At 60.0% G+C, this 57,671-nt stretch carries 50 protein-coding genes and 2 tRNA genes (1 of these 52 running past the window's edge); 31 read left to right on the forward strand and 21 right to left on the reverse strand.

From position 1 onward, the window contains the following. The 3 genes from JK202_RS09470 to rho form a co-directional block, all read left to right on the forward strand. Nucleotides 1-485, forward strand: a 485-nt coding sequence (locus tag JK202_RS09470; RefSeq protein WP_211560496.1) for a gluconate 2-dehydrogenase subunit 3 family protein, incomplete at its 5' end; no start/stop codon positions are given. A 14-nt stretch (nucleotides 486-499) separates the two neighbouring features. Next, entirely contained in the window at nucleotides 500-2,029 is a 1,530-nt protein-coding gene (locus tag JK202_RS09475) for a GMC family oxidoreductase (protein ID WP_211560774.1), read from the forward strand. 276 nt (nucleotides 2,030-2,305) lie between these two features. Beyond that, complete coding sequence (gene rho / locus JK202_RS09480; RefSeq protein WP_211560497.1) at nucleotides 2,306-3,607, forward strand: transcription termination factor Rho; 1,302 nt, start codon at nucleotides 2,306-2,308, stop codon at nucleotides 3,605-3,607. A gap of 92 nt (nucleotides 3,608-3,699) precedes the next feature. Here the strand turns inward: rho and JK202_RS09485 are convergent, their stop codons facing one another. After that, entirely contained in the window at nucleotides 3,700-4,146 is a 447-nt protein-coding gene (locus JK202_RS09485; RefSeq protein ID WP_086647993.1) for a methylated-DNA--[protein]-cysteine S-methyltransferase, read from the reverse strand. 463 nt (nucleotides 4,147-4,609) lie between these two features. Between JK202_RS09485 and JK202_RS09490 the strand changes: the two genes are divergently transcribed. The 11 genes from JK202_RS09490 to JK202_RS09540 all read left to right on the forward strand — a co-directional run bounded on the left by JK202_RS09490 (nucleotide 4,610) and on the right by JK202_RS09540 (nucleotide 17,938). Continuing rightward, nucleotides 4,610-6,883, forward strand: coding sequence for a PQQ-dependent dehydrogenase, methanol/ethanol family (locus tag JK202_RS09490; protein ID WP_211560498.1), 2,274 nt, complete (start codon nucleotides 4,610-4,612; stop codon nucleotides 6,881-6,883). Nucleotides 6,884-6,912: 29 nt separating this feature from the next. Beyond that, entirely contained in the window at nucleotides 6,913-8,346 is a 1,434-nt protein-coding gene (locus tag JK202_RS09495; RefSeq protein ID WP_211560499.1) for a cytochrome c, read from the forward strand. Nucleotides 8,347-8,460: 114 nt separating this feature from the next. Next, on the forward strand, nucleotides 8,461-9,774 hold the full coding sequence (gene mnmE / locus JK202_RS09500; protein ID WP_211560500.1) for a tRNA uridine-5-carboxymethylaminomethyl(34) synthesis GTPase MnmE: 1,314 nt from the start codon (nucleotides 8,461-8,463) through the stop codon (nucleotides 9,772-9,774). A 3-nt stretch (nucleotides 9,775-9,777) separates the two neighbouring features. Continuing rightward, entirely contained in the window at nucleotides 9,778-11,634 is a 1,857-nt protein-coding gene (gene mnmG / locus JK202_RS09505; protein WP_211560501.1) for a tRNA uridine-5-carboxymethylaminomethyl(34) synthesis enzyme MnmG, read from the forward strand. Then, nucleotides 11,631-12,212, forward strand: coding sequence for a 16S rRNA (guanine(527)-N(7))-methyltransferase RsmG (rsmG, locus tag JK202_RS09510; protein WP_211560502.1), 582 nt, complete (start codon nucleotides 11,631-11,633; stop codon nucleotides 12,210-12,212). The genes mnmG and rsmG overlap by 4 nt, the downstream gene beginning before the upstream one ends. After that, a complete protein-coding gene (locus JK202_RS09515) occupies nucleotides 12,202-13,005 on the forward strand; it encodes an AAA family ATPase (protein ID WP_211560504.1) in 804 nt (267 codons plus the stop codon). Before rsmG ends, JK202_RS09515 begins: the two co-directional genes overlap by 11 nt. A gap of 6 nt (nucleotides 13,006-13,011) precedes the next feature. Beyond that, nucleotides 13,012-13,887 (forward strand): ParB/RepB/Spo0J family partition protein, encoded by an 876-nt coding sequence (locus JK202_RS09520; RefSeq protein WP_211560505.1) that lies wholly within the window; start codon nucleotides 13,012-13,014, stop codon nucleotides 13,885-13,887. 118 nt (nucleotides 13,888-14,005) lie between these two features. Continuing rightward, a tRNA-Lys gene (locus JK202_RS09525) sits at nucleotides 14,006-14,081 on the forward strand. A gap of 296 nt (nucleotides 14,082-14,377) precedes the next feature. Then, a complete protein-coding gene (locus tag JK202_RS09530) occupies nucleotides 14,378-16,081 on the forward strand; it encodes a CHASE2 domain-containing protein (protein WP_249199924.1) in 1,704 nt (567 codons plus the stop codon). Then, entirely contained in the window at nucleotides 16,078-16,452 is a 375-nt protein-coding gene (locus tag JK202_RS09535; protein WP_211560509.1) for a hypothetical protein, read from the forward strand. The genes JK202_RS09530 and JK202_RS09535 overlap by 4 nt, the downstream gene beginning before the upstream one ends. A gap of 1 nt (nucleotide 16,453) precedes the next feature. Next, entirely contained in the window at nucleotides 16,454-17,938 is a 1,485-nt protein-coding gene (locus JK202_RS09540; protein ID WP_211560511.1) for a M48 family metalloprotease, read from the forward strand. Between the two features lie 48 nt (nucleotides 17,939-17,986). On the opposite strand, the gene JK202_RS09545 is transcribed toward JK202_RS09540, so the two are convergent. Together JK202_RS09545 and JK202_RS09550 are read right to left on the reverse strand one after the other, a co-directional pair. Beyond that, the gene (locus JK202_RS09545; protein WP_211560513.1) at nucleotides 17,987-18,673 is read right to left on the reverse strand and encodes a histidine phosphatase family protein; all 687 of its coding nucleotides are present in this window, start codon (nucleotides 18,671-18,673) and stop codon (nucleotides 17,987-17,989) included. Further along, entirely contained in the window at nucleotides 18,670-20,718 is a 2,049-nt protein-coding gene (locus JK202_RS09550; protein WP_211560515.1) for a hypothetical protein, read from the reverse strand. The genes JK202_RS09545 and JK202_RS09550 overlap by 4 nt, the downstream gene beginning before the upstream one ends. 196 nt (nucleotides 20,719-20,914) lie before the next feature. On the opposite strand from JK202_RS09550, the gene rfbB reads away from it, so the two are divergent. The 5 genes from rfbB to JK202_RS09575 all read left to right on the forward strand — a co-directional run bounded on the left by rfbB (nucleotide 20,915) and on the right by JK202_RS09575 (nucleotide 25,459). Further along, nucleotides 20,915-21,970 (forward strand): dTDP-glucose 4,6-dehydratase, encoded by a 1,056-nt coding sequence (rfbB, locus tag JK202_RS09555; RefSeq protein WP_211560517.1) that lies wholly within the window; start codon nucleotides 20,915-20,917, stop codon nucleotides 21,968-21,970. Nucleotides 21,971-21,990: 20 nt separating this feature from the next. Continuing rightward, nucleotides 21,991-22,857, forward strand: coding sequence for a glucose-1-phosphate thymidylyltransferase RfbA (gene rfbA, locus JK202_RS09560; RefSeq protein WP_211560777.1), 867 nt, complete (start codon nucleotides 21,991-21,993; stop codon nucleotides 22,855-22,857). A gap of 88 nt (nucleotides 22,858-22,945) precedes the next feature. Next, a complete protein-coding gene (gene rfbC, locus JK202_RS09565; protein ID WP_211560519.1) occupies nucleotides 22,946-23,509 on the forward strand; it encodes a dTDP-4-dehydrorhamnose 3,5-epimerase in 564 nt (187 codons plus the stop codon). 8 nt (nucleotides 23,510-23,517) lie between these two features. Further along, complete coding sequence (gene rfbD, locus JK202_RS09570; protein ID WP_249199926.1) at nucleotides 23,518-24,408, forward strand: dTDP-4-dehydrorhamnose reductase; 891 nt, start codon at nucleotides 23,518-23,520, stop codon at nucleotides 24,406-24,408. 112 nt (nucleotides 24,409-24,520) lie between these two features. Continuing rightward, the gene (locus JK202_RS09575; RefSeq protein WP_211560521.1) at nucleotides 24,521-25,459 is read left to right on the forward strand and encodes a glycosyltransferase; all 939 of its coding nucleotides are present in this window, start codon (nucleotides 24,521-24,523) and stop codon (nucleotides 25,457-25,459) included. A gap of 207 nt (nucleotides 25,460-25,666) precedes the next feature. Here JK202_RS09575 and JK202_RS09580 read toward each other — a convergent pair whose 3' ends face one another. The 3 genes from JK202_RS09580 to JK202_RS09590 form a co-directional block, all read right to left on the reverse strand. Further along, nucleotides 25,667-26,578, reverse strand: coding sequence for a GNAT family N-acetyltransferase (locus JK202_RS09580; protein ID WP_211560522.1), 912 nt, complete (start codon nucleotides 26,576-26,578; stop codon nucleotides 25,667-25,669). Nucleotides 26,579-26,879: 301 nt separating this feature from the next. Continuing rightward, nucleotides 26,880-27,323 carry an HIT family protein gene (locus JK202_RS09585; protein ID WP_211560523.1) on the reverse strand — a complete coding sequence of 148 codons (444 nt, stop codon included), beginning with the start codon at nucleotides 27,321-27,323 and terminating at the stop codon, nucleotides 26,880-26,882. A 34-nt stretch (nucleotides 27,324-27,357) separates the two neighbouring features. Next, the gene (locus JK202_RS09590) at nucleotides 27,358-28,842 is read right to left on the reverse strand and encodes a sugar porter family MFS transporter (RefSeq protein ID WP_211560524.1); all 1,485 of its coding nucleotides are present in this window, start codon (nucleotides 28,840-28,842) and stop codon (nucleotides 27,358-27,360) included. Between the two features lie 120 nt (nucleotides 28,843-28,962). Here JK202_RS09590 and JK202_RS16410 point away from each other — a divergent pair, with 120 nt between their 5' ends. Beyond that, nucleotides 28,963-29,091 (forward strand): hypothetical protein, encoded by a 129-nt coding sequence (locus JK202_RS16410; RefSeq protein ID WP_283091797.1) that lies wholly within the window; start codon nucleotides 28,963-28,965, stop codon nucleotides 29,089-29,091. Here the strand turns inward: JK202_RS16410 and JK202_RS09595 are convergent. From JK202_RS09595 to JK202_RS09610, 4 genes are all read right to left on the reverse strand, one after another. After that, on the reverse strand, nucleotides 29,078-29,884 hold the full coding sequence (locus tag JK202_RS09595; protein WP_211560525.1) for a metal ABC transporter permease: 807 nt from the start codon (nucleotides 29,882-29,884) through the stop codon (nucleotides 29,078-29,080). The two genes, JK202_RS16410 and JK202_RS09595, sit on opposite strands and share 14 nt — an antisense overlap. Then, nucleotides 29,871-30,560, reverse strand: coding sequence for an ATP-binding cassette domain-containing protein (locus tag JK202_RS09600; RefSeq protein WP_211560527.1), 690 nt, complete (start codon nucleotides 30,558-30,560; stop codon nucleotides 29,871-29,873). Before JK202_RS09600 ends, JK202_RS09595 begins: the two co-directional genes overlap by 14 nt. Next, the gene (locus tag JK202_RS09605) at nucleotides 30,547-31,422 is read right to left on the reverse strand and encodes a metal ABC transporter solute-binding protein, Zn/Mn family (RefSeq protein WP_249199902.1); all 876 of its coding nucleotides are present in this window, start codon (nucleotides 31,420-31,422) and stop codon (nucleotides 30,547-30,549) included. The genes JK202_RS09600 and JK202_RS09605 overlap by 14 nt, the downstream gene beginning before the upstream one ends. Before the next feature lie 75 nt (nucleotides 31,423-31,497). Next, nucleotides 31,498-31,905, reverse strand: coding sequence for a lytic transglycosylase domain-containing protein (locus JK202_RS09610; protein ID WP_211560529.1), 408 nt, complete (start codon nucleotides 31,903-31,905; stop codon nucleotides 31,498-31,500). Between the two features lie 80 nt (nucleotides 31,906-31,985). On the opposite strand from JK202_RS09610, the gene JK202_RS09615 reads away from it, so the two are divergent. Continuing rightward, a complete protein-coding gene (locus tag JK202_RS09615; RefSeq protein WP_211560782.1) occupies nucleotides 31,986-32,489 on the forward strand; it encodes a YbaK/EbsC family protein in 504 nt (167 codons plus the stop codon). On the opposite strand, the gene galE is transcribed toward JK202_RS09615, so the two are convergent. The 5 genes from galE to JK202_RS09640 form a co-directional block, all read right to left on the reverse strand. Next, a complete protein-coding gene (galE, locus tag JK202_RS09620) occupies nucleotides 32,486-33,475 on the reverse strand; it encodes a UDP-glucose 4-epimerase GalE (protein ID WP_211560532.1) in 990 nt (329 codons plus the stop codon). The genes JK202_RS09615 and galE overlap by 4 nt on opposite strands. Nucleotides 33,476-33,553: 78 nt before the next feature. Next, nucleotides 33,554-33,991, reverse strand: a complete 438-nt coding sequence (locus JK202_RS09625) for a YjjA family protein (RefSeq protein ID WP_349291852.1) — start codon at nucleotides 33,989-33,991, stop codon at nucleotides 33,554-33,556. 121 nt (nucleotides 33,992-34,112) lie between these two features. Then, the gene (locus JK202_RS09630) at nucleotides 34,113-35,267 is read right to left on the reverse strand and encodes an AGE family epimerase/isomerase (RefSeq protein ID WP_211560534.1); all 1,155 of its coding nucleotides are present in this window, start codon (nucleotides 35,265-35,267) and stop codon (nucleotides 34,113-34,115) included. 100 nt (nucleotides 35,268-35,367) lie between these two features. Next, nucleotides 35,368-35,443, reverse strand: a tRNA-Ala gene (locus JK202_RS09635). 92 nt (nucleotides 35,444-35,535) lie between these two features. After that, on the reverse strand, nucleotides 35,536-36,147 hold the full coding sequence (locus tag JK202_RS09640) for a nucleoside triphosphate pyrophosphatase (RefSeq protein ID WP_211560536.1): 612 nt from the start codon (nucleotides 36,145-36,147) through the stop codon (nucleotides 35,536-35,538). Between the two features lie 353 nt (nucleotides 36,148-36,500). Here JK202_RS09640 and hemE point away from each other — a divergent pair, with 353 nt between their 5' ends. Genes hemE through hemJ form a run of 3 tightly spaced genes read left to right on the forward strand, consistent with a single transcriptional unit; the run spans nucleotide 36,501 to nucleotide 38,706 of the window. Next, complete coding sequence (hemE, locus tag JK202_RS09645) at nucleotides 36,501-37,562, forward strand: uroporphyrinogen decarboxylase (RefSeq protein WP_211560537.1); 1,062 nt, start codon at nucleotides 36,501-36,503, stop codon at nucleotides 37,560-37,562. Beyond that, nucleotides 37,559-38,263 carry an HAD family phosphatase gene (locus tag JK202_RS09650; RefSeq protein WP_211560538.1) on the forward strand — a complete coding sequence of 235 codons (705 nt, stop codon included), beginning with the start codon at nucleotides 37,559-37,561 and terminating at the stop codon, nucleotides 38,261-38,263. The genes hemE and JK202_RS09650 overlap by 4 nt, the downstream gene beginning before the upstream one ends. Continuing rightward, nucleotides 38,260-38,706, forward strand: coding sequence for a protoporphyrinogen oxidase HemJ (hemJ, locus tag JK202_RS09655; protein WP_211560539.1), 447 nt, complete (start codon nucleotides 38,260-38,262; stop codon nucleotides 38,704-38,706). The genes JK202_RS09650 and hemJ overlap by 4 nt, the downstream gene beginning before the upstream one ends. Nucleotides 38,707-38,823: 117 nt before the next feature. Here hemJ and JK202_RS09660 read toward each other — a convergent pair whose 3' ends face one another. Further along, nucleotides 38,824-39,795, reverse strand: coding sequence for an SDR family oxidoreductase (locus JK202_RS09660; RefSeq protein ID WP_211560540.1), 972 nt, complete (start codon nucleotides 39,793-39,795; stop codon nucleotides 38,824-38,826). 20 nt (nucleotides 39,796-39,815) lie between these two features. Next, nucleotides 39,816-40,415: a DedA family protein gene (locus tag JK202_RS09665; RefSeq protein WP_211560787.1), complete on the reverse strand. Its 600-nt coding sequence runs from the start codon at nucleotides 40,413-40,415 to the stop codon at nucleotides 39,816-39,818. A 150-nt stretch (nucleotides 40,416-40,565) separates the two neighbouring features. Here JK202_RS09665 and JK202_RS09670 point away from each other — a divergent pair, with 150 nt between their 5' ends. Next, nucleotides 40,566-42,485: a prolyl oligopeptidase family serine peptidase gene (locus JK202_RS09670; RefSeq protein ID WP_211560541.1), complete on the forward strand. Its 1,920-nt coding sequence runs from the start codon at nucleotides 40,566-40,568 to the stop codon at nucleotides 42,483-42,485. A gap of 58 nt (nucleotides 42,486-42,543) precedes the next feature. On the opposite strand, the gene JK202_RS09675 is transcribed toward JK202_RS09670, so the two are convergent. Then, on the reverse strand, nucleotides 42,544-42,927 hold the full coding sequence (locus tag JK202_RS09675) for a hypothetical protein (RefSeq protein WP_211560542.1): 384 nt from the start codon (nucleotides 42,925-42,927) through the stop codon (nucleotides 42,544-42,546). Between the two features lie 412 nt (nucleotides 42,928-43,339). Between JK202_RS09675 and JK202_RS09680 the strand changes: the two genes are divergently transcribed. Next, nucleotides 43,340-44,305, forward strand: coding sequence for a DMT family transporter (locus tag JK202_RS09680; RefSeq protein ID WP_249199903.1), 966 nt, complete (start codon nucleotides 43,340-43,342; stop codon nucleotides 44,303-44,305). A gap of 74 nt (nucleotides 44,306-44,379) precedes the next feature. Here JK202_RS09680 and JK202_RS09685 read toward each other — a convergent pair whose 3' ends face one another. Beyond that, nucleotides 44,380-45,678 carry an MATE family efflux transporter gene (locus JK202_RS09685; RefSeq protein ID WP_211560792.1) on the reverse strand — a complete coding sequence of 433 codons (1,299 nt, stop codon included), beginning with the start codon at nucleotides 45,676-45,678 and terminating at the stop codon, nucleotides 44,380-44,382. A 256-nt stretch (nucleotides 45,679-45,934) separates the two neighbouring features. Here JK202_RS09685 and flgE point away from each other — a divergent pair, with 256 nt between their 5' ends. The 5 genes from flgE to rfaE1 all read left to right on the forward strand — a co-directional run bounded on the left by flgE (nucleotide 45,935) and on the right by rfaE1 (nucleotide 53,379). Next, the gene (flgE, locus tag JK202_RS09690; protein ID WP_249199907.1) at nucleotides 45,935-47,242 is read left to right on the forward strand and encodes a flagellar hook protein FlgE; all 1,308 of its coding nucleotides are present in this window, start codon (nucleotides 45,935-45,937) and stop codon (nucleotides 47,240-47,242) included. A gap of 25 nt (nucleotides 47,243-47,267) precedes the next feature. Next, nucleotides 47,268-48,797 carry a flagellar hook-associated protein FlgK gene (flgK, locus tag JK202_RS09695; RefSeq protein WP_211560544.1) on the forward strand — a complete coding sequence of 510 codons (1,530 nt, stop codon included), beginning with the start codon at nucleotides 47,268-47,270 and terminating at the stop codon, nucleotides 48,795-48,797. A 2-nt stretch (nucleotides 48,798-48,799) separates the two neighbouring features. Then, nucleotides 48,800-49,861 (forward strand): flagellin, encoded by a 1,062-nt coding sequence (locus JK202_RS09700; RefSeq protein WP_211560546.1) that lies wholly within the window; start codon nucleotides 48,800-48,802, stop codon nucleotides 49,859-49,861. A gap of 78 nt (nucleotides 49,862-49,939) precedes the next feature. Beyond that, entirely contained in the window at nucleotides 49,940-51,811 is a 1,872-nt protein-coding gene (gene htpG / locus JK202_RS09705; protein WP_211560548.1) for a molecular chaperone HtpG, read from the forward strand. 128 nt (nucleotides 51,812-51,939) lie between these two features. After that, the gene (gene rfaE1, locus JK202_RS09710; RefSeq protein ID WP_211560550.1) at nucleotides 51,940-53,379 is read left to right on the forward strand and encodes a D-glycero-beta-D-manno-heptose-7-phosphate kinase; all 1,440 of its coding nucleotides are present in this window, start codon (nucleotides 51,940-51,942) and stop codon (nucleotides 53,377-53,379) included. Here rfaE1 and JK202_RS09715 read toward each other — a convergent pair. Together JK202_RS09715 and JK202_RS09720 are read right to left on the reverse strand one after the other, a co-directional pair. After that, entirely contained in the window at nucleotides 53,365-54,234 is an 870-nt protein-coding gene (locus JK202_RS09715; RefSeq protein WP_211560552.1) for a helix-turn-helix domain-containing protein, read from the reverse strand. The genes rfaE1 and JK202_RS09715 overlap by 15 nt on opposite strands. A gap of 211 nt (nucleotides 54,235-54,445) precedes the next feature. After that, nucleotides 54,446-57,671, reverse strand: the 3' portion of a protein-coding gene (locus JK202_RS09720) for an AAA family ATPase (RefSeq protein WP_211560554.1). 188 nt of this gene lie beyond the right edge of the window; only the last 3,226 of its 3,414 coding nucleotides appear in the window; its start codon lies beyond the right edge, outside the window — the gene reads right to left on this strand; its stop codon occupies nucleotides 54,446-54,448.

Consider the following 57,671-nt stretch of genomic DNA (forward strand, 5'->3'; position numbering starts at 1 on the left):
CCCTCGACGAAATCCTCCCCCCCGGGACCGACATCAACATGACAGCCCGGATCGACACCGCCCTTTCCGGTCCGCGTGATGGCTGGCGCTTTGCGGACCTCCCGCCGGATGCCGAAGCCTGGGAAGCCGCCCTTCTCACACTCGACGACGTGACATTCGAGCAGCACGGACTCCGCTTCATCCATCTGGCCCCGGACCTGCGCGGCACGCTGCTCGACGCCCTGATGGACGGGCAGATCGGCCTCGAACGCGACGGCCGCCTCACCGCGCCCCAGATGAAACGCTGGGCCGAAGACCTTCGCGGCGAAGTCGTGGACTGCGTCATGAGTGACCCGCGCATCCAGCAGGCGCTCGGCATTTCCTCCAGCCTGACCGGCGGAGACACCGTCTTTCAGGGCTTCACGAACGTCGGCCCCGACAGCCACGAAGATTTCGAGCCCAACGCCACCGCGCCCCTCGCCCAGATGGCAGACTCCACGCAATGAGCAGCACATCCGTCATGAAGACATTCGCCGAAACGGACATCGTTGATGCCCTCATCATCGGCAGCGGTGCCGGTGGCGCGCCGCTGGCCGCAGAACTCGCCCGCAACGGTAAAACCGTCGTGGTGCTCGAAGCCGGTCCCGCCTTCACCGCCATGGGCCACACACCCGACGAAGTGGCGGCCCGCGAACTGTACTGGCTGCATGAACGCCTCTCCGCCGGCACCAACCCGCAGGCTTTCGGCGGCAACAACAGCGGCACCGGCCTCGGCGGCTCCCTGCTGCATTATGGCGCCTTCATGCCCCGCATGGACGCCCGCGACTTCCATCTGCACACCGAAACCGGCAGGGGCGTGGACTGGCCCTTCGGTCTGGACGAACTCCTGCCCTATATCGAGCGCGTGGAATCCTTCATCGGCGTCTCCGGCCCGGCCTCCTATCCGTGGGACCCAAGCCGCCGCTACGCCTACGCGCCCCCGCCCGCCAACTCCGCCGCGCTGAAAATGCGCGAAGGCTGTGACGCGCTCGGCCTGCGCCACGCCGACGGCCCGGCCGCCCTCATCACCCGCGATATCGAACAGCCGCATTTCGGCACCCGCCATGGCTGCGCGAACTGTGGCGCCTGTCATCAGGGCTGCCGCAACGGCGCCAAATCCGGCGCGGACAACACCTGGCTCCCCATGGCTGTCGCCCATGGTGCCGAACTCCGCCCCGGCTGTTTCGCCCACACGATCGAGCGCGACAGTTCCGGCCGCGTGACCGGCGTGGTCTATCAACAGAACGGCGTCGAACACCGCCAGAAATGCGCGACCCTCGTCCTCGCCGCCGGTGCCGTCGAAACCCCGCGCCTGCTCCTGACCAACGGCCTCGCCAACAGTTCCGGTCAGGTCGGCCAGAATTACATGACGCATGTCTCCACACAGGTCTGGGGCGAATTTGACGAGGATATCCGCCCCAATCGCGGCTACCCGTCCCTGACCATCACCGAAGACATGATGCGCCCGAAAGACGCGGATTTCGTTGGCGGCTATCTGGTGCAGTCACTGGGCATGATGCCCGCGACCTGGGGGCAGAACCTCGCCCGCAGCACCACAACACGCGGGCCGGCCTTCGCCCGTGCGCTTGCCGGATACAACCGCTCCGCCGGCATGGGCATCAATGGCGAATGTCTGCCCCGCCCCGAAAACCGCGTGACGCTTTCGGACGAGAAAGACGCGTTTGGCATCCCCAAGCCCCTGATCGAACATTCCTACGGCCCCAACGAATGGGCCATGCACCACCACGCCGCCCGCCTGCTGACGCAGATGTGGGAGGCTGTCGGCGCAAAGGACATCCGCGTCATCGACCGTGCCGCCCACATGATCGGCACCTGCCGCATGGGCACGGACGCAGGCAGCAATGTCGTGGATCCGGAAGGCCGCAGCTTCGATATCGACAACCTGTGGATTTCCGATCACTCGATCTTCCCCAGCGCCGCCGCCGCCAACCCCGCACTGGCCATCATGGCCCTGTCCCTGCGCACGGCGGACGCCATGCTGAAGATATGATTGAAATCTGACATAGATCAAAGTGATCCGGAGCCTGCGCAGGAGTCTTGACACTGCTTCGCGCGCTCCGGTAAGCGAAGGACGACTTTCCGGTGACGTCCTGTCACCCGGTCTCCCTTTCCTTACGGATGCTTCCTGCTTCCCTCGTCCTGCGAAATCCTCACAGATCACCGCCTGACACAAGCAGTTCCCGTTCAGTGGCCCCGCCTTCTGTACGGTCGCGCATCCCTCCCCCTATCAGGTCTGCCACTACCGGCACATCAAGGCGCGTCTTTCATGCATCTTGCCGAACTCAAGAAAAAATCCCCAGCCGACCTTCTGGATTACGCAGAGGAACTGGAGATCGAGAACGTCTCGTCCATGCGCAAGCAGGACATCATGTTCGCCATCCTCAAGACCCTTGCCGAGCGCGATCAGGCGATCTACGGCGAAGGAACGCTCGAAATCCTGCCAGACGGCTTCGGTTTCCTGCGCAGCCCGGAAGCCAACTATCTTCCCGGCCCTGACGACATCTACATCTCCCCCGCCCAGGTCCGCCGCTTCGGCCTCCGCCCGGGTGACACGGTTGAAGGCCAGATCCGCGCTCCGCGCGACGGCGAGCGCTATTTCGCGCTGCTGAAGGTCAACACCATCAACTTCGAGGCTCCGGAAACCGTCCGGACCCGCATCAACTTCGACAACCTCACGCCGCTTTATCCCGAGCGTCGCCTGAAGATGGAAGTCGAACAGTCCGAACCCGCCGTCACGGAGTCCTCTCCGCGCGGCCGGGGCAAGAAAGACCAGCGCGACTACACCCCGCGCGTGATCGATCTCGTGACGCCGATCGGCATGGGCCAGCGCGCCCTGATCGTCGCCCCGCCCCGCACCGGCAAGACCGTGATGCTCCAGAGCATCGCAGCGTCCATCTCCGCCAACCACCCCGAAGTGTTCCTGATCGTCCTTCTGATCGACGAACGCCCGGAAGAAGTGACGGACATGGCCCGCTCGGTCCGTGGCGAAGTCGTCTCCTCCACCTTCGACGAACCGGCAACGCGCCACGTCCAGGTGACGGAAATGGTGCTGGAAAAGGCCAAGCGCCTCGTCGAGCACAAGCGCGACGTGGTCATCCTGCTGGATTCCATCACCCGTCTCGCCCGCGCCTATAACACCGTCGTCCCCTCCTCGGGCAAGGTGCTGACCGGCGGTGTGGACGCCAACGCCCTGCAGCGCCCCAAGCGCTTCTTCGGTGCTGCGCGTAACATCGAGGAAGGTGGTTCGCTGACGATCATCGCCACAGCCCTGATCGACACGGGCTCGCGCATGGACGAAGTCATCTTCGAAGAGTTCAAGGGCACCGGCAACGCCGAGCTCATCCTGGACCGCAAGCTGGCCGACAAGCGCACCTTCCCCGCCATCGACATCACCAAGTCGGGCACGCGTAAGGAAGAGCTGCTGGTCGATCGCGCCGAGCTGTCCAAGATGTGGGTCCTGCGCCGCATCCTCGCGCCGATGGGCACGATGGACGCCATGGACTTCCTGCTGGACAAGCTGAAATACAGCAAATCCAACCAGGACTTCTTCGACGCCATGAACAACTGATCCCGGATCAGCACGGCCGATACGAAAAAAGGGGAGCTTCGGCTCCCCTTTTTTGTGACGCGGTGTTCTTGAATGGAAGGAAAGCGTACCCCTTAAAGAACGCCTTCCAGATGCAGCATAGCATGCTTGTCAGCGATGCCCCCAAGTCCTGAATACCCGCCGAGTCCGGCACGTCCGACAACGCGGTGACAAGGGATCAGAATAGGGATCGGATTCGCCCCAACCGCCCCGCCAACCGAGCGCGCGGATCCGCCAACCTCGGCCGCAATATCCGCATAGGTCCGTGTTTTCCCATAAGGAATCCGACGCAGCGCGTCCCAGACCTTCTGGCGGTACGGAGTCCCGTAGGGACGGTACGGCAGGGTATCGAAATCGACCGATTCCCCGTCGAAATAGCGCTCCAGAAGGTCGCGGGCTTTCAGAAGGAGTGGAGTCTCCTCCTGATCGCGCCCCCAACCCCAGTCCAGAGCGACGATCTGGCCCTCATCTTCACTGATGGTAAGGGCCCCGAAAGGTGAGTGGCAGGATAGCTGTGGCATGAACGACACGGTGCCCGACCCGCTCAAAACCGTCAATCCGGCTGCGTTGCCATCATAACGAGACTTTTTAGCCATGCGCTATGCGCATACCGAGACATGGCAATATGCACAAAAAACATACAGGACCGCTTATGTAGGCTTTCCAGCAATATTCTGTAATGTGTTGGAAAACTGCCATTTTTTGTATCAGAAATGCGACAGGAGGTTTTCCGGAACGGCACTGTAATTATTTGGTGAGCCGCATCACAACCCTTTTCGGAGCATGCCACCCCAATCCCTCACGGAAACGTCAGAAGCCGTGTTTGTCTTAAGCAATAAAATAGGGTCAGTAAGTTCTCATGCTGACGGTGTCCGGTACTGATCGTTGGATTGAGAGGATGAAGATTTCCTTCGCTCCTTTCAAGACTTCACAGGTCCAGAATATCACAGCGGAAACAGTCTTTACAAAAAGGACAGTTGGATCATGACTTCTGGTCTACTGACGCCGATCAAGGTTACGAAAAAGCGCCTTCTCAGCTGCGCCGCCGCTCTGGCGTTTTCAGCAGCTGTGCCTGTCGCTTTTGCGCAGGAAGATACCGGCACAGCAATTACAAGCTCCGATAATGGTGGCCACGCCGGGGACTGGCTGTCCTACGGCCGCTCCTATTCCGAGCAGCGCTACAGCCCGCTCGACCAGATCAACACGAGCAATGTCGGCAAGCTGAAGCTCGCCTGGCACTTTGATCTGGACACGAACCGCGGCCAGGAAGGCACTCCCCTGATCGTCAATGGCGTCATGTACGCCACGACCAACTGGAGCAAGATGAAGGCGCTGGATGCAGCGACCGGCAAGCTTCTGTGGGCCTACGATCCCAAGGTTCCGGGCAACATCGCCGACCGCGGCTGCTGTGACTCCGTGAACCGTGGCGCAGCGTACTGGAACGGCAAGGTCTATTTCGGCACGTTCGACGGACGCCTGATCGCGCTGGACGCCAAGACCGGCAAGCTGGTCTGGAGCGTCTACACGATCCCCAAGGAAGCCCAGCTCGGCCACCAGCGCTCCTACACGGTTGATGGTGCCCCCCGTATCGCCAAGGGCAAGGTCCTGATCGGTAACGGCGGCGCAGAATTCGGCGCCCGCGGCTTTGTCTCCGCTTTCGACGCCGAAACCGGCAAGCTCGACTGGCGCTTCTTCACCGTCCCGAACCCCGACAACAAGCCCGACGGCGCAGCATCCGACGACATCCTGATGTCCAAGGCCTACCCGACCTGGGGCAAGAACGGCGCCTGGAAGCAGCAGGGCGGCGGCGGTACCGTCTGGGATTCGCTCGTCTATGACCCGGTGACGGATCTCGTCTACCTGGCCGTCGGCAACGGCTCGCCGTGGAACTACAAGTTCCGCTCTGAAGGCAAGGGCGACAACCTCTTCCTGGGCAGCATCGTCGCGATCAATCCTGACACCGGCAAATACGTCTGGCACTTCCAGGAAACGCCGATGGACGAGTGGGATTACACCTCCGTCCAGCAGATCATGACGCTCGACATGCCGGTCAACGGCGAGATGCGCCATGTCATCGTGCACGCTCCGAAGAACGGCTTCTTCTACATTATCGATGCGAAGACGGGTAAGTTCATCACCGGCAAGCCCTACACCTACGAGAACTGGGCCACCGGCCTGGATCCGGTCACGGGTCGCCCGAACTACGTGCCTGACGCCCTGTGGACCCTGACGGGCAAGCCCTGGCTCGGCCTTCCGGGTGAGCTTGGTGGCCATAACTTCGCTGCCATGGCCTACAGCCCGAAGACGAAGCTGGTCTACATCCCGGCACAGCAGATCCCGCTCCTGTATGATGGCCAGAAAGGCGGCTTCAAGGCGTATCATGACGCCTGGAACCTCGGCCTCGACATGAACAAGATCGGCCTCTTCGACGATAACGATCCGGCCCATGTCGCTGCCAAGAAGGACTTCCTGAAGGTCCTCAAGGGCTGGACGCTGGCCTGGGATCCCGTGAAGATGGCACCAGCCTTCACGATCAACCACAAAGGTCCGTGGAACGGTGGTATCGTCGCCACGGCCGGTAACGTGATCTTCCAGGGTCTGGCGAATGGTGAATTCCACGCCTACGACGCCACGAACGGCAACGATCTCTATTCCTTCCCCGCACAGAGCGCGATCATTGCTCCGCCCGTGACCTATACGGCCAACGGCAAGCAGTACGTCGCGGTTGAAGTGGGCTGGGGTGGCATCTATCCGTTCCTGTACGGTGGCGCAGCCCGCACCTCCGGCTGGACGGTCAACCATTCCCGCGTGATCGCCTTCTCGCTCGACGGCAAGGACACCCTGCCGCTCAAGAACGAGCTCGGCTTCACCCCGGTCAAGCCGGTTCCGACCTATGACGAGGCCCGTCAGAAGAACGGATACTTCCTGTATCAGACGTTCTGCTCGGCCTGCCATGGTGACAACGGCATCTCCGGTGGCGTTCTGCCTGACCTTCGCTGGTCTGGTGCCCCGCGCGGCAAGGAAAGCTTCTACAAGCTCGTTGGTCGCGGTGCCCTGACGGCCTACGGCATGGACCGTTTCGACACGTCCATGACGCCTGACCAGATCGAGGACATCCGCAACTTCATCGTGAAGCGCGCCAACGAATCCTACGACGACGAAGTCAAGGCTCGTGAAAACTCAACAGGCGTTCCGGGCGATCAGTTCCTCAATGTCCCGCAGTCCACGGCCGATATTCCGACCGCGGATCACCCCTGAGGCAGCGGTTTGCATAAGGAGCACGTGACATGCTGAACGCATTAACCCGGGACAGGCTATCTGAGATGAAACAGGGATGGAAATTTGCGGCCGCTATTGGCCTTATGGCGGTGTCTTTCGGCGCCGCCCATGCCCAGGACGCCGATGACGCCCTGATCAAGCGTGGCGAATACGTCGCCCGCCTGTCGGACTGCATTGCCTGCCATACGGCCCTGCACGGACAGCCCTATGCGGGCGGTCTGGAGATCAAGAGCCCGATTGGCACGATCTATTCGACCAACATCACGCCGGACCCGGAACACGGTATCGGCAACTACACCCTGGAGGACTTCACAAAGGCCCTCCGCAAGGGCATCCGCAAGGATGGTGCAACGGTCTACCCGGCCATGCCCTATCCTGAATTCGCCCGTCTGTCCGATGACGACATCCGTGCGATGTATGCATTCTTCATGCACGGCGTGAAGCCGGTTGCCCAGCAGAACAAAGCACCAGACATCAGCTGGCCGCTCTCCATGCGCTGGCCGCTGGGCATGTGGCGCGCCATGTTCGTTCCGAGCATGACGCCGGGCGTGGACAAGAGCATCAGTGATCCGGAAGTTGCCCGCGGCGAATATCTCGTCAACGGACCGGGCCATTGCGGCGAATGCCATACACCCCGTGGCTTCGGAATGCAGGTCAAGGCTTACGGCACGGCTGGCGGCAACGCCTATCTAGCCGGTGGCGCACCGATCGACAACTGGATCGCGCCGAGCCTGCGCAGCAACAGCGACACGGGTCTGGGCCGCTGGTCTGAAGATGATCTCGTGACCTTCCTCAAGAGCGGCCGCATCGACCACTCCGCCGTCTTCGGTGGCATGGCTGACGTGGTGGCCTACAGCACGCAGCACTGGTCCGATGACGATCTGCGCGCCACGGCCAAGTACCTCAAGAGCATGCCGGCCGTGCCGGAAGGCAAGAACCTCGGTCAGGATGACGGCCAGACAGTCGCTCTGCTGAACAAGGGTGGTCAGGGCAACGCCGGTGCGGAAGTCTATCTTCACAACTGCGCCATCTGTCACATGAACGATGGTTCTGGCGTCAACCGCATGTTCCCGCCGCTGGCTGGCAACCCGGTCGTCCTGACGGATGATCCGACGTCGCTCGCCAATGTCGTGGCCTTTGGTGGCATCCTGCCCCCGACCAACACGGCACCGTCCGCTGTTGCCATGCCCGGGTTCAAGAATCACCTCTCCGACCAGGAGATGGCCGATGTCGTGAACTTCATGCGCAAGGGCTGGGGCAACAACGCTCCGGGAACCGTGTCCGCTTCCGATATCCAGAAGCTGCGCACGACGGGTGCACCGGTCTCCACCGCTGGCTGGAACGTCTCCAGCAAGGGCTGGATGGCCTACATGCCGCAGCCTTACGGCGAAGGCTGGACCTTCTCCCCGCAGACCCACAGCGGCGTGGACGAAGCTCAGTAAGCTTCCCACTCCCTGTCAGTCTGAGAGAAAGGGCGGATCGGAAACGATCCGCCTTTTTTCGTGTATGCGCGCAGGGCATTTCACCGCAGGGCCACCTGCACTACATAGAAACCCATGACGCGCTCATCCCTCCCGGACGCCCCCGACACCACCCCGCAGGTCATTTTCGCACTGGCCACGGGTCCCTCCCGCGCCGCCATCGCGATCATGCGCGCCAGCGGTCCCGGCAGCGATGCGATTCTGAAAGCGCTCTGCAACGGACGTCTCCCGGAACCCCGCCGCGCCAGCCTGCGCACCCTGCGCCATAACGGAGACGTGCTCGATCACGCCGTCGCCCTCTGGCTCCCCGGCCCCAGTTCCTACACTGGCGAAGACGGCTTCGAACTGCACCTGCACGCTGGCCCCGCCATCATCGCCCGCGTCGCCGACGCCCTGACTGATCTGGGCGCCCGCCCGGCCGAACCGGGCGAGTTCACCCGTCGCGCCGTCCAGAAAGGCCGTCTGGACCTGCTTCAGGCCGAAGCCATTGCCGACCTTGTGGACGCCGAAACCGAAAGCCAGCGCAAACAGGCGCTGCGTCAGGCCGATGGCGCCCTGAGCCGCCTGTACGATGACTGGGCACAGCGCCTGCGTCTCGTCCTCGCCCATCAGGAAGCCCTGATCGATTTTCCCGAGGAAGATCTGCCGCAGGACGTGGAGGATGGTCTGGTCGCGGAACTCTCAAAGCTCCAGACCGAGATGTCCGCCCATCTTCAGGACAATCGCGGCGAACTCATGCGTCAGGGTCTGACGGTGGTAATCGCAGGCGCTCCAAATGTCGGAAAATCAAGTCTTCTCAATGCGTTATCCGGAACAGACGCTGCCATCGTCACCCACCGTGCGGGTACCACACGGGATGCCATCGCGCTCGACTGGGTTCTGGACGGTGTCCGTCTACGGCTGATCGACACGGCAGGCCTGCGCGAGACCGAAGACGAAATCGAGGCCGAAGGCATCCGCCGCGCATTGTTTCACGTGAAACAGGCCGATGTTGTGCTGCACCTGATCGGCCCGGACGAGAGTATCGACTCTCTTTCAGGGCAGGAAATTCCCGTCCGAACGAAAATCGACATCGCGCCCGCCCCGCCCGGCATGTTAGGGATCAGCACACAGTCCGGCGAAGGCCTCGCTGCGCTGCGTCAGGTTCTGTCCGAACGGGTGGCCGAACTCATGGCCGGTTCCGCCGCGCCGCCGCTGACCCGCGCCAGACACCGCGCCGGAATCCAGGAGGCCGCAACCCATCTGGACCGCGCACGGACCGCAGCATGGCCGGAACTGCGGGGCGAAGAACTCCGCCTGTCCATGCTGGCTCTGGGGCGTCTGACGGGACGTGTTGATGTTGAATCCCTGCTCGATGCGATTTTCGGGCAGTTCTGTATCGGGAAGTAGGTTTTGAGCGATTTCGATGTCATCGTGATCGGCGGCGGTCATGCCGGATGTGAAGCCGCGGCGGCATCGGCCCGCTTTGGCGCGCGCACCCTGCTGCTCACCCATCGGCTTGAAACGATCGGTGCCATGTCCTGCAACCCGGCGATCGGCGGGATCGGCAAAGGCCATCTCGTGCGCGAAATCGACGCGCTCGACGGCCTGATGGGCAAGGCCGCAGACCGCGCGGGCATCCATTTCAAACTGCTCAACCGCTCCAAGGGACCAGCCGTTCACGGCCCCCGCGCTCAGGCCGACCGCTCGCTCTACCGCGCCGCCATTCAGGATCTGCTTGCCGCCACGCCGAACCTGACGATCCTCGAAGGTGCCGCCGGAGACCTGATCGAGGACAACGGCCGCATCACCGGCCTCATCTGCGAAGACGGCCGTACCTTCCGCTGCGGTGCCGTCGTGCTGACCACCGGAACCTTCCTGCGCGGCGTCATCCATGTCGGCCACACCCAGACGGAAGCCGGACGCATCGGAGAAGCTCCGGCAAAGCGTCTGGGCGAACGGCTCTATGCGCTCGGCCTGCAAATGGGCCGCCTCAAGACCGGCACACCGCCGCGTCTGGCCAAGGACAGCATCGACTGGGAGAACCTCCCGGCCGATCCCGGCGATGCCGAACCCGAGGCTTTCAGCCCCATGACGACGGCCATCACCAACCCGCAGGTCGTCTGCCGTATCAGCCAGACCACGGCCGAGACCCACAGGATCATCAACGAGAACCTGCACCGCTCGGCCATGTATGGGGGCGCCATCGCCGGTCGCGGCCCGCGCTACTGCCCGTCCATCGAGGACAAGGTGGTCCGCTTCGCCGAGCGCACATCGCATCAGGTCTTTCTCGAACCCGAAGCCCTACCGGGCAATCCGGGCGGCGATCTGGTTTACCCCAACGGCATCAGCACCAGCCTGCCCGCCGATGTGCAGGCCGCCATGATCGCCACCATGCCGGGTCTGGAAAACGCCCGCATCGTCACGGCAGGCTATGCGGTCGAGTATGATTACGTGGACCCGCGGGAGCTTCTGCCCTCCCTGCAACTGCGCCGCCTGCCGGGCCTGTATCTGGCCGGACAGATCAACGGTACGACCGGTTACGAAGAAGCCGGCGCACAGGGCCTGCTTGCAGGCCTGAACGCCGCCCGCGCGACCGCTGGAAACGAGGCGCTGACGCTGGAGCGGAGCGAGGCCTATCTCGGCGTCATGATCGACGATCTGACCCTGCACGGCATCAGCGAACCCTATCGCATGTTCACCTCGCGCGCCGAATATCGCCTGACCCTGCGCGCCGACAACGCCGATCTGCGCTTAACGCCAAAGGGCATCGCCGCAGGCTGCGTCCTCTCCGAACGCGAAACCGCCTTCACCGCCCAGAAGGCAAAACTCGACGCCGCCATGACCCGCGCCGCCGGAACAACCTTCCTGCCGCAGACCCTGCGTGACCTTGGTTTCGAAGTCTCTCTGGACGGCCGCAGACGCACGGTGCTCGACGTTCTCGCCAGCAACGGCGACCACACAATCCTGAACGCGCTGGCCCCGTGGTTCGGTGAACTTCCACTGCGTGTCCGCCGCCATATCGAGACCGAAGCCCGTTATGGCGGCTATCTTCACCGGCAGGATCGTGAAATTCGACAGCTCGCATCCGAAAGTGCCATCGCCCTTCCGGCCGATCTGGATTACACTGCCATCGGCGGCCTGAGCAGCGAAATGCGCGAGCGCTTTTCCCAGTCCCGCCCGACCAGTTTCGCCGCAGCACAGCGCGTGCGCGGGGTTACACCTGCCGCGCTGGTCGCCCTGTTGGCCCATGTAAGGACCCTGTCATGACCACCGTTTCACGTGAAACACATGAGAGGCTGGAGCGCTTTGCCGACCTGCTCGTGCAGTGGAACGCAAAGATCAATCTCGTCAGCCCGCGTGACATCGCCCAGCTCTGGCCCCGTCATATCGAAGACAGCCTCCAGCTTGCGGAACTGATCCCCGAAGGCGCGACCATCACCGATCTGGGTTCGGGCGGCGGTTTCCCAGGCATCATTCTGGCCATCGCCACGGGAAATCCGGTCACCCTGATCGAATCAGACCAGCGCAAATGCGCCTTCCTGCGGGAAGCCGGACGCATCTGCGAGGCCAAGGTCACGGTCATCGCCAAACGTATCGAAGCCGCCAGCCCCCCTCCGGCCGACATCATCACGGCCCGGGCGCTGGCTCCTCTTAACAAGCTCCTCGAATGGGCACGGCCCCTGCTGAAGGAAGACGGGTTCTGCCTGTTCCTGAAGGGTCAGAAAGCGCAGGCCGAGTTGACCGAGGCAAGCGCCGACTGGCACATGAGCCACAGCATTATTCCCAGCCGCACCGACCCCGGCGGAGCCATCATCAAGGTCAGTGATTTCAAGCGTGTCGTCTAAAACCGAATCCCCCACCACCCGGATCATTGCCGTCACCAACCAGAAGGGGGGCGTCGGCAAGACCACCACCACCATCAATCTGGCAGCCGGTCTGGCCCGTCAGGGACAGCGCGTCCTGCTCGTGGATCTGGACCCGCAGGGCAACGCCTCCACCGGGCTAGGCATCGACTACGACCAGCGCAACACCGGCACCTATGCCGCGCTGATGGTGGAAGCCGAACCCCACGCCCTGCCCCAGCCGACCGCGTTCGACAACCTCGCGATCATCACCGCCAATAACGAACTGGCTGGCGCCGAGCTGGAAATGATCGGCGACGAACGTCGCGAATACCGCCTGCGCGATGCCCTGCACGCTCTGCAAGGCGAGTACGACACCATCCTGATTGACTGCCCGCCGAGCCTCGGCCTCCTGACGCTCAATGCGCTGGTCGCGTCTGACAGTGTGATCGTGCCGCTGCAATGCGAGTTCTTCGCGCTCGAAGGCATCAGCCAGCTCGTCCGCACCATCGACCGCGTGCGCCGCGCCTTCAACGCCGATCTTCATCTCGAAGGCATTGTCCTGACGATGTATGACCGCCGCAACAACCTGTCCGAACTTGTGGCGCAGGACGCGCGCGGCTTCTTTGGCGATCAGGTGTTCGAGACGCTCATTCCGCGCAACATCCGCATTTCCGAAGCCCAGAGCCACGGCAGCCCCGTACTGGACTATGACGCCCGCTCCACGGGTGCCATCGCGTATCTTGCGCTGGCGGACGAACTGATCAAACGCAACAAGAACAAGGCAAAGGCGTAACCGGCGATGGCCAAAAAGGACAGTTCCCCGCGGCTTGGTCGCGGCCTCGCGGCCCTTCTGGGCGATCAGGCCCCGCAGCTCGCCCGCGCCACGCGCGCGAATGCTCCGACACAGCAGCATTCGTCCCTGCCGGTGGATGTTCTGGCCCCGAGCCCCTTCCAGCCCCGACAGGACATGAACCCCGAGCGCCTGTCCGAACTGGCTGATTCCATCCGCTCACGCGGCGTCCTGCAACCGCTGCTCGTCCGTCCCGATCCAGAGAAAGCGGACCATTACCAGATCATCGCCGGTGAACGCCGCTGGCGCGCCTCACAGCTCGCAGGCCTGCACAGCGTCCCCGTCCATATCCGCGAACTGGACGATACGGACGCCATGGCCGCAGCCCTGGTCGAGAACCTTCAGCGCGCGGATCTCAACCCGATCGAAGAAGCCGAGGGCCTGCAACGCCTGGTCACGGACTATACCCTGACGCAGGAAGAACTCGCCGGCGCCGTGGGCAAGTCCCGCCCGCACATCACCAACACCATGCGTCTGCTCAACCTGCCGCCGGAAGTCCGCGTGCATGTCCGCAATGGTGACCTCACGGCCGGTCATGCCCGCGCCCTGCTGACCCACCCCGATCCGGTCGCCGCCGCAAAGATCGTCATCGCCCGTGGCCTCAACGTGCGCCAGACCGAAGCCCTGACCGGCGGCAAACATGCACAGACACCGGCCAAAAAGGCCCGGGACGCGGAAATCCTGCAGATCGAAAACGACCTGTCCTCCCGCCTCGGACTGAAGGTCCATATTTCCTACAATGGAAAAAAGGGCGGCTCCCTGAAGATCGATTATACGTCCCTTGAGCAGTTCGAGAGCGTCATGCGCCTGCTGAACCGGAATTAAGTTGTTGAAATAAAAGCGTTTTCATATTTTCAGCACCGAACTGCATGAAAAGATGAAAAACCCCTTGCGGCCTGCGGCAGAATCCCGCTATAAGCCGCTCCACCGGTAGACGGGCCATGGGCACATAGCTCAGTTGGTAGAGCAGCTGACTCTTAATCAGCGGGTCCAAGGTTCGAGCCCTTGTGTGCCCACCATGCCCGTCTCCGGTATTTCCTGAAAAAATTTTATAGACAGAATACGCTCCCCGTTAATATGCGGGGTTTTTGCGCTTGGGCAATTTTCAGAAAACACCCCTTCATTCCGGTTAAGACACGTTTTTGCGTGATAGAGCGAAAATTAAACTTGATTTTCCATATTGCAATTTTTACAAACTGCAACAGTGAGTAAAACAGATGAAACCGTGCATAAAAATCATTTATCCCGCCCCGCAGCTTCTATTGTTAATAGAGCCTTAAAATATCGCTCTGCCCTTTACGTCGTCATGATGGTGATGTTCTGGGTCGTCTATAAATTTTTCGATCCACTTTCCTTGGAAAGTGCCACAAAAAATTCATCTGCGCAGTTTTTCTCAGCCATTACTGCACCTTTCTATGGGCTTTCTTCTCCACGCTCTCATGAGCGCGTGGCGGTTGTGGCTATCAATGACCCAACCTTACAGACATTCGATGCTGCTCTTCCCCTGTCTTACCAGCGGCAGGTCTTCATCCTCCGGCAGATTCTGGAAGCTGATCCCGCCGCAATCTATGTTGATTTCCGTATGGCCTATGAACATACGGATGAATCACTGACGCAGTTCCAGAGCGTTCTGGATGAAGCAAAGTCGAAGCACATTCCTATTTTCTTCGCACGGGGCGAAGAAGGTCACGATCAGATCCATCTCCCTGCACCACTTGGTGATGTCGAAAGCTATAGCAACGCTCTTAAAGCCTCCTCTGCCTATCCTTTGCTGTTCGAGACAGAAGAAGGCCCCCAGGAGGGAGGCGAGCGCGTAAACGAAGACGCAAAGCCACAGGCAAACGCCGCTTTCGACGTCTACCGCAGCCTGTGCACATCCACATGGTCAGGACAGTGCGGGTCGTTTCATGAAGACGATTTTCGCAGCCCCATGATCATCCAGTGGGGCCTGCATGTGGACCCAGCCCAGACACAAGTCAGTTCACTGGACAATTCTCCCCGCAATGCCTGCGCCGTGCCGTTCTCGGGCGGGTTCTTCTGCAGAAGTATCGTACAGTCCTTCACCCTGGGCTTCCGGGCATTCTGGGGCAGTTCGCGCGACTACGAAGTCGGACATGCCTATTATCCGCTGACCATTGGCGCACATCAGCTGGACGAGCGCGGTCTGGGCACCCCTGCTGGAAGCCCTCCCCTGTCGCATTTGCTGAAAGGCCGCGCGGTCTTCTACGGAACGGACATCCGCGACCAGCATGACGACACGATCATTCCCTTTCTGGGCCGTGTTCCGAATGTCGTGCTTCATGCCATGGCCTTCGACAATCTCGTCACCTACGGCAGCAACTATTTCCAGGAACCCCCTGAACTGGAACTTGGTCGAGGCATCCATATCGGATGGGCGGAAATCTGCGAGTTCGTTCTGTGGCTCATATTTACAGGCTGGATGGCTTTCAAGTTCTACTACAGCCATCCCGAAGTCCCCCACGGTCGCGGGGCCAAGCTGCGCCACAATATCCGGCGGAGAAGCAGGAATTTCCTGTCTCTGCCCCTTCCTGTCATCGCAGTCGTTCCCGCAATATTCTGCACGGGCCTCGCTGCTTTCGACCTGTCCCACCTGCCTGTCCTCCGCAACTGCGCGGACGAAGCCCTTCTTTATGTCTGTCTCTTCCTTGTTCTGCTTGGAACGCTGGTTCTTTTGCGGCACTCGGCTCAGGCTCCCCAGTCAGAAGACGCGGAACACGGTGCGGAAGAGTCCGAAGCGGAAAAAGCCGAGAAACTGCGCCTGGGCTTCTGGGCGCATCTCGCTCTGCTCACGAGCCTGACCGGTATCGTCTTCGCCCTGAACGAACTCTTCATTCAATGGCCAAATGCCGACTGGATCGGATTTATCCTGCTCTGGCTGGCCGTTGGTGAATCCTGTGAATCAACGGGATTTGTCCTGACCTTCGTCAATTTTCTCTGTCGTCAGCTGCATGCCCTCACATCAGAGCGCGTGCCAAACTCCGAAAGCAGCTCTCAATGAAAAAGATCCTGTCTCTTGGCCTTTTGTGCGCCACCATTCTGGTCTCTCAGGCTCAGGCGGCGTCAACGCCTACAGTCAGTGGCGTCTTTGAAAAAACCGTCCACGCGTTTTCTGAAAGCCATGCCCCTCTCGGCCAGATTCCAGCCTCTGATCTGATGAACCAGCCGGTCGTCGGCACGGACGAAGAGACGGGACTGCTGAAGGTCCAGACTGCACAGGGTGTGGTTCTGGTCGCCCGCGCTGCCGTCAACACGACGATGGCAGCGGCCGCTCCGCGAGAAACATCCTGCAGCTATATCGGATCGCTTTCAGCTTCCGGAACGGGGTCGTCCTCGGGCTTTGCCAGCAAGTGCAAGCAGGCTGGTCACTGACATGAAGAAATTCCTGGCCCTCGCAGGCACACTGTCCCTTCTGGGATGCAGTACATCGAACCCCGGCATCCCCACACAGGGCACCTATATTTCCCATATCACGCCACCTGTCTCTTACCCGCCCCGCCCCCCCCTCCAGAAACTGATCTTTCCCCGAAACACCCAGATTGAAGGCGTCGTCGTCGATCCGGCCGTGACCGTCTACCTGGAACAGATCCGTGACCGCCTTCTGGCACAGTGGACCGGACTGAAGCCAGAAGCGCCTATCTTCCTGAGCGTGGACGAACAGTTTTCGTCGGATGTGTCTCCGGCAGGCGCCATGTTTATCAACGCCGGCATGATCCAGTATTTTGCTGACAACCCGGACACACAGACCGAAGACGCATTCGCTTTCATCATTGCCCACGAACTGTCCCATATTCTTCTGGGGCATGCCGCTGACAAAGCCGGGAACAAGAAGCTCGAACAGAGATTCTCAGGCGTCGGTGAACTCGGGACCATGGTCGCCGCAGCTGCGGGCGGAAGCGCAGTTGCCGGAAGCGCCAAAACGGCACTGTTTTCGCTATATGGCGCCCATGCCATCGGTGAATATGGCGGCTTTCCAAGCTGGAGCCGCTCGCAGGAAGAAGAAGCAGATACCCTTGCGGTCGACCTGATGGCCAAGGCCGGATATTCGGTTTCCATGGCGGAAACTTCGCTGGAGGCTCTCAATACAGCCGACCAGCGCGATGCTGCCGAAGCGGCGTTGAAAGAGAAGGCCGCTCAGGAAAAAGCCCAGAAAGACGCCGAGAAAAACCAGCAGAACAATCTGGCGGGCGCAGTGCTGAATCCCATTCTGACGCCTGGCGTTTCGCTTCTGGGGTCTGGACTGGGCTATGTTGGAAAGGGTCTGGTCTACGTCAATCTCGACCATCCGCATGCGGCTGAACGCAGGGAAGAACTGTCCCATTACATTGATCGCAATTACGCGGACCTGATCCCGGCTCTTCACAAGGCGCCGTTCCAGAAATGGATCCGAAGCCGGAACGTGCAGAATTTTCTACATGAAAGCCAGGCCATCAATGATGTTGCCAACATCGCTCCGACCAACAACTGGCAGAAAAGCCGCCAGCTTCTGGCCGGGATCGGTGCGCCCGTGCGCTCAAGCCAGATATGGCTCTATTTCAATATCCTGACGGAAGCCAAAACTGGCCAGAACAAACAGGCCATTGCAGACCTTCAGGCCGCCGCCGAGCGCGACGATGTTATTCTGGCCATCGTCTCCGCGTGGGCCGCTTATCTCGAAAGTCAGGGCAAGGCAGATGACGCCCTAGCCTATCTGGCGCAGGAACAGAAACTGTTCGACGATCCGAGTACGCTGCCCCAGCAGATTAAGATCGCGAAAAAGGCCAAAGAGACCATCACTGTCGACCAGCTTGTTGTCGAGTGTCAGATGACCGGTATCGACAAGCTCCAGCAGGCTTGTTCAGCCGCCTCCAAGTCCTGATACAATTCATGAAGGAGAGAAATCCTGTATTTCTCTCCTTCATGTTATTCAGCCCCTGAAATCAGGCAGTTCGTTAACCGTCACGACGCGCCACAGACAGTCGATACGCTCCAGAATTGTGATGGACAGGTTCTGGATCGAAAAGCGCAGCGCCGTATCGGGATGAACGCTCAGCGCATGCGCCAGAGCCGCCCGGATAGCCCCGCCATGGCTGACAATCACCATGTCCTGACCTTCGTTCGCATTTGCCAGATCTTCAAGCCCGTGCCCGACACGCGCGCAGACATCCAGCATGCTCTCGCCGCCCGGCGGCAGTTCACAGGCGGAAATGGACCAGAACGGATTGGGCGGCAGACGCAGCAGGGATGTGAACGCCGTATGCGGCGTGCCATGCCACTCCCCGATCGACTGCTCGATGAAGCGGCCGTCAATCGTTACATCCTGCGAAAACGCGCCCGCCTTACGGATTTCGGCTGCAGTATCCTGCGCCCGCTGCAACGGCGAACTGTACCACAGCGCCTCCGTCGGCAGACGCCGCGCCAGTGTGGCATAGCCGCCCTGCTGGCTCGCCATCGCCTCGCGGCACAGCGGCACATCGAGCGCGCCATACATCGTTTTGCGCGCACTGGCTTCCACGACCGCATGGCGGATCAGCCAGAACCGGGTCACGCCCTTCGGCAGTTCCGGCGTATCGAGAAAATGCCCATGCGGGACCGCTTTGTCTGTCTGGGTCATGACAAAGGGGCGTAACGGGGGACAGGGTTCGCGTCCAGCAGAACATCCCAGTGCTTCAGGATCAGCTCCAGTTTTCCCAGAACCCGGCGCGCATCCATGCTTTCGCGCTGCAACCGACGCTCCTCGTCCAGCCCTTCATGCGATGGCTCGCCCGAGACCAGTCGCGCCCCTGCACACAGACGCAGCGCTCCCGCCGGACCGTCCAGCATCGGGTGCGGCACCGGCACCGGCTGCCCCAGCACACAGAGCAGACTGCTTTCCCCTTCCGTCACCCAGGGCGACAGATCCGCATTCAGCCAGCGATGCAGCTTTCGCGCATCTTCCAGTGCGAGGGGCTGACCTGCTGCATGAGGATCTTGCACCAGAAAAGGCAGGATGGTCGGCACCGCATCCCACAGACCATCATCAAAAGGCGTTCCCATAGGTAGCATGCTCAGAGCCGGCCGGCTCTGCACCATGGCAACGGCCTCCGTCATGAACCGCGTCAGGCGACTGCGGATGACCGGATCGGGAAGCGCAAACAGCGCATCCATTTCCGCAAGTGCTGCATACCAGCGCAAGGCAAGACCAATATTGTGACCATTATTAAGGGCCGAGGCATCCGCACCTTCCGGCCATTCGTCCCGGTTGCCATAAGCCCGAAGGCCCTTCGGAAGGGACAGGGACGGCAAACGACTGCGAATCCCGGGAGGAAGAAGAATGGCCCCACAGAAAGGAGGCCCGGTAAAGAACTTGGAGCCGGTCACCATGACCATGATCCCCTGCTCCACCCAGTCCGCCACCCGCGACGGACTCAGCCGCGCCTGACAGACATCGACAACGACGCTGAGCTGATCCCCCAGTTCGCTACACAACTCCCAGACAAGATCCATGTCCGGCGCCGCCAGACCTGTCTTGGACTGGTCCAGCCGATGCAGCAGCACCTGCCGCCCCTCAGCCGCCTCCCGCCGCACCAGTGCCGCACATTGCGCATTGATTTCAGCAACCAGTCGCGCAGTGCCGTCAGCGGCGCGGATATCAACACCGATCAGCCGCGTCTCCGGCGAGAATCCTTCAATCACTTCGCCCTTGCCCACCAAGGTGGAACACGCACTATCCGTCGCGAAATGCCGCCCACAGGCCGCAAGAGGCACACCGCTGCCCGTTTCATCAGGCGCCAGAAGAATGGACGTCACCGGCCGCTGCGTTCCGGCTGCCACGAGCGCCAGAACGGCCAGTTCGCAGTCGGTCCCGGACGCAGACAGCAGAACCGCATCTTCCGGCAGGCCATAATGCGCACCGATCGCCTCGCGGGCCCGGCGCACGACACCTTCCTGCACCAGATCCGGGTCCTGCTTGGCCAGCAGCGCACTCATCATTGCGCGTCGTGCGGATTCTGCCCCCCCAAAACCCCGTTCGGACAACGACGAAGCCGTCGATGACCCAAAAGTGATCGCCCAGGGGCGGGGACGATGGGAGCTTGCATACCGGTTCAGCCCGGTACGCGGATCAACAGCCAGACGGGAATCCCCGCCGCCGCTCATCAAGGTCTCGGCAGGAGCCAGAACCGGCCAAAGGCGGGTGAGGACTCCGTGAAGCCGCTCAGCCTCATGCGGCGTGAGGGGCGGCAGTTCCGGCAGGAATGCGCTTAATGTCTCCCAGCTTTGCAGAAGAACCGATGCGTCCGGAACATCATCACTGAAAACCGCAAGCCAGGTCGGAAGCGGTGCCACCTCTCCCGCATCAAGCGCATGAAACAGCGCTGCCACGCGGGCTGCGGCAAAACTGGCCAGAAACGGATTAGCTCCCGGTTCAAGCAGGCGCATCAGTTCGATGGCATGGCGCAGAAAGGTCGGTGCAAGACGCGGCGCCTCAAGGCACAGGCTGCCCAGTTTGAGTGTCGCCGTTCGCAGACAGAAAGGCTCTCCTGGCTCCAGCGTTCCCTCAACCCTGAACGGGAGCGGCAGTGACACATCCAGTATCGGGACCAGTCCGTCCGCAATTACCCGAAGATCGGGCCGCTCCAGGACATCCGTCAGGGAACGTGTCAAAGTATCAGCCAGCATGCCTGCCCCTCCTGCCTCCGCACGCCTGTGGGATTAGCCCATCAATCCAGACAGCGCGAGAGGTGAAACCATTTCCCAAAATGACCTGCCCGAAGGCTTAAGAAATGTTTCGTCGTTATTTGCGCTGTTTCAACAACGCTGTAAGATAAAACTGCTCTACCGGGGTCAGACCCCTGATCAATATCATGAGGTTCAAATGCGGATTTTGCTGACAGGCGGCTGTGGTTTCATAGGATCGGCCGTCGTACGCCACCTGATCCGGAATACCGAACATTCGGTTTTGAATGTTGATTGCATGACTTATGCAGCGTCGGAAGACACTGTCAGTGAAGTCGCAGACGATCCCCGGTATTCCCACGCCCGCGCAAATATCGTGAATGGCGTGGAGATGCAGCGCCTGTTCGAGGAATACCGCCCGGACGCCGTCATGCATCTCGCTGCCGAAAGCCACGTGGACCGCTCGATCGACGGCCCCGGCGTTTTCATTCAGACAAATGTCGTCGGCACTTACTCCCTGCTTGAAGCCGCCCGGAAATACTGGAACACGCTGGGAGAAGCCGAAAAGAAGGCCTTCCGCTTCCATCACATTTCCACGGACGAAGTCTTCGGCCATCTGGAGCCGAACGACCCGCCGTTTACGGAAACCACCCCGTACGATCCCCGCAGCCCGTATTCGGCATCCAAGGCCTCGTCCGACCATCTGGTCCGTGCCTGGTTCCACACCTATGGCCTGCCGACCTTCGTGACCAACACGACCAACAATTACGGCATCTGGCACTTCCCCGAGAAGCTGATCCCCCTGGTCACGATCAACGCCATCGAAGGCCGCGAACTTCCGGTTTATGGCAAAGGCGAGAACGTCCGTGACTGGCTGTTCGTCGAAGACCATGCCGAAGCACTGGTCCGCGCTGTCGAAATCGGCAAGCCGGGTGAAACCTATGCCATCGGCGCCCGCCAGCCCCGCACGAATCTTGAAGTCGTCAAGAAGATCTGCGCCGTCCTCGACGAGCTCCAGCCCGACCCGGCTGGCCCGCGCGAGCGCCTGATCCGCTTCGTCACCGACCGCCCCGGCCATGATTTCCGCTACGAGATCGACCCGTCCCACGCCGAGAAAGAACTCGACTGGAAAGCGACGCACGATTTCGAAAGCGGCATTCGCAAGACCGTTCAGTGGTATCTCGACAACCGCGCCTGGTGGGAAGGAATCCGCTCCAAGCGCTATACAGGCCAGAGACTGGGAGCCAGCAAGTGAGCACCATCGAAACAAAGCCCATGAAGGGCATCATTCTCGCCGGCGGTTCAGGCACACGCCTCTATCCGATGACGCTCGCAGCTTCCAAGCAGCTGCTGCCGGTCTATGACAAGCCGATGATCTACTATCCGCTCGCCACGCTGATGCTGGCGGGAATCCGGGATATCATGATCATCACGACCCCGCATGACATGCCGCAGTTCCAGCGTCTTCTGGGCGACGGCTCGCAGTTCGGCGTGACGTTCGAATACCGCATCCAGCCGTCTCCGGACGGTCTGGCACAGGCATTCCTGATCGCCGAAGACTGGATTCAGGGTGCACCCTGCGCACTGGCGCTGGGCGATAACCTGATCTTCTCCGAACATCTCGGCGTTCTGCTCCGCGCGGCCTCGAACCGCCCGCAGGGTGCCACGGTCTTCGCCTATCAGGTCCGTGATCCAGAGCGTTATGGCGTGGTCTCGTTCGACGAAAGCGGCCGGGCCCTGAAGGTCGAGGAAAAGCCAACCCATCCGGAATCCCACTGGGCCATTACCGGACTGTATTTCTACGATCACCGCGTCGTCGACTTCGCCAAGAAGGTGAAGCCCAGCCCGCGCGGCGAACTGGAAATCACCGATCTCAACCGCATGTATCTCGAAGAGGGCACCCTTCAGGTGGACCGTCTGGGCCGTGGCTGTGCATGGCTCGATGCCGGCATGCCCGATAGCCTGATGCAGGCAGGAACCTTCGTGCAGACCATCCAATCCCGTCAGGGCATGCTGGTTGGTTCTCCCGCCGAAGTGGCCTTCCGCAACAAATTCATCAACGCCGACCAGCTTCGCGAACATGCGAAGAAAATGGGCAAGACCGAACTGGGTCGTCTGCTTCTGGAACTGGCTGACAGCTGATTTTTTTTACATGGTTCCGGCTTTCCGCATCTCCTAGCAGCCGGAACCATCCTTTTCATGACAAATTTTCAAAGCAGGAATTCAGAGCATGAAGGTCGAACGTCTTTCCATTCCAGAGGTCATTCTCGTCACGCCTCCCCGTTTTGGTGACAATCGCGGCTTCTTCTCCGAAACCTACAATGTGGACCGGATGAACGAAGCCGGCATCAATCTGCCCTTCGTTCAGGACAACCAGAGCCTGTCACGCCAGAAAGGTGTTGTCCGCGGCCTGCACTGCCAGCTCGCACCCTACGAGCAGGGAAAGCTCGTGCGCGTCACACGCGGCGCCATCTGGGACGTCGCCGTGGACGCCCGCACGGGATCACCGACCTATGGCAAATGGGTCGGCGCAGAACTTTCCGCTGACAACTGGTCCCAGCTCTGGATTCCACCTGGCTTTCTGCATGGCTTCGTGACCCTCGAAGAGAACACCGAAGTGCAGTACAAATGCACCTCGCTCTACAGCAAGGTCTCCGAGCGTGCGGTCATCTGGAACTGCCCGGAACTGAAGATCGACTGGCCCGTTTCCGAAGCTGACGCTGTCCTGTCCGACAAGGATCTGATCGCGCCGCATTTCTCGGAAGCCAAGGGTTGGTTCCAGTACGAAAAGTGAGCATGACGATGTCCAGCACAGGTCCCATTCTCGTCACGGGCGGCAACGGCCAGCTTGCGACGTCCCTTCAGAATCTCGGTAACGAGCGCATCATCCGCGTCGGGCGGCCGGAATTCGATTTCGACCGCCCGGAGACGATCTCCGCCGCCGTCGAGAAGTACAAGCCGTCGGTTGTCGTCAATGCTGCGGCCTGGACGGCTGTGGATCTGGCCGAAACGGAAAAGGACGGTGCCGACCGCGCCAACAACACCGGCCCGGCAGCTCTCGCAGCGGCCTGCGCCAAGGCAGACATCCCGTTCATCCATGTCTCGACCGATTACGTTTTCTCCGGTGACAAGGGCACACCCTACACCGAGGAAGACCCCACCTCTCCCGAGACGGTCTATGGCAGCACCAAGGCTGAAGGCGAACAGGCTGTCCTGACCGCCAACATCAAGAGCATCATCCTGCGTACGGCCTGGGTCTATTCCGCTCACGGCAAGAATTTCGTACGCACCATGATCAACGCGGGTGCCAAGAATCCCGTGCTCAAGGTTGTTGGTGACCAGTCGGGCAATCCGACCAGCTCGGACGATCTGGCCGAAGCCATTCTCGCCATCATCGCCCTGCTCGAACGCGATGGCTGGAAGCCCCAATACAAGGGCATTTTCCATGCGAGCGGAACCGGTGAAACCACGTGGCACGGCCTGGCTGTTGCTGCTCTGGAAGAGGCCGCAAAGCACGGTCAGACCATGCCGCAGGTCAATGCCATCCGTACCGAAGACTGGCCCACCCCGGCCAAACGCCCGCAGGATTCCCGGATGGACAATTCCAAGCTCCATCGTATTTTCGGCGTAAAGATGCCAGACTGGCGCCACAGCGTGACGCGTATCGTTCACAAGCTGTTTTCCGAAGCCTGAACGGCTGTTGCCCTCTCCCGGCGGGAGGGCAACCGACTATTCCTCCTCTTTACCGTTGCGTCCGAATGATCCCCTTTTCCCTTCTTTCGGCCTTACGCCCAGGTGCCGAAACATGACACAGAAAAGGCCGGAATCTGCCTGTCAGGTCGTTATTCTGCTCTCGCTCTATAATGGCGAAACCTATCTCGACGCGCAGCTCGCAAGCATTCTCGCCCAGACCCACCAGAACTGGACGCTCTACTGGCGCGATGACGCCTCGGGGGATTCCTCCCGGGAGCGGATGCGCGCCTTTGCCGAAGGCCCCGGACAGGGCCGGTGCGTGGAAATCACAGACCGTGACGGGCGTCTGGGTGTCGCAGGGTCCTACGCACATCTGCTCGATGCCGTGCCCGACACCCCCTATGTCGCCTTCGCCGATCAGGACGACATCTGGGAGCCGCGGAAGCTGGCTTGGGCCATAGACGCAGTCGCACGCCGCCCAGCCCATAAGCCGACACTGTATTGCGCCCGGCAATATCTGACGAATGCGGATCTGGTGATCTTTCAGGAATCTACCCCCCTGCGCCGCAAACCCGATTTCCCAGCCGCTCTGACGCAAAACATCGCAACTGGTCACACTGTGCTGCTGAATGCAGCAACACACCGCCTCCTGCGCAACAATCCGCCCCCCCCTTCAGTCCTGCATGACTGGTGGGCCTATCTCCTGACGACTGCAGCTGGCGGGGACGTCATTTTCGACAACCGCTGCGTCAGCTATTACCGCCAGCACGCCCACAACACCGTCGGCGCAACCGGGTCTTTCATCAGACGGGCCTGGGCGGCCTGCCGCCGTGGACCGCACGTCTTCATGACGATCTTCCGCTCCAATGTGACATATCTGCTGAACCATCCGGAAAACCTGTCTGCTCCAGCCCTGCGCCTCCTGCAGACCATCACCGCAGCACGGACATTTCCCGCCCGGCTGCGCACGCTTGTCAGATACCCAGCCCTCCGACGACAGCGCTTCTCTGAGACCACGGTCTTCCGGATCTGGTTCCTGTTCTCACGTTAGAGATCTATCCCCGAGATTTGATAGCAGGGGATTTTCGCATGAATAGCGTGCGGCTCTCCCCCGAAAGCGCAAACAAAAAAAATCAAGCGACATGCTTGGGGAATTATCACCAGACTTGGTGTTTCCCTGACTTGATTAATGTTTGCCAATTAACGCCACGAACCAAACACAATAATTACAATAAAGACATTCTTTATGCGTAAAAAATTATTTCGAAGTCCATCCAGAAAATAGTCTTCTTGTTTCTTTCATTATGCCATAGCACGGAGTGTATTTATAAATTACAGGCCTGATTATGGGATCAAGCCCAAAGCTAGCCAAGAATTTAGCACTCGAAACACTCCCATATCCATCAAAATCCAGAATTTTTTCCATTGAAGAGGCCAGTTTTATACATTCCCATATCAATAATGAATTTGCTCCTGCATAAGAAAAACTCGTATCTCTTGCTGATTGCCAGAAATACATAATATTTTCTCCCCATATTACAACTGACGCCGCAACCGGGATATTTCCATTGTATGCGACAATAGTTGCCAACTGGTCTCTCAGAAGACATTCTCGACAAATTTCTTCTAATAATTTATAGTTGTGCGTGCTTTTTAAATTCCTTTGTTTTTTTGATAAGAAAATAAAGTAATCAATTGAATTCTCAATTCGAATTTCCAATAATTTATCAGTAGTTCTAATTAAATTTCTGGTCTTTTGATCGAGATTATTCCATATTTCTTCTAAATTGACATTGAAATCATATTGGAATGTTGATTGATTGGATATGTTAAATCCCTCGAGTTCAAATGCAAAAAGTGTTTCATCATCAGGATCAAAAGACAATCTAAAATTACTGTAGCTCGGCATGTTTTGAACCAGACCATCTACCAGACGTCGTATGTTTTGCCCTTTTTTAAAGGGTTTTGATTCTGGAATATTGAACTGGGGAGAAAGGGTTCTTGTATATGGGGGCATCACGATACCCGTCATGCCCAGATTTTTTGTTTTATATATTGGAAGATTTATATTTAATTTATTACCGTGACTATAATTGATAAACTCGATTTTCCCTTCCGTCACACAATCAAGCCACCACTCCTCCATAAAAATACTGCTCTTTTTCATCATCCTGTTTCCGAAATGCATTATTCACCGTTTCTAGATATTAACACAAAATTTCAAACATAATCTTAGTATGATAATTTTTATATTAACCGTTAAAAAGCAGTTATTGTGATGTCTATATCATTTTTCTAAGGCATTTTTTACCTTAACGGAGAAAGATTCTCTAACCAGAAAGATCAGATACATCATCTGTATTCTCATTTTCTGCCTCTGATGATTTTCCCAGCGCGGATCTTCGAGAAAATGGATGCGGACTCCCCCGTTCGTTCGTCTGCCAGACAATACAATTTCTGCTTTATTGATCTTAGGCCTCTAAACCTAGAAACTGACGCATGGCTTCCATGAACGGTCCGTCCTGCGCCACACTGGACAGCCGCGCCGCATCGTAATCATAGACCGTCGTCGCCGGGCGGGTAGCCTTCTCCGGATCCTCGGACGCATAGCGCGGCACGATATGGGTGTGCAGGGACGGCGCCAGATTGCACCAGGTTTCGTAATTGATCCGCACCGCATCGGTCACGGCCAGCAGCGCATCCCCGACCGCCGCCATATCTGCCAGATACTGCGCCCGCGCTTCACCCTGAAGATCATTAATCGTCGGCACAACCGGATCGGCCAGAAGCTGGCAGTATCCCGGCAAAGGCTGTGTGTGACCGATCACCAGCCAACCCGATTTCATACGCCCGATAACAGAAGGGTTGCTGCCACATCGTGCGGCAGCAACCCTCTGAGCGATAACATCCGTCATGGTCAGTCCCCTTCTGCATGAAGGGGAAAGCGTATCATGCAGCCGCTTCGGCGTCCTCGTCTTCGCTCTGGACGATCCGGGTATTCCCCGGCGTGGGACGGAAGCGCTTTTCGATCAGCGCCTCTTCAATATCCTCAAGCGAGGCTCCAGCCGTCTCCGGCACGAAGAAGAAGACGAAGATCACGGACGCCAGATTGACGAACGCATAGAACCACATCGTCCAGCTCAGCCCGATGGCTTCGGCCATACTCAGCGCCGTGCTGGTCACCAGCAGATCGGCGCCCCACAACGTTGCGGCATGAAGGGACGTTGCCTGCCCGCGCATCGACAGCGGGAACATTTCAGCCCCCAGCAGCCAGCCACAGACCTGGATCCCGCCGGAATTGAACATCATGAACAGCAGCAGGAACACCACAATCATATAGGCGCCGACGCTGCCCGGAGCCGGATGGCTCATGAACATCACGCCAAGCCCAACCAGCGACAGCGCAGCCCCCGGCCCCATGATGAGCATCAGGCGACGACGGCCGATCCGGTCCACGAACATGCAGCCCAGGAACGTCATGATGCAGTAGATCACCGCCACACCCAGTGACGCCAGAAGCGCCGACGACGTGCCGAAACCCGCATCATTCAGGAAGGTCGGCGTATAGTAGATCATCATTTCCAGACCGCCGCACTGCGTGAAGAACGCAACGCCAAGGGCAGCCACGAGCGCCGGGCGAACCCAGGGCTGGAACAGACCGCGCCAGCCACGGTTCTTCGGCTCGATCCCTTCCGCGTTCTCACGGATAGTCTGAACCTCGCGGCGGATGGCGCGCTTGGTCGTGCGGATCCGGCCGAGCTGGATGATGGCACTCTTCATGCCTTCGTTCTCAGCCGCCCAGCGCGGGCTCTTGGGCATGAAGAACATGGAAATGAACACGATACCGGCCGGAATGGCGGCAATCCCGACCATCGGACGCCAGCCCCAGTTCACGCGCTCGGTAAAGCCAATGATATTGGCGATCAGAATGCCCAGACCGATGGCCACGTTGAACATCGTGACCAGTGTGCCACGACGCTCCTGCGGCGCCAGTTCGGAAATATACATCGGCACGACCTGCGTCGAACCACCGACCGCCAGTCCCAGCACAAAACGCGCGGCGATCAGGCTCCAGACATCCGGCGCAAAGGAACAGGCCGTCGCCCCCACCACGAACAGACCACTCACCATACAGGTGGTGTTCCGCCGTCCGTATTTCTCCGACAGACCACCAGCAACAAAGGCACCAAAAATTGCCCCCAGAAGAATGGCGGACGCGACACTCTCCTTCATGGTGGCATTCAGGTGAAAATCATCACCGATCAGCGGCAGCGTTCCGGAGATGATGCCCGTGTCATAGCCGTAGAGGCCGCCGCAGATTGCGGCGACCACAGCGGCCAGAATCAGCATCAGCTTGGCATTGGGAGAAACTTCGATGGACGCGGGATCAATATGATCCCGTCCGGTTCGGACTGTTTTCATATCGTTTTCCATAGTGAGATAACATATCACAAAACGGATGGTTTTTCAGGCTTGGGAGAAAACAGCCATAAAACACTCTCAAAATACAATCATGATTGACTATCGCGTCCCAAAACCGTCAGGATACACTCCATGCAGACACCTGATACAACCCGCGACATTCCAGTCATTACCCTGAAAGCGCTGATCATCATGCACGTGATGCTTGTCGCGTTCATTCTGCTGATTCATTTTAAACTGTCTGGCCTCACGGACTTCTGAAGCGCCGCCACAGATCAGCCAGCGCATAGGACAGGGCTGCCCCAAGCCCGATCCAGAACGGAACAGGCGCGTCCGTCACCCAGGACAGCATCAGTCCACCCCATGACAGCGCGAGCGCCAGCCCAACCGAAACGGCAATTCCCGCCAGCGGTCCCAGACCGAGCTTCAGCGCCGTCGCAGCCGGCCCGATCATCAGGCTGAACGCCAGAAGTGCCCCGGCCACTTCCGCACAAGCTGCACAGGCCAGCGCGGCCACCGCCATAAACACCACCGAGACCAGACGCGCCGGAACACCCCGCGCCCGCGCCACTTCGGGCGCCAGACTGGCAAACAGCAGCGGACGTCCCAGAAACGCCAGCAGCGCCAGACACAGCACAGCCACGCCGCACAGCGCCTCCAGCGTCGGCACATCAATCCCGAGCACATCGCCAAACAAAAGCGTCGTCGCGAGGCTGGAACCCCGGTTGCTCATATGCAGGAACCAGGCTCCAAGCCCCAGACTGGCCGCCAGAACAAGCCCGATCGTGCTGTCCCGCTGGGCCGGAACGCCCCGCTCCCCTTCGCGCTCGGCCCCGATGGCAAACCCGGCCATCAGACTGAACACCACCATCCCCGACAGCGGCGGAAAGCCGAGCCACACCGCCCCGGCCGCACCGCTGAACCCGATATGGGACAGCGCATGGGCCGCAAACGCCTGACGCCGCAGCATCAGGAACCAGCCTACCGTCCCCGCCAGAAACGACACAACAGCCGCGCCCACAAAGGCATGGCGCATGAAATCAAACTCGAACATGCAGCCCCCCGTCCGCAAGCTGCACAACGCGCGTCACGGCCCCGGCCAGCGCCTCCGTCTCATGCGATGTCAGGACAATCCCGATCCCCAGACGCTCCGTCAGATCCATCAGCAGCCGCACCGTCTGTTCCTGCCCCGCGTGATCGAGCGCCGCCAGAGGCTCATCCAGCAGCAGCAGATCCGGAGTCCCCGCCAGAGCCTGCGCCAGACCCACCCGCTGACGCTCGCCGCCCGACAACAGTCCCAGCGGACGATGCGCAAACGCGGAAGCCCCCGTCAGCGCCAGAAGTCGGTCAGCTTCCTCCCGCCGGAACCGCAACCGCAGAGGCAGCCCCCAGCGCAGCCCGTCCACCGCCGCCCGGACATGACTGACCGCGGGCAGCAGCAGCGCCGCATCCGTCACGCTCTGGGGCATGTAACCGATATGCTGCCGGGCCTGCGCTGGCGGCAGACCATGCGTCATGATCTCGCCACTCTGGAGCGGAATCAGCCCCAGCATCGCCCGCAGCAACGTGGACTTCCCGGCCCCGTTGCGCCCGGACAGAAGCGTCATCCCCGAAAGCGGCACAGCAAGAGACGCGTCGCGCAACACGCAGGTTGATCCCGCCGTGAGCGTCACGTCCCGCAGGACCAGCCCGCGCTCCGGCTGACAGCAGACCCGGTTATTTTCCGCCATCACCCAGTGCCTGCTCCACCGTCTGAAGAATACCATGAACCCAGCCCTGCCAGGACTGCCCCGGTGGCAACGTCTCGCCAATCGCCACAACAGGCAAGCCCACAGCCTGCGCCCGATCCACCAGCCGGTCGATCTGTGGCGAGTGAATGGCCGGGTTGGTAATCAGCATCCGGACGCGGCGTCCGTCAATCTGCGTATCAACCTGCGCCACATCGCGCGGTGACGGCTCGGCATGGTTCATGATCGCCAGCGCAAAACTCTCATCCACAACAGTCAGCCCCGCATCCCGGAGCAGCATCTCACCCACCGGTTCGACAGCCTCCACCGGCACAGAAGCATGACGCGCCTTCATTGCGGCCAGACTCCCCGTCACGCCATCCAGTTCTTTCAGAAACGCCGACAGTCGCTCCGCCACATCCGAAGCCGAAATCCCCGGCTGATGCGACAGCATGTCTGCAAAGACATGCGCGACTTTCCCGACAGCCGCCGGATCAAGAAAAAGATGCGGATTATCGCCGGGCTGCCATCCCGCAATGGAGGCCACCACGATCCGCGACGAGGCAGAGCTCGTGAACGGAAGTGCCCAGTCGTCATACGTTGCGCCATTCACTACGGCGATGGTGGCTCCCGCCATGGCGCGGGCCATGGATGGGGAGGGTGTCAGGTCATGCGGGTCAATCCCCGGCGTCGCCAGAAGGGACTGCGTCTGAACATCCGCTCCGCCGATCTGCGCCGCCACATCGCACCAGGCGGCTTCGACGCACACCACGCGCACCGGAGATCGGGAAGGCTCGGCCTGAGCGACAGCCACACTCCCTGAAATCAGTGCAGCCAGCAGAAAAGCCGGAAAAAAACGCATCATGTTCCTCGGGGCAGGGGTCAAGGCTCAGGTGTTATAAAGTAACACATCCGGCCTGACCATCCTCACCCGTGCCTCTTATCCCTGACGCAGATAAAGCGCCGCCGCAGCAGCCACAACCCTGCGCTGGTAATCCCGATTGAGCGGCAGTGTGCGGGAATGATAATCCCCGATCGCCTTCATCAGATTGCCATGCTCGTCATCCAGCGCCCTGCGCAGGATCATGGCGGCAGCCGCGATATTGAAACACGGCTCCAGCGCCAGACGCGCCGCCACCTGCGGCGCCGGCTGATGGATCATCGACGCGATCGGCAAAATCCAGCGCGAATTGATCTGCATGAGCCCGATATCGACCGAACCATCCGTATTAGTGCTGACATGCCCCATCACCCCGCCTTCGACCCGCTGGATCGCAGGGAGAATGCGCGGCGGCAGATGGTAATGCAAAGCCGAAGCCAGCATGCAGGCCAGCAGACTAGCAGCCATGGTTGCGGACGAAACACTGTTGAATCATGAGCCCAACCCTAGCATCGGACGCCCGCGCCTGCCATCCTGAACACCTCACGATGACCGCACAGGACAGGAGGACAAGCGTGCAGGACACATCCGCGACCCTGACACTGGACGCGCTCGGCATTTCCTATGAACGCCATGTCTATGAGTATGACCCCTCGGCGGGAAAACTCGGCGTGGCCGCTGCCGCAGCACTCGGCCTGTCGCCGGACCACGTTCTCAAGACACTGATGGTCCAGATCGACGGCCGCCCCGCCTGCGTGGTGCTTCCCGCGGACCGCGAACTGGATTTTGCCCGCGTGGCACAGGCGTTCGGAGGCCGGAAAGCCAAGATGCTCTCCCGCCCCGACGCCGAACAGCGCACCGGCTACCGCATCGGCGGCGTCAGCCCCTTCGGACAACGCAGCGCCGTCCCCACGGCCTTCGAACAATGCGGCATGGACGGCACACCCGTCGTTATCAACGGCGGAAGTCAGGGGCTCCTGATCGAACTGTGTCCTCAGGATGCCCTGACCGCCACCAGCGGCCTCGTGGCCGATCTGGTCAAACCGCTTTAAGCGACACCATATCCGTCCGGATGGTCCACCCGCCAGTGCAGGGCCGTCTCGACGATATCATCAAGCTGACTGAACTGCGGGTCCCAGCCGGTTTCCTGACGAATCTGCGAAGAATCCGCCACCAGAACCGCCGGATCACCCCCACGGCGCGGCGCCCATTCCCAAGGCACTTTCCGGCCGCTGACGCGCTCGACACTCTGGACCACTTCCAGATTGGTAAAGCCCAGACCATTGCCCAGATTATACGTCACGGACCGCTCATCGAGCTGCCCCATGGCGCGGATATGCGCATCGGCCAGATCCGTCACATGGATATAATCGCGCACACAGGTGCCATCGCGGGTCGGATAATCGTTCCCGAACAGCTTCAGCCCGGCCCGACGACCCAGCGCCGCGTCGATCGTCAGCGGAATGAGATGCGTCTCCGGCCGGTGATCCTCACCCAGACGTCCCTGCGCATCCGCACCCGCCGCATTGAAATAGCGCAGGCACGCGCTCTTCATACCGCAGATCCGGTCCGCCCAGACCAGCGCACGCTCGATCAGATATTTGCTCTCGCCATAAGGCGATCCCGGATCAACCGGTGCATCCGCCGAAATCAGCGGCGGACGATCATCGCCGCCAAACAGCGCCGCCGTCGAGGAGAATACGAAACGCTTCACGCCATGCCGCGTGCAGGCCTCAATCAGGTTCAGCGCCGTGATGTAGTTCCGACGCAGATAGAGGAAAGGCTGGCTCATGCTTTCGCCCACAAGCGACAGCGCCGCGAAATGCAGAACCGCATCCCACTGCCCCGAAGCCACCGCCCGGTCCGTCGCCTCCGCATCCGCCAGATCGACATGCAGGAACTCCGCGCCCTGCGGCACAGCCGCACGATGGCCAGTGCTCAGATTGTCGAGAACGACAACGTCATGTCCAGCGTCCACCAGAGCCTGCGCAAGATGACTGCCGACAAACCCGGCCCCGCCCGTAACGAGATACTTCACTGATCCAACCGTCCTTTTTCCAAAAACATTCCAGCCTGCTCCGGCAGTGCCATAACAGGCCAGAACATCCTCCTCAGATCACAGAAGATTCTGCGCGCGGTTGAGGATCATGCTGCACACTTTCTGCTTCATCTGGCCCTTAAGGCTCGACAGCGAAAGCGCATTGCTCCCCCCCGTCAGAAGCTGCCCCTGCTGACCAGCCGTATAATCACTGGAAGACGTGACACTCTGCTTGCCGGTCAGGCTGCTCAGTGCCGATGTCGCACCACTGCCGCTGAGATAGTTATTCTGCACACAGTAGCTCAACACACCGGCAACATTCCCCGTGCTGGCGGAGGACACGTTCGGCAGCATGCTGCTCATCACACCCGAACCGCCGGTCATGCCACTCATGCCCGACATGCCGCTCATGGCATTGCCCGCACTGCCAACACCGGGGATGGACTGGGCATGAGCCGAAGACACAACCAGACCAACTGCTGCAAGAACCGCAAATACACCGTTTGAGTAACGCACTGTATTTCTCCTTCAGAGAATGTTCAGGCAGCACCTGTCAGAAGTTGAAAACCGTCGCTGCCAGAGTCACGCTAACATAGCTGGGCAGCAGGTCCACCCCAGGTCACTTCCCCGGGTCACTTCAACAGAATTCCCGGGCTGCCCCATAAATATGATAGAGCGAGCTGGCTGGCACATCAGAAACAGCGGCCTTTCCTGACGCATCGAAACGGTCGACCCACAGGGCACTCCCTTGATCAGGAATGAACGTTTCAAAGAAATGATCGCTCAGGCCCCGAAGAATGTCCGGCCTCTCGTTCCGGCAGATCAGCAGACGACACAGCTCGGTCTGCGGCCAGATCCGCGTCGCATTTTCCAGCACCCGCCCGTCATCGAGAATGGCATCCCGCACCACGGATCCCATCACTCCATAACGCATCCCGAACGCGAACAGCCCTTCCGCAGCCTGCCCGATCACCCCGGCATTCTTCGCCGCAGTGTTCAGGCGCAGATAGTCCCCAAACAGCCAGGACCATTCAAAAAGATGCCCCGGCTCCACACGGTTTTCTCCTGACGGAGCCGATGGTCGCCAGTCTGTCACGAAATCTTCAAGCAACGCCCCCGAACCGGACTGGATCAGCCTGTCCAGTGCAAGCCGCACCAGTGCCGTCGCCTCGTCCAGATAGAAACTGTCCCCCGATACTTCAAACAGCACAAGAAACGCTTCAAGCAGATGCATATGCGGGTTCTGATGCCGCACCTGCCCCGTCAGCGGAACTTCATCCAGAAAACCACCATGCTCGGCCCGGAAGATCTCGTGAAGTTCCAGCACAGTCTGCCGCGCAACAGACAGAAAATGGGGATTGCCGCTCAACCGGTATGCCCAGCCATAGGCATAAAGAATGAAAGCGTGCGCATACAGATCCCGCTTCGTCCCGACCGGTGATCCATCCGGCGCCACGGAGAAGATCCATCCAGCCTGTCCGTCCCGATGCCGGTAAAGCCGTTCGACTTCTTCCACACACATCAGCGCCTGCGTGGACGCATCATGCAGCCCATCCAGCGCGGCACGACAGAATGTCGAGATCTGCCGCGCCTGCACCATCAAACGCGACGCCGGCAGGACCAGGGGTTCTCCGGAAAGTGTCAGTCGTTCATGATAAAGCCGCCGGCCGCGATCAAACCCGACGCCACTCCATTCCGGCAACACCGTCCGCGTCAGCCAGCCACTCCAGAGCGCCTTCTGGTCAGCATCCATGATGGTGGGCAAGGGGGCGTGTCGCGTTCCGATCTGCATCCGACTGCCGTATGAGAGCTGAACGCCCGCGTCAACAGATCGGGAGCTGCCACAACAGAACCGAAACAGAAATTTCAAATTTTCAGGAATAAAGGGAAACTGGTGGAGCCAATCGGGATCGAACCGACGACCTCCTGAATGCCATTCAGGCGCTCTCCCAACTGAGCTATGGCCCCACATGTTTCATCTGCGGCCCCTTTGGGACGGAGCCGGATGAGCGCGGTATATCGTCATGATTTCGCCCTGACAAGCCTGAAAAACAGATTTTTTAGGCCGCAATTGCTCCCAGGACCCGCAGTTCCTCCAGCAGAGGAAGTAGTGGCAGCCCCATCACGGCATCCTGCGCGCCTTCCACAGCCGAAAAAAGCTGTATCCCCGGCCCTTCAAGCCGATACGCCCCCACACAGGACAGGATCGCCGCCCCCTCCCGCTCCAGATAAGCCTGAAGAAATGCCTCCGAAAAATCCCGCATGGTCAGATGCGGCGACGCCAGATACTCCCAAACCTTCTCGCCCCCATTATAGAGAACGACAGCCGTGCGCAGGACATGCGTCTGCCCCCGCAGTCGACGCAGATGCTCCGCCGCCTCGTCCACGGAGCCCGGCTTGGCAAATGCCACCCCGTCCAGATCAAGGATCTGGTCCGCCGCCACCGTCAGATCATTGAAGCCCACATCCCGTGTCGCGAGATTGGCTTTTGCATCCGCCAGAGCGATCGCCGTTTGAGAAAGCGTATGTCCCTGCGCCTTGCAGGATCGCCGAAGCGCCTCCTCATCAAGATCGACCGGTCTGGCCCGCACCGTAAGACCCGCATTTTCGAGCAGCATGCGCCGGGCCGAAGAGCCGCTGGCAAGAATCAGGGAAGTACTGAAAGACATCATGATGTACGACTCCGTACTATCGACTGCGGAAAGAAGGACGAGTACTGCAAGAAACCCTGTGAAGGCATTGCGTCAGTACTGGGGTACATGGGGATAGTACCTGCCTTCCCGAAAGGAGTACCGAGTACCGTGGATTGTACGGTACACCATCCATAACTGGGGGTTGTACACACCCTCTCTGTGGGCAATTCGGGACAGAATCAACGACTCCCATGCAGACTGCGGCTTCCAGAGTTGTACACAGTGTGAGTAAGACGGGGTACATTTTCAGAATGCCGGGTACCCCGGTATCCACAGGGATCATCTTAACCTCCAGCATTTCTTTCTTTTTTCTTTTATGATTAGTGGGCGGCATGATTTCGGAAAACGCACCTTCCTCACCCTCGTCGAAACCGCTTCTGCGGGCCCTCCGTGGTGAAGCCGTCTGGCCGCCTCCGGTCTGGCTCATGCGTCAGGCAGGCCGCTATCTCCCCGAATTCCGTGCCATGCGTGACCGCGCCGACTTCCTGACCCGGTGCATGACCCCGGACATGGCCACCGAGCTGACGATCCAGCCGATCCGCCGCTACGGCATGGACGGCGCCATCCTGTTTTCCGACATCCTGATCCTGCCCTGGGCCATGGGTCAGTCCCTTGAATTCATTGACGGACGCGGTCCCGTGCTCGGCGCCATCCGCTCCGAAGCCGACCTCGCCCGACTGGACCCCAAACGCGTACAGGACGCCGTCGCACCAGTGCGGGAGACCTTGTCCCGTCTTGCAAAAGAGCTTCCCGACGTCACCACGCTTCTGGGCTTCGCAGGCAGTCCGTTCACGGTCTCGTGCTACATGGTCGAGGGCGGTGGATCGCGGGATTTCGCCGAAACCCGCCGCATGATGCAGACCAATCCGGCCCTGTTCGATCGCCTGATCGATACCCTGACCTCGAGTACCGCCGAGATGCTCTGCGGCCAGATCGAAGCCGGCGCGGAAGCCGTGATGCTGTTCGATTCCTGGGCCGGAATCCTGCCGCCCTCCGCCTTCCGCCGCTATGTGATCGAGCCGACACGCCAGATCGTCGAGTACATCCGCGCCCGTCATCCCAAAACCCCGATCATCGGTTTCCCGCGTCTCGGCGGCATCATGGTCCGCGAATATGCGCAGAAAACCGGCGTTAACACGCTGGCGCTCGACACGGTCGCCGATCCGGCCCAGATCTCCGAACTGCTGTCCAAAGCCGTCCCCGGTCTGACGCTTCAGGGCAACATGGATCCGATGATCCTGTTCTCCGGCGGCGAGAAAATGATCCGCGAAGCCCAGGCCATCCGCGACGCGATGCGCGGAAAACCTCATGTTTTCAATCTCGGACACGGCGTCATGCAGCACACGCCGCCTGAAAACGTCGCAGCCCTCGTCGAGGCGGTACGCTCCGTATGACCACCGCCCTGGACCCGAATGGCCAGCTGAAACTGGTCATTTTCGACTGCGACGGCGTTCTCGTGGACAGCGAAGGCCCCTCCTGCCGGGCCACGGCGGAATTCGCCCGCTCCAAAGGGGTGTCCATTTCGGACGACGAGGCGCATAAGCGCTTCGCGGGTATGGCGTTGCCGCAGGTTGTGAAAGAACTCGAGCAGGAACTCGGCCATTCCCTGCCCGACGAAACGGCATTCAAACTGCGCGAAAATCTCGTACAGATGATGCAGAAAAGCGCAGAACCCGTAAGCGGAGCACTCAAAATGCTGGCAGACATGCGGGCTTTGGGAATGCCGGTTCGCGTTGGCTCGAATTCTTCCGTCCGGGAGATGGACGCCAAGTTCGAGCATACCGGAATGTCGCAGTATTTCCCCGAAAACCGCGTCCATTCCGCCAATGATATGGGCTGCCCCAAACCCGCGCCGGACGTCTATCTGTACGCCGCAAAGGCCGAGGGCGTCCTGCCGGAAAACTGTGTCGTGATCGAAGACAGTAATACGGGCGCGGAGGCTGCCTGGAAGGCCAACATGGCCTGTGTGCTTCTTCGCCCGGCGGAGGAGCCCGCGCCTCCCTTCTGGCCCGTTGAAGGTTCGGTTCGCATCACGCATCTGGACGAGCTGGTACCCCTCCTGCGCCGGACGCTTGAAAGCCAGAAACACGCATGACCGACTTTCTCGCGACCTATCAGAGCTGGATCCTGTCCGTGCACATCATGGCGTTTATCGCCTGGATGGCCGGCACGTTCTACCTGCCGCGCCTGTATGTCTATCACTGTCAGGTGGTACCGGGCACAGCCGAGAGCGAGCGGTTCAAGGTCATGGAGCGCAAGCTCCTGCGCCAGATCATGACGCCCGCGATGATCGTGACCTTCCTCGCAGGCGGGGCACTGGCCTCCATTCCCGGCCTGATCGACTGGAATTCCGGCTGGTGGTGGACGAAACTGATCTGCGTCCTCGGCCTCGCCGGTTTTCACGGCGCATGTGGTAAATGGCGTCGCGGTTTCGCCGAAGACCGCAACCAGCATTCTGAAAAATACTACCGGATCGCCAATGAGGTGCCGACAATCCTGATGATGATCATCGTCATCATGATCATCGTCCGCCCCTGAGAAAAACCCCGGATAAAAGTTTTTGGTGAAGCTTTTTCCAAAAAGCTTCAAAGCCAAGACGCGTCAAGGAACGTCACCTTTTTGAAAAAAGGCGACACCCAAAAACTTTTATTCTGTTCAGATCAGCCCGTATTTCACACCGGTCATCTGTTCGGAGACCGTCCAGAGACGTTCCGCTAGGCCGGGTACATGCGTCAGTGCGGGCAGCCCTGCGATCCCGGGCACGCCACGACGCTCCCCAGGCCCCTGCGGACCGTAATAGCCCCCGTCATGGGCCTGCGGGCTGGCAAGCGCATAGAGCAGCGGCCAGGCGCCTTCCTCGACCGTCTGTCCCATCGCATGGAAGACCGGCCCGGCGAAGCTCCGCGCCACGCTGCGCATGAACCGCGCCGCCCTGTTGGCGGACTGGTCCAGACTGCCGTTATTCGCAACGATATCGCTGGCCGCCCAGCCCGGATGCGCCGCGCGCGAATGAATGGGCCAGGGCGCTTTCGCGGCCCGGCGGTTCAGTTCCAGCGCAAACAGCAGATTGCACAGCTTGCTCTGCCGGTAACGGACCATCGGATTGTAGGAATGCCGCGCATTCAGATCCCCGAACGGCAACTCACCCTTCAGCGCTGCCAGAGACGCCACGGTCATGACTGTCGCATTTCCCGCAGCCAGCAGCGGCAGAAGCCGTCCGGTCAGCGCAAAATGCCCGAGATGGTTGGTCCCGAACTGAAGCTCAAACCCGTCCTTCGTCGTCAGCCGCGTCGCAGGCCCCATGACCCCGGCATTGTTCGCCAGAAGATGGATCGGCTCGCCCCGGCTCCGCAAAGCGGACGCAAACGCCTCGATCGAGGCCAGTGACGCCAGATCCAGCAGCTCGAACCGCGCCTTGACGAACGGCACCCGCTCATGAAGTCGCGCCAGAGCCGCCTGCCCCTTGTCACGGTTGCGCCCGCTCAGTAGGATCATCGCACCCTGCCGCGCCAGCCCGCACGCAACCTCAAACCCCAGCCCCCCGGTCGATCCGGTAATGAGCGCCGTTTTCCCGTCCAGACGGGCAAGAGAGTCGGTGGACCATTCGGAAGCGGAGGGCTGTGTCATGAAGTCTGTCCTTCTGTGTGTCAGCTCGGTTTCTTGTCCGTGCGCGCATCGTCGCGCAATTCATCGGCCTGAGCCTGTTTGAGCGCCTCATCCGTCAGACGCTTCTCGTTCTTCTTGAGAAAAACAAGCGCCCCGATCAGACAGGCGACCCCCACAATGGCCATGGCAATTCCGGCAGGTCCCGAAATCTTCTCGATCTGCTTGCCCAGTTCATAGGTGACGAAAGCATAGCCCCCGGCCCAGCAGATACCGCCCAGCGCATTGAAGAACAGGAACGAATGCCAGGGCATCCGGTTCGCTCCGGCCAGCAACGCCACAAACACACGCAGCACCGCGATGAAACGACCGAGGAACACGACGATTCCGCCATGCTTGCGGAACAGATACCGCCCCAGCATCAGCCGCTCTTCCGTCATGCCGACCTTGTGGCCATGCTTTTTCAGAATGCCGTAACCGAAGTGATGGCCGATCAGATACCCGATATTGTCGCCCATGATGGCGCCAAGCACGGCTGCCAGCGCAATCCAGCGGATTTCCAGATGATGGGTGCTGCCCGCATAGAGCGAAGCGGCGATAATGACGCTCTCCGCCGGAAGAGGAAGGCCCATGCTCTCGAACATGACGATGATGCCAACGACGCCATAGCCGTAATGCACCAGCATGTGGTCGAGAAAATGACTGAGATGAAACAGTGTCCTGGTCCCGTTCAAGCTGTGGCGGAAGAGAGTGCCGCCGGTTACGATACTACGGCATCGGAGACAGGATGAAAAATGACGACATCGCCTTCCCCCACAGCCACCCCCGGCGCCACGTCCGCATCCGGAAACTGGCCGTCCTGGGTCACGCCCGAACTCGTGGCCGGTCGCACCCTGTCCTTCTCCGAACTCCGCACGGCAGGGAACTGGACCTTCTGGCTCGAAAGCCGCCCGGATGAAGAGGGCCGCTCCGTCATCACCGCCCGCGACCCCGAAGGCCGGATCCGCGATCTGATCCCCCCCGGCTATTCGGTCGGCACCCGCGTGCATGAATATGGCGGCGGCGCATGGGATGTCCGTCTGAAGGAAGGCGCCCCGCAGGTCGTTTTCAGTGACCGCAAACGTGGCGGCATCTGGTTCAGCAACGGCACCACCGCCACGCAATGGGCACAGGCGGCCGAAACCCCGGAACACCGCTACGCCGACCTGACCTTCGATCCGCTTTCCGAAGCAGTCTTCTGCGTAAGAGAAAGCCACGGCGAAGGCACGCCCGTTGCAACCCTCGTCCATGTGCAGAGCAACGGCAGCGAAACCGTTCTGGTCAAAGGCGCGGATTTCTACGCTGCCCCCCGCCCCTCACCCGATGGACGCTTCCTGGCCTGGTTCAGCTGGAACGACCCCGCCATGCCCTGGACCGTCACAACCCTCTGCGTCGCCCCCTTCGATCGCACAACCGGCACGCTTGGCCCCGTGACAGACCTTTCAGGCCCGAAGCCATGCAGCATCATCGAACCCTGCTGGTCCCCCGATGGCACGCTCTACGCCACGTCCGACGCCTCAGGCCGCTGGACCCCCATCCGCTTTTTCCATGACGACACCGGCTGGCACCCGCACTCCCTCGATGGTGCCAACGCCGAAATCGGCCTGCCCCACTGGGTCTTCGGACAGCGCAGCATGGCCCCGCTGCTCGGAAACAGACTGCTGGCCCTCGGCATCCGCCACGGTCTCAATCACGTCCTGCTGGAAGAAAACGGACACTGGACGGACGTCTCGCTCGGCAGCCCCGTCAACGTCACGCAACCGCTCGAAGACGGACATTTCGCTTGGATCGACGCCCCGGCCGACGCGCCCGCCGCCATCGCCATGGGCCGCCCCGGCGAGGCCTGTAACCGCTTCCGCACCAGCGTCACCCTGCCCCCCGGCATCACAAAAGCCGATATCGCAACCCCCACGCCCCTGACCTTCCCGACAGCAAACGGCGCAGAAGCCCACGCCCTGTTCTACGCTCCCGCCAGCAGCACCAGCGCGCTTCAGGACGGCGAAAAACCCCCGCTCGTCGTCATGGCCCATGGCGGCCCGACCGGCCGCGCCAACCCCTCCTTCGCTTTCAAGGTGCAGTGGTGGACCTCGCGCGGTTTCGCCGTCCTCGACGTCAATTATCGCGGTTCAACCGGCTTCGGCCGCGCCTATCGTGAAGCATTGGACGGACAGTGGGGCGTCGCGGATATCGAAGACTGCCTCGCCGGTGTGCAGGCCGTGCTCGCCCGAGGGCTCGCCGATCCCGCCCGCTGTGTCATCCGTGGCAGCAGCGCCGGTGGCCTGACCGTTCTTGGCGCTCTCGCCCAGTCGGACCTCTTCGCCGCCGGAACATCCCTTTATGGTGTTACGGACCTGCGCGCGCTGGCCGAAGAAACGCACAAGTTTGAAGCCCGCTATCTGGACGGCCTGATCGGCCCCTACCCGGAAGACGAGGCCGTGTATCTGAAACGTTCTCCCATCACGCAGGCAGGTGGAATTTCCGTTCCCGTCCTGTTCCTGCATGGTGGTGCAGACAGGGTCGTCCCCCTCTCACAGGCGGAGTCCATGCGCACAAAACTGGAACATTCCGCCCTGCACGTCTATCCGGAGGAAGCCCACGGCTTCCGCGCCCGCGACACCATAGAAGACGCCCTGCAAAGGGAACTCGCCTTCTATCAGCAGGTCTTCGGGCAGTAGTTTTCAGACTGCGTATCCATGCAGGGACTTCCCTCCCTGCATGGAGCGCTCCGGAAAATCAGTCGTCCGAAAGCCCGAACTGGCTCGGATACGGCATCGCGTTCCGGCTGAGCTTCTTCTTTTTCCACTCCGCCAGTGCGCGATCATATTCGACATGACGCAGCGCGAACTGCAGCGCTTCCACATGCCGCTCGTTTTCGGGGTCCATCAGGTTCCGGCGCCACCCCGCTGCGATCAGCCAGTATTCTCCGGCCAGCCGCCAGTCTCCGGCCTCATGATGCTCCTGCGCCAGCCGCTCAAGCCCATGATACTTGTTCTTTGGATTGGCGAGCGCTTCCGGCGTAAGAATGAAATCATCCCCTTTCCAGAGGAAATTCGACTTCATGTAGGGAAACTGCCGGGTCATCACACCCGGATCCCCGAAATGCTCTTTAATCAGCATCGGAACTAGCCTGTCGTAAGACCTACGCCATTCGCACTGCACAGACCGTCCCCTGAAAACCACATTGAAGAATGCGGCCTCTATAACGAACGCCTTTGCCAGAGTCGATTTCTCCGGCTGAACAGAATCACTCCGCAGGCAGAGCCTGCGCCATAGAGATAACCATCATAATGTTATGTATAAATAATTACATGTGATGATTTAATATATGTGGCAATTAAAGAATAAAATATTCGATGTTCCGGAAACGGGTTTGAATTTCCATAATACTTCTTCTAAGAAGCCTGACCGAAATTACTGATGCCCTCAATTCAGGTCCGGACGCTCTTCATTAGGTGTTTCGGGACTGCCAGGTCATTTTCCAGCACGTTTCCTTCTCTCTCTCTCTCTCCCGTCAGAGTCCCCGCGCCTTATGGACACCAAAACCCTCTTCTCCGGAATGGCCTTGGCCTTCGGAGCCTATTCTGCGTTCGCCATCAGCGACGCTTTTTCCAAACTGCTGGACGGGAGTCTCGACCCCTTTGAGGTCGCGTTTTTTGGCGGTGTGTTCGGGTTTCTCATTCTTCCCTTCATCCGCAAATCGGGTGAATCCTATCTCGACATCGTGCGCCCGAAGCTCCGCGGCATGTGGCTGCTGCGCGCGGTCTGCGTCTTCGTCGCCACAGCCGCCAGCGTCAAAGCCTTCATGCTGCTCTCGATGCCCGAGGCGCTGTCGATCACCTTCCTGATGCCGCTGTTCGTCACGATCCTGTCCGTCGTTCTGCTCAAGGAGAAGGTGACGTTCTGGGCCTGGCTGGCTGTCGGCCTCGGCTTTGCAGGCGTTCTCATCGTCCTGCGCCCGGGAATGCGACCGCTCAATCTGGGGCATCTCTGCGCCCTTCTGGCCGCCTGCGCCAATGCGGGCAGCGTGATCGCCTATCGCATCGCCAGCAAGGAAACCGTCCGCCTGTCGCTCTTCGGATCCAGTCTGATGGGCGCGCTGGTGGGGAACGGCCTTCTCATGATGGCCCACGCCACATGGCCATCCAACACAAAGATCTGGTTCTTCCTGTTCGGTTACGGCTTCCTGACCGCTCTCGGACAGCTCTGCATGATGCTCGCAACCGCCCGGGCACCGGCGAACCGCGTCGCCCTGCCGCAATACAGCCAGATGGCCTGGGGTGTCGCGCTGAGCTACTTCCTCTTCAAGCAGCCTCTCGATCGCTGGACCTTCGTCGGCATCGCCGTCCTGACAGCTTCAGGCCTGCTGAACTGGATCCGCCAGCGCATCCGCTATGAGAAAATGGCCATGAAAGAGCGTCTCGAACGCCTCAAGGCCCGCAAGATCGCCAAGAGCAATATCAAAGCCGCAAAGAAGAGCGCTCTCTCCGCCCGATAAAGCGCCATTTCGCCGCTGCGAACCTGGGCCACCAAGATGGTCCCAGAGACGTGGCGGCAAACCAAACAACCCGTTTACGGCTTTACGATATCCGGCTCCAGCTTCCGGATCACCCGGAACGCCGTCACTACCGCCAGACTTCCAAACAGCACCACGCCCAGCGACTGCCCGACCAGAATCCCGATTGGCCCGTAAGCCGAGCCGATCCACACGAACGGAATGGTCCCCAGCGTCGCCCGGCCCCAGTTGAAACCCGTGGAATAGAACGGGTGCCCCAGATTGTTGAACGCCGTATTTGCGACGAACAACAGCCCGACAAACATGTAACTCAGCACCAGCCAGCAGCAGAACAGCCGCACGATATCCACGCCCACACCCTGAAGCTCGAAAAGCTGCAGGATGTAATTATGCGCCGCCGCAAGGACCAGCCACGTTACACCCACACACAGCGCCGTCAGCTTGAGCGCCGCCAGAAGCGCTTCCTGCACGCGATGGATCTGCCGCGCACCGAGGTTTTGCGCCATGATCGGCCCCACCGAGCCTGTCAGTGCAAAGACGAGCGAAAACGCCACCGGCACGATCCGGTCAATGGTTGCCTGCCCTGACACGGCATTCAGCCCGAACCGGGCCATCGCGTGCGTCACGAACAGCGCCCCCGTCGGCGTGGCGAGATTGGTCGCAATCGCCGGCACCGCAATGCCGCCAATCAGCCGTGTCGAAGGCCCGAATGCCGACCGTTTCGGCCATTCCAGCATGGCATGACCCCGAAGGTTCAGAAATCCACTTGCCGTAATAGCCAGTCGCGCCAGAACCGTGCTGATCGCAGCGCCCTCAAGCCCCAGATGCAGCCCGAAAATCATGATCGGATCCAGACAGGCCGAAACAACTGCCCCGGTCAGCGTCACCCGCATCGAGCGTTTCGCATCCCCAACCGCGCGCAAAAGCGAAGAAAGCGCCATCCCCATACAGACCAGCGGCAAAGCCGGAGAAACGATCCGCAGGAACCGGGCCGCATGCTGCTGTGCCTCGCCCTGAGCCCCCAAAAGCCCCAGCAGAGGTGTCGCAAACGTCGCTGTCAGCAGCCCCAGAACGGCGGCAATCGCCACCATGACCACCAGAAATGCCGAGGCCAGACGCCGTGCTTCGGCATGCTGCCGCGCCCCGATCAGCCGTCCCGTGCAGGCTCCAAGCCCGATCGTCATGCCGATCGAAACCGAGACCTGCACGTAACTGACCGCCGTCGCAAACGCGATCGCCGCCGTCAGTGTCTTGTCATGCAGATGGGAAATATAGCCGTAATTGAGCAGATCGACCGCAAACACGGCCATGAGCCCGATCGCCCCTGTCCCGGCCATGGTCACGACATGGCGCATGATGCTGCCATGAACGAATCTTGCGGGTCTGACCGGAGAATCGTCAGGAATACTGGGCTTTTTAGGGTCGTCGTCTGGCTGAGGCATGCCCATACACAATGCCCGGTTCAGAGCCGGAGAACCAGAGGCTACTGGCGTTTTTTCACGGCTTTCTCACCCTCTGACAAAGCTCGAATCCACTGTTTGCAGAGGCGAGTCTGCCCTTTTTCCGCTTGTAAGGACTTCCTTAATATCCGCTGTGGAATCCTTGCTGGTGATGCTCGGGCATACGACCCGCAGCCTGTTCCATGTCCGGGAGTATGCCATGTCCTCGATCATCAATGCGGTCCACACCGCCGTCAGCGGCCTGAATTCGCAGTCCCACGCCTTCACAGACCTGTCCAACAACATCGCCAACAGCCAGACCACCGGCTACAAGGCGACCACCACCAGCTTTGAAGACTACGTCACCAATAACGAACTCACCAATGACGGTCAGGCCCTGAGTGACAGCGTCGTTGCCACCACCCAGCAGCATACCGATAACCAGGGCATGGTCACGACTTCGACCAACAGCACAGCCCTGGCCATTTCAGGCAACGGTTTTTTCAATGTTGTGCAGGCTACAGGTCAGAGCAACGACAGCTCGCCCGTCCTCGGCTCGCAGCAGTATTACACCCGGAATGGCGACTTTTCGCAGGACAAGAACGGCTATCTGGTCAACACGTCCGGCTATTATCTGGAGGGATACAACGTCAATTCCTCCACAGGCAGCCTGAGCACGTCTCTCAGCCCCATTCAGGTCCCCTCCACCATTGCGTTCCAGCCGACCGAAAGCACGAAGCTGACCATGACCGGCCAGATCGGCAGCAGCGCGACCTCCAGCGGCGGAAGCGCCACCACTTCGGCCATGGCCTATGACAGCAAGGGCAATGCCCAGACAGTTTCGCTGAACTGGACGCAGGTTGACGCCACGACCTGGACCGTCAGCAATGCCAATAATGCGGACAATACCGCGACCGTGAAATTCGATGCCTCCACCGGCGCTCTTGCCTCCGTTAACGGACAGAGCCAGGCATCGGGGTCGGCCGCCAGCTTCGAATATGAAGGCTCCCCTCAGGATATGACCGTCAGCCTGGGCACCATCGGCGGCACCAGTGGTGTCAGCCTCGCCACAGACGGCTCCACGCCCTCTGGCGTCACAACGGTTTCCGACAGCGTCACCAGCGGCAATTTCTCCGGCATTTCCATGCAGACCGACGGCTCGGTCATGGCAACCTTTGACAACGGCTATTCCCAGCTCGTTGCCAAGGTTCCGCTGACGACCTTCGCAGATCCGAACAGCCTCTCTCCCCAGAACGGGCAGGCCTATACCGCCACCTCACAGTCTGGCAGTCCGCAGATCAATGCTGTCAACACCAACGGCGCCGGCACCCTGACCACCGGCTCCATCGAGGAATCCACATCTGATCTGACCGGTGATCTCAGCAAGCTGATCGTGGCGCAGCAGGCCTATGGCGCGAACACGAAGGTCGTTTCCACGGCCGATCAGCTGCTTCAGACCACACTGGCAATGATCCAGTAAGCCGGACTGAAAGGATACCTGCTCGATGGGACTGAACAGCGCACTCTCGATTGCAACCTCAGGCCTGAACGCCGTTCAGAACGCCATGGCCGTTGCGTCCAACAATGTCTCCAACGCGGGAACAAGCGGCTATATCAAGGAAACCGCCAATGTTCAGTCGAGCGTAGCCGGCAATATGGGCTCTGGTGTTCGCACCGCCGCTACAACACTGGCCACGAACGAGCAGGTTCAAAAAGCGCTCTACGCCCAGAATGCAGACGTGGCGGCTTACACCGCCACCAGCAATTCCCTGTCCAACATCACGGCACTTCAGGGCTCGACCACGGCCACCTCCGGCAGCAGCGGCACACTGTCCGATCAGCTGGGCAATCTTCAGTCAGCCCTGACCTCCCTGACCTCCACACCTGACAGCGCCTCGGCCCAGAGCACCGTCGTCTCTGCCGCCGCCAGCTTCGCCCAGTCCGTCAACACCCTGTCCTCTGCTTACCAGACCCAGCGTCAGACCGCCCAGAACGCCGTGGTCTCATCGGTTTCAGACATCAACACCGATCTCACCACGATCGGTGCCCTGTCCACCAAGATCATGAACCTCAAAAGCACAGGGCAGGATACGGCGGCACTGGAAAACCAGCGTTACACGGCCCTGTCATCCCTGTCTTCGGAACTGTCCGTCTCCTGGTCCGAGTCCGCAAACGGCGACATGACCATCAGCACGGCAGATGGCGTTACGCTCCCCACACGCGACACCAGCAGCGCCAGTCCCGCGACCGTGTCCTCCACGTGGCCGCTTTCCACGTCCTCGGCCCAGATCTCGGTCAGTACGACCTATCCCGGCACGTCTTCCAGCAACACGATCCCTGCCATCACGCTGAATGGTCAGGACGTCACCACCCATCTGACCGGTGGAACGCTGGGCGCCAACATTACCCTGCGTGACACGACGCTTCCCACCATGCAGGCACAGCTGGACTCCCTGACCTCAACCGTCGCCACCCGTCTGCACGATCAGGGCATGCCCCTTTTCACATCCGGCGCAGACGGCACCGTTCCGGGCACATCGCAGACAGATCTCACACCGACCGGAAGCGTTGGCTTTTCGCAGGAAATGAGCGTCTCCAGCGTCTATACCGATGATCCGTCCAAACTGCTCGACAGCAGCTCGTCGGGCACGCAGACTATCCAGAATGTCCTGAGCTACGCTTTCGGAACAACGTCCGATGCCTCCGGAACTGCCCAGACAGCTGCACCAAGCACCGGGCTCGGCGTGACCGGAAACCTTTCGACGGGATATACCGGCAATCAGGGGATCGTCTCCCTCGCAACATCCCTGACGGCAAAACAGGCCGCCACCGCAAGCGATGCCAGTAGTGGCCTCGCCCTGTCGCAGACGACACAAACCAGCCTGACATCCAACCTTACCGGAACCTCCACCGTCTCAGTGGATACGGAAATGGCCAATATCGTCACCCTGCAGAACGCCTATGCGGCCAATGCCAAAGTCGTTTCGACCGTCCAGACAATGTTCAGCGCCCTGCTGAACGCAATCGGATCCTGATCATGACCGGAACCATCTCCAGCTTCGGTTTTGGAGGCATCTCCAGCCAGCTCCTTCTCGGTGTCCAGAATCTTTCACAAAGCCAGAGCGCACTTCAGCTCCAGGCTTCGACCGGCGTTCTTTCCAGCAGCTACGCCGGCCTTGGTTCCTCCCGGACACAGGCTCTCGCCCTTCAACCGGCAATCACGCAGGTTTCTGCCTGGACGAATAACGTCACGAATGCCCAGAATACCCTGACGACGACACAGTCGGCTCTGTCACAGATTTCCACCATTGCCCAGAATCTGACGAGTTCGCTTTCCACACTCGGAAGCACGATGTCCTATTCGAGCGTGACAACGGCTGCCAGTGCCGCCCAGTCGGCCCTGACCTCGCTGGGCAATCTGCTGAACACAAAGCAGGGTGACAGCTATGTTTTCGCCGGGCAGCAGAGCACGACCGCCCCCGTCAGCACAGATCTGGCCACTTCGGATCTGGCCACCCAGATCGAACAGACCGTCAGCCAGCTGGGCTCAACCAGCGCGGACGATGTGCTCAGCACGACGCAGGATCTCGCCAGCAACACCGCAGCCGGGCAACCTTTTTCCGCAACAGTTTCCACTTCGGCCGATCAGGCTTACCAGCAGAAGACGCAGGTCATTGTCGGCCAGTCCGAAACGGTGTCCGTCGGTATGGTTGCCACTCAGGGTGCGACCTCCACGTCCACAACCTCACCAATCCGGGACCTGATGCGTAACCTGATGGTGGTCGCGTCCCTTGGCTCATCCTCAACAGGCTCAAGTGACTATTCCAGCCTGATCTCAGGCCTTCAGAGTTCCATGGACACAGTGACGAGCGGTCTCGGGGACATGAGTGGTCTTCTGGGTGTCCAGCAGAACAGCCTGACAACCCAGACATCCATGCTGACTCAAATGTCTGCCGCTCTGACCACCCAGCTCGGACAGGCGAAAGATGCCGATCTGGCCCAGGTCTCAACGCAGGTGACAGACACCAACAACCAGCTTCAGGCATCCTATTCGCTCATCGCCGACATGAAAGGCATGACGCTGGCCTCTTACCTCTGATTCAGAGGCCGATGCCTGTTGAAAATTAGTTTGTGACACCGCATATCCAGATCACTTTCCTTGACGGAGATTGATGAGATGAGTGAAACGAACAACCAGCAGACTGCCGAAAAGCACGAATTCAGTGCCGAAGTGGGCCGTCTTCTGGATCTGGTGGTCCATGCCCTTTATTCGGATCGTGAAATCTTTCTGCGTGAGCTCGTCGCCAACGCGGCAGACGCCACGGACAAGCGCCGTTTTGAAGCTCTGACAGACAGCGCGCTGGCGCTTCCGGAAAACGCGTCCATCCGCATCAATCCGGACAAGAGCCAGAAAGAACTGACAATCTCCGATGACGGCGTGGGCATGACCCATGACGAACTGGCCCAGAATCTTGGCACGATTGCCCGTTCCGGCACCCGCGCTTTCGGAGAAAAGCTGAACTCTGCAAAGCCGGAAGACCGTCCGAACCTGATCGGCCAGTTCGGTGTCGGTTTCTACGCGGCGTTCATGGTTGCAGACCGTGTGGACGTTACGTCCCGCAAGGCGGGTTCGGATCAGGCCTGGACCTGGTCTTCCGATGGCAAGGGCGCCTTTACACTGAGCCCGGCCTCCCGCTCCACGCCGGGCACCGATATCGTCCTGCACATGAAGGACGACGCTGACGAGTTCCTCGACAGCTGGCGCCTGAAATCCACCATCCGCAAATGGGCAGATCATATCTCCTGGCCCATCACGCTGCGTGAAACCAAGGAAGACGGCACCACGGAAGATCAGGCTGCCAATGAAGGCACGGCCCTGTGGAGCAAGCCGAAATCCGAGATCACCCCGGAACAGTATGCCGAATTCTACCGGCATGTTTCCCGCGCTTTCGATGAACCCTATGCGACGCTGCACTGGCGCGCGGAAGGTGTGACCGAGTTCACGGCGCTGCTGTTCCTGCCCAGCGCCCGCCCGTTCGACTTCATGGAGCAGTCCCGCGAAAGCCGGATCCATCTGCATGTCCGCCGCATGTTCATCACCGACGAAGCCGAACTGGTCCCGAACTGGATGCGCTTCGTTCAGGGTGTCGTCGACACCGAAGACCTGCCGCTCAACGTCTCGCGTGAAATGCTTCAGGCCACTCCGGTCCTGGCCCGCATCCGCAAAGCCGTCACCAAGCGTGTCCTGACCGAGATACGTAACCGCGCGAAAGAAGCCGATGGCGGCTTCAACACGTTCTGGGAAAACTTCGGTGCCGTCATCAAGGAAGGCCTGTGGGAAGACGCTGAACACCGGACGGAAATTGCCGGTTTCGCCCGCTTCCACTCTACGTATGGCGATGATCTGGTCACGCTGGATGACTACGTATCGCGCATGAAGGATGGTCAGGACGCCATCTATTACCTGACCGGTGATAACCTCGACGCCCTTAAATCTTCGGCTCAGCTTGAAGGTTTCCGTGCCCGCGGCCTCGAAGTTCTGCTTCTGTCAGATGCCGTGGATGGCTTCTGGCCCGAGCGTTTGTCCTCCTATCAGGACAAGCCTCTGCGCTCAGTCAGTCATTCCCATGGCGATCTGGAGAAGTTCGAATCCGCTGATGCCGACACGACTGAAGCTGCTGATGTCGAAAAGCTGGTTCCCGCTCTCAAGGATGCCCTTGGCGAACAGGTCAAAGACGTTCGCAGCACGGTGCGCCTGACGGGAAGCGCTGTCGTCATCACATCCGATGGCGGCCCGGACCTGACGATGCAGCGTCTGATGCGCCGCTCGGGTCAGGCCATGCCCGCCATGCCGCCAATCCTCGAAATCAACCCTAAGCACCCGCTTATCAAGGCTCTGACGGAGCGCGTTTCAAAGGGCGAAAGCGTCAAGGACTATGCCAGCGTCCTCCTGGATCTGGCCCGCGTTCAGGAAGGTGAACCCCTCCCCGATCCGACAGGATTTGGGCGCTCGCTCGCACTGTTGCTGGCTGTGCCAGCCGCAGAGTAAACGGCGGCATGTGCGGAAATATACAACTGTAGCGACCAGCAAAGGCGAGGGATGTTTCCCTCGCCTTTTCTTTTTTCCCGCCTCGGTGAAATATGAAATGCTGCGCATGACTGAAGGAGAAGCAGGCCTTGATCGACGATTTCCGCTTTGGCCGCATTACGGTGATTGGTGACCTGCTGCTGGATCAGTATGTCTCGGGGAGCGTCAGTCGTATTTCTCCTGAGGCGCCGGTCCCCGTCGTTCTGCATGACGGTGTGCGTTCGGTGCCTGGTGGGGCTGCCAATGTGGCCGTCAACGCTGCTGCCCTGGGGGCGCATGTGCATCTTGTCGGGCTTGTTGGCGAGGATGAATCGGCTCTGCGGTTAAAAGACACCCTGAAACTCTGGCCCACTATCCAGATGGACGGGATCGTTTCCTCCGCTGACTGGACCACCATCACCAAGACCCGTGTTGTCAGTGGTCGCCAGCAGATCGTGCGCATCGACGTTGAAAAGCTTACTCCCCTTTCCAAAATGGTGCAGCAGCGCCTCATGGAGGAGGCTCTCCGTGCGATCGCCATTTCCGACGTGCTCGTCTGCTCGGACTATGCCAAAGGTGTTCTGACGGATGAGGTCCTGCGGGTTATCATCGCGGCTGGTCGGGACAAGGGTATTCCGGTCATCGTGGACCCTAAAAGACGCACACTGGAAGCCTATGCGGGTGCCACGCTCGTCACACCCAATCGTATTGAGGCGGAACAGGCCAGTGGTTTGCCTGCCCGTACGGATTCTGAAGTTCTGAAAGTTGCGGAGACCCTGTCGGGCCAGTTTGGGGGAGACGTCCTCGTCACCCGCTCGGAAGACGGCATGACATTGTGGCAGCAGGATGCGAAGCCTCTTCATGTCGCCAGCCGTAAATCCGAAGTCTTTGACGTTTCAGGCGCTGGCGATACCGTCGTCGCCACAGTCGCCACTGTGCTTTCCGCTGGACAAAAGCTCGAAACAGCCGTCGTCATTGCAACCGCCGCTGCTGCCCTGTCTGTCAGCAAGTTCGGCACCGCTACGGTCTCGCGTGAAGAGCTTTCCCGCGAACTGCTGCAGGAAATGCCCGAAACCGGCGCCCTCGTTCCAGTCGCACAGGCTGCCCGCATCGTGGAAAGCTGGCACAGGCACGGCGCGAAAGTGGTGTTCACCAACGGATGCTTCGATCTCGTCCATCCTGGTCATGTCAGCCTGCTTCAGGCTGCGGCCCGTGAAGGAGACCGCCTTGTCGTGGCGCTGAATACGGATGCCTCCGTCGGCCGCCTCAAGGGCCCTACCCGACCGGTCCAGAAGGAAGAGGCCCGTGCCCGTGTGATCGGCGCCCTGCGTTCGGTCGATCTTGTCGTCTTGTTTGACGACGACACACCGCTCGACATCATCCGCACTCTCAAGCCGGATATTCTTGTCAAAGGGGCAGATTATACGGAAGATCAGGTGGTCGGCGCAGACGTGGTCAAAAGTTACGGCGGCAAGGTTGTGCTGGTAAATCTTGTTGAAGGCCAGTCCACCACCCGCCTCGTCCAGGGAATGCAGTCAGCCCCGGACTGATGCTGTTGGCTGCTCCAGCCGCATGGAAGAACGCTGACGGATCTCCCGAGGTGATGCACCGAATTTCTGCCGGAATCGCCGGGAGAAATGCGCGGCATTTCGAAAACCATGGTTCAGCGCAATCTGTGCAATTGGCAATGCATCATGGGTTGGATTCATCAGATCCGCATGAATGCGTTCCAGCCGACGATTGAGCATCCAGCCGGCAACAGCCCCTGCCTCACCATCAAAAAGCTGATAGAGCGCCCGTGTTGAAATTCCGGATGCCTCGGCAATGCTCTGGGGCGTCAGATCATGTTCGTGCAGGCGTGTTTCGATATACTGGCGGATATGCTTTTGCCGATGCCGCCGGCGCCCAGCCACACTGACTTCCAGGTCCAGGCAGTCCAGAATCGCAGTAATCAGCAGGTCCGTGACGTGCTGCAAAAGACGCTGACGTGTCTGGGGGATTGTGCCATCCAGAACGCCCGCCTCAAGCATGGATGCCCCGGCTAGCAGGAAAGCGCCCGGTCCCCGCTCCATATCGAAGGATAAAGGCGCCAGACCCGAAAGCATCGGAAGGTGTCGCAGGAGCGGCTTGCGCGCGACACTGAGCAGAAAGACGTCCGCAGTTGGTTCAACACCCGGAGGTGAGGTCAGCGCAGCGAACTGGCGCTGATCCAGATAAAGCTTTCCTGTGGAGTGCCGCGACAGCACCAGCACCGTCCGATCCCGCTCCAGAATTTCGGCAATCGCGGGCGACAGGGCTGTATTGAGACGAACAACAACCGGATCCATCCCACGCGGAGGAATGGCAAGCGTGGCCAGCGGAATAATCCGCTGTGCGTTCAGACCACCGCGGGGGCTGTCAGTCACAACCATGCTCTGGGAGGGAAGGTGAGAATGCCGCTAGACACCATTTCAGTAGAAAAACCAAGCGAAACAACCATAACGGAATGGATATAGGAAAAATCTTACCCTAGGGAAATAGTCAGGCGGTATTTCATACTGTGTCGTCACCCAGTGTCATTTGAGCGGCCAAAAGACCTGAGATCAGCGCACAGTAAATATTTTTTTAAAAACGAAATTATAGTTCTATAGTGCAGCCAATTTCTTTCGATTGATTTAAGATATACCCATGGTGGGTAAAAAATAGTACCTGCGTTTTCTCTGAAATTTCTGACAGGATCTTCAAACCGGCCGCAGTCCTCTCTTCATCGAACGTCACGAACAGGTCATCTGCAAGAAAAGGCAGACGCAGCCCCCGGTCCAGCGCCTGCTCGACCGATGCCAGACGCAGCGCCAGATAAAGCTGGTCGCGTGTGCCTTCACTCATGGCATGAACCGGCACAAGCGTCGTGTTCCCCGGCCTGCTTCCAGCCAGAACCAGCCCGTCCGACCCCTCGTCTTCCGTTGCAAGCCCGTCGTAACGCCCCAGAGTCAGCCGCGAGAACAGATCCCCCGCCCGTGACATCAGCGGCCCATGCGCCTTCTGTCGCCCCTGCTCCACCAGCCGCGACAGCATCAACTGCTGAAGCCTCAGCGAAACATACCGGCTGGCCCGTTCGGCAATTTCCGCTTCCGTCTCCTGAATTTCCTCGGCCGTCTCATGCACCCCCCGGGTATTTTCCAGTTCCGCCAGAACCGCCCGCGCCTTGAACAGCCGCTCATCCACCTCTGACCTCCGGGCATTCAGAGCCGTCGTTTCAGCCTCGATCGCTTCGAATTCCTGCTCAAGCTGCGCCGGATCCGTTCCCCGGGCTTCCTCCAGCAACGCTTCGATCGGCCGGCCATTTCCTGCTTGCAGGATCTGGTCCCGCAACGCATCGCGTGTCTGACAAAGCCGTGCCCGCTCTTCCGCCCGCGACAGAGCCTGCCGCAAATCGTCAGTTTCCCCGACACCAAGCAGCGCGCGTAGCGGCACCAGCTCAGCCTGCAGTTCCGAAACCCGCAGATCCGCCTGCGCAATATGCTCCTCAAGCGTCTTCTGCTGCTGCACAACAGAAAGCCGCTCCTGCTCGCGTCCCTGTTCCCGCGTCAGGAAGTTTTCAAGCTCCGCCGCAGATCCCTGCCCATAGCGCTGGAGAAACGCTCCCAGTTCGGTGCGGAAAGACGCAATATCGCGTGCCTCGGACGCCTGTTCCTTCTGCTCGTTCTCCAGTCGCGTCTGGATCGTTCGCGCTTCACGCACATCCAGCAGATCAGCGCGTTCCGGCCGCCCCGGATAACGACATTCCTGACACGCCAGCGTCCAGTCTGCCTCCCATTGCGCAAGTCTGCGCTCCAGTCTGGAAAGCGCTGCCCTGTCTTTTGCGTGGGCCTCTTCCAGCCGATGGCGATCCTTTGTCCGCGCTTCTGCCTGTCGCGCGTCGCCCTCGTCCTGCTCCAGAACGGCCGCAGCCTGCCGGATCTGAACCGCCAGCCGATCCGATGCACATTCCGCCACGAAAACCCGCAACCGGCGCGCCATATCGGCCCGGCTGTCCGTCGCCTTCTGCAACTGCGCCCGCATGCCGTGCAACACATCCTCAGCCGCAAGTGCCTCCTGTCGTCGCGTGATCCAGACCTGAAGCGAGGCAGGCGGTAACGCCGGTGCACCAAGCGTCTCCAGCAACGCCCCCCAGGCGACACTGCGCCGCTCCATTTCCGCCTCGGCATGAGCCGCCCTGCGCTGCACGTCCTGCACCCGGAGCACAAGGTCTTCACCCTGACGCGACAGTGCAGCAAGTTGCGCCGACTGCTCGGCATGGGCATGACGACGGTCCGCCAGACTGTCCGCATTCTGCACCAGAACGCCAAAGGCTTCCCGCATCGCAGGGGGTGGACACGTCTCAGACCGGAAATGACGCTCCATGTCTTCCCAGAGCCGATCGCGTTTCTGCCGCGTGGTGACAAGCTCCTCCAGCGAAACGGCCTGCCCGTCTTCCTCCAGCCGCCGTCGCTGCTGCGCCAGATGCGCGCCTTCCGTTTCTGCCGCCTGTTCGTCATCGCGCGCAACGCGCCGCTGATCCTCCAGCACCGTCCAGAGCCGTGCCTCGTCTTCAAGCGTTGCCATGTCTGGCAATGCGAGGTCCGTCAGTTCCCCCCTGCGGTCAGAGGTTTTCGCACGCCACGGCACCAGCGCCCCATAAGCCGCCGCTGTAATATCCGCCTGCCGTGCAATGTCTGCGGAAAGACTGTCGATCCGCTCATCCAGTGGACCCAGACTTCTCGCGTCATCCAGTTCCAGCCGGAACAGACGCAAACGCTCAGAAACTGTTTTTTCATCTGCCTTCGAAACGGCTTCAGGATGCAGAAGCTTCAGCGCCTGTTCCGTTTCCTGCAGCCGGTCCCGAAGATCCTGCTCCTGCGTGTGCAGTTGGGTACGGGCCTGAAGCCGCTGATCCAGAGCGTCCAGTTCCGCCAGAGCTGGCAGAATACCCGCTTCACATCCATGTCGTGCCCAGAACTGCTCCAGCCAGATTCCGTCCCGCGTCAGCCGCGCCTGACGGTCTCCGGCCGTTGCTTCAAGCCGTTCAACAAGCACTCCATGATTCAGAAGGGCCCTGATCGCCTCCTGCTCGGCCAGAACGGGATGGACCTTTCCAAACGCCTGAACCTGTTCCGATATCGTTTCAAATCTCTGGCGTTCTATTGAAAGCGCATGCTCTTCCCTGCGCAGCGTATCAAGGATTTCGACGAACCGGACACAGTCCTGAAGCGTCAAATTCCAATTGGGAAAAGAGCTTAATTCCGTTTTTATATCGGTAAGTTTCTGAAACGGAACAGACGTCATTTTCAGACGGGAATTGGTTCTGCGACGTACGCCAAGAGCTTGCTCGTCTTTTTCGCAAACCAGTTTTTCTGTTTCTGATTCAGAAAGTTCCTTGTTCGCAACGGAAAGTTGTCTTGCCGTTGTTGTGTCATTTCGCAGTGTCTTCTGTAACTCCGTCAGCTTCAGTCGCGCCTGCTGAAGTGCCGAACGCGCCCGCCCGGATTTCCATTCCGAACCAACATCCTCCTGAAGCGTCGTCGCCAGCTTCCCAACGCCCTCAAGCCCCAGCCCTGCCGCCAGGATCTGAAGCCCCGCATCATCCTTCAGCCGACGCATTTCCTCGCCGCCTTCCCGTAGCCGCGCATGATCCAGCGCCCAAGCCGCCTCGAACCCTTTCGCATCCAGACCGCCGAGCCAGGTGCGCAACGGCAGATCATCCAGAGCCGCTTTGTCATCCGCCGCAAAAAGCGTCTGGTTCCGTCCCCGACGCCGGACGCCTTCAAAAACCGTCCCATCCTGCTCCAGACAGGCGCCAACCCGCAGCAGCGACGCTGCCGTC

Origin of the sequence: Gluconobacter sp. Dm-62, assembly GCF_018256155.1 — a bacterium.
GTDB lineage: Bacteria > Pseudomonadota > Alphaproteobacteria > Acetobacterales > Acetobacteraceae > Gluconobacter.

Excerpts from the sequence above, each read along its gene's own strand:
- rfbC (WP_211560519.1), top strand. The coding sequence starts at position 22,946 with ATGAAGGTCGAACGTCTTTCCATTCCAGAGGTCATTCTCGTCACGCCT.
- JK202_RS09520 (WP_211560505.1), top strand. The coding sequence starts at position 13,012 with ATGGCCAAAAAGGACAGTTCCCCGCGGCTTGGTCGCGGCCTCGCGGCC.
- JK202_RS09675 (WP_211560542.1), bottom strand. The coding sequence starts at position 42,927 with ATGCTGATTAAAGAGCATTTCGGGGATCCGGGTGTGATGACCCGGCAG.
- JK202_RS09610 (WP_211560529.1), bottom strand. The coding sequence starts at position 31,905 with ATGGCTGCTAGTCTGCTGGCCTGCATGCTGGCTTCGGCTTTGCATTAC.
- htpG (WP_211560548.1), top strand. The coding sequence starts at position 49,940 with ATGAGTGAAACGAACAACCAGCAGACTGCCGAAAAGCACGAATTCAGT.
- JK202_RS09550 (WP_211560515.1), bottom strand. The coding sequence starts at position 20,718 with ATGCTGGCTGATACTTTGACACGTTCCCTGACGGATGTCCTGGAGCGG.
- JK202_RS09640 (WP_211560536.1), bottom strand. The coding sequence starts at position 36,147 with ATGATGTCTTTCAGTACTTCCCTGATTCTTGCCAGCGGCTCTTCGGCC.
- rsmG (WP_211560502.1), top strand. The coding sequence starts at position 11,631 with ATGACCACCGTTTCACGTGAAACACATGAGAGGCTGGAGCGCTTTGCC.
- hemJ (WP_211560539.1), top strand. The coding sequence starts at position 38,260 with ATGACCGACTTTCTCGCGACCTATCAGAGCTGGATCCTGTCCGTGCAC.
- mnmE (WP_211560500.1), top strand. The coding sequence starts at position 8,461 with ATGACGCGCTCATCCCTCCCGGACGCCCCCGACACCACCCCGCAGGTC.
- JK202_RS09545 (WP_211560513.1), bottom strand. The coding sequence starts at position 18,673 with ATGACCCAGACAGACAAAGCGGTCCCGCATGGGCATTTTCTCGATACG.
- JK202_RS09630 (WP_211560534.1), bottom strand. The coding sequence starts at position 35,267 with ATGCAGATCGGAACGCGACACGCCCCCTTGCCCACCATCATGGATGCT.
- flgK (WP_211560544.1), top strand. The coding sequence starts at position 47,268 with ATGGGACTGAACAGCGCACTCTCGATTGCAACCTCAGGCCTGAACGCC.
- JK202_RS09600 (WP_211560527.1), bottom strand. The coding sequence starts at position 30,560 with ATGGCGGAAAATAACCGGGTCTGCTGTCAGCCGGAGCGCGGGCTGGTC.
- JK202_RS09475 (WP_211560774.1), top strand. The coding sequence starts at position 500 with ATGAAGACATTCGCCGAAACGGACATCGTTGATGCCCTCATCATCGGC.
- JK202_RS09490 (WP_211560498.1), top strand. The coding sequence starts at position 4,610 with ATGACTTCTGGTCTACTGACGCCGATCAAGGTTACGAAAAAGCGCCTT.
- hemE (WP_211560537.1), top strand. The coding sequence starts at position 36,501 with ATGATTTCGGAAAACGCACCTTCCTCACCCTCGTCGAAACCGCTTCTG.
- JK202_RS09530 (WP_249199924.1), top strand. The coding sequence starts at position 14,378 with ATGTTCTGGGTCGTCTATAAATTTTTCGATCCACTTTCCTTGGAAAGT.
- rfbD (WP_249199926.1), top strand. The coding sequence starts at position 23,518 with ATGTCCAGCACAGGTCCCATTCTCGTCACGGGCGGCAACGGCCAGCTT.
- JK202_RS09700 (WP_211560546.1), top strand. The coding sequence starts at position 48,800 with ATGACCGGAACCATCTCCAGCTTCGGTTTTGGAGGCATCTCCAGCCAG.
- JK202_RS09580 (WP_211560522.1), bottom strand. The coding sequence starts at position 26,578 with ATGATGAAAAAGAGCAGTATTTTTATGGAGGAGTGGTGGCTTGATTGT.
- JK202_RS09670 (WP_211560541.1), top strand. The coding sequence starts at position 40,566 with ATGACGACATCGCCTTCCCCCACAGCCACCCCCGGCGCCACGTCCGCA.
- rfbA (WP_211560777.1), top strand. The coding sequence starts at position 21,991 with ATGAAGGGCATCATTCTCGCCGGCGGTTCAGGCACACGCCTCTATCCG.
- JK202_RS09590 (WP_211560524.1), bottom strand. The coding sequence starts at position 28,842 with ATGGAAAACGATATGAAAACAGTCCGAACCGGACGGGATCATATTGAT.
- JK202_RS09495 (WP_211560499.1), top strand. The coding sequence starts at position 6,913 with ATGCTGAACGCATTAACCCGGGACAGGCTATCTGAGATGAAACAGGGA.
- JK202_RS09680 (WP_249199903.1), top strand. The coding sequence starts at position 43,340 with ATGGACACCAAAACCCTCTTCTCCGGAATGGCCTTGGCCTTCGGAGCC.
- JK202_RS09535 (WP_211560509.1), top strand. The coding sequence starts at position 16,078 with ATGAAAAAGATCCTGTCTCTTGGCCTTTTGTGCGCCACCATTCTGGTC.
- JK202_RS09605 (WP_249199902.1), bottom strand. The coding sequence starts at position 31,422 with ATGATGCGTTTTTTTCCGGCTTTTCTGCTGGCTGCACTGATTTCAGGG.
- JK202_RS09615 (WP_211560782.1), top strand. The coding sequence starts at position 31,986 with ATGACCGCACAGGACAGGAGGACAAGCGTGCAGGACACATCCGCGACC.
- JK202_RS09540 (WP_211560511.1), top strand. The coding sequence starts at position 16,454 with ATGAAGAAATTCCTGGCCCTCGCAGGCACACTGTCCCTTCTGGGATGC.
- JK202_RS09685 (WP_211560792.1), bottom strand. The coding sequence starts at position 45,678 with ATGCGCCATGTCGTGACCATGGCCGGGACAGGGGCGATCGGGCTCATG.
- flgE (WP_249199907.1), top strand. The coding sequence starts at position 45,935 with ATGCTCGGGCATACGACCCGCAGCCTGTTCCATGTCCGGGAGTATGCC.
- JK202_RS16410 (WP_283091797.1), top strand. The coding sequence starts at position 28,963 with ATGCAGACACCTGATACAACCCGCGACATTCCAGTCATTACCCTGAAA.
- JK202_RS09660 (WP_211560540.1), bottom strand. The coding sequence starts at position 39,795 with ATGACACAGCCCTCCGCTTCCGAATGGTCCACCGACTCTCTTGCCCGT.
- rho (WP_211560497.1), top strand. The coding sequence starts at position 2,306 with ATGCATCTTGCCGAACTCAAGAAAAAATCCCCAGCCGACCTTCTGGAT.
- JK202_RS09595 (WP_211560525.1), bottom strand. The coding sequence starts at position 29,884 with ATGTTCGAGTTTGATTTCATGCGCCATGCCTTTGTGGGCGCGGCTGTT.
- JK202_RS09575 (WP_211560521.1), top strand. The coding sequence starts at position 24,521 with ATGACACAGAAAAGGCCGGAATCTGCCTGTCAGGTCGTTATTCTGCTC.
- rfbB (WP_211560517.1), top strand. The coding sequence starts at position 20,915 with ATGCGGATTTTGCTGACAGGCGGCTGTGGTTTCATAGGATCGGCCGTC.
- JK202_RS09485 (WP_086647993.1), bottom strand. The coding sequence starts at position 4,146 with ATGCCACAGCTATCCTGCCACTCACCTTTCGGGGCCCTTACCATCAGT.
- JK202_RS09665 (WP_211560787.1), bottom strand. The coding sequence starts at position 40,415 with ATGTTCGAGAGCATGGGCCTTCCTCTTCCGGCGGAGAGCGTCATTATC.
- JK202_RS09585 (WP_211560523.1), bottom strand. The coding sequence starts at position 27,323 with ATGACGGATGTTATCGCTCAGAGGGTTGCTGCCGCACGATGTGGCAGC.
- JK202_RS09650 (WP_211560538.1), top strand. The coding sequence starts at position 37,559 with ATGACCACCGCCCTGGACCCGAATGGCCAGCTGAAACTGGTCATTTTC.